The organism is Methanoculleus sediminis (genome assembly GCF_001017125.1).
Lineage (GTDB): Archaea > Halobacteriota > Methanomicrobia > Methanomicrobiales > Methanoculleaceae > Methanoculleus > Methanoculleus sediminis.
The window spans coordinates 1-43,702 of the sequence record NZ_JXOJ01000008.1; the positions used below are offsets into that span (position 1 = coordinate 1).

The 43,702-nt window shown below is 58.9% G+C and carries 41 protein-coding genes; 25 read left to right on the top strand and 16 right to left on the bottom strand.

From position 1 onward, the window contains the following. Positions 1-226 precede the first annotated feature (226 nt). The 6 genes from SZ63_RS11175 to SZ63_RS11200 form a co-directional block, all read right to left on the bottom strand. On the bottom strand, positions 227-1,354 hold the full coding sequence (locus SZ63_RS11175; RefSeq protein ID WP_048185429.1) for a helix-turn-helix domain-containing protein: 1,128 nt from the start codon (positions 1,352-1,354) through the stop codon (positions 227-229). Then, complete coding sequence (locus SZ63_RS11180) at positions 1,338-2,324, bottom strand: homoserine dehydrogenase (RefSeq protein WP_048185431.1); 987 nt, start codon at positions 2,322-2,324, stop codon at positions 1,338-1,340. The genes SZ63_RS11175 and SZ63_RS11180 overlap by 17 nt, the downstream gene beginning before the upstream one ends. Next, the gene (locus SZ63_RS11185) at positions 2,324-2,812 is read right to left on the bottom strand and encodes an amino acid-binding protein (RefSeq protein WP_048185432.1); all 489 of its coding nucleotides are present in this window, start codon (positions 2,810-2,812) and stop codon (positions 2,324-2,326) included. The genes SZ63_RS11180 and SZ63_RS11185 overlap by 1 nt, the downstream gene beginning before the upstream one ends. 118 nt (positions 2,813-2,930) lie before the next feature. Next, positions 2,931-3,647 (bottom strand): DUF169 domain-containing protein, encoded by a 717-nt coding sequence (locus SZ63_RS11190; protein WP_048185433.1) that lies wholly within the window; start codon positions 3,645-3,647, stop codon positions 2,931-2,933. A 73-nt stretch (positions 3,648-3,720) separates the two neighbouring features. Continuing rightward, positions 3,721-4,533: an NAD(+)/NADH kinase gene (locus SZ63_RS11195; RefSeq protein WP_048185435.1), complete on the bottom strand. Its 813-nt coding sequence runs from the start codon at positions 4,531-4,533 to the stop codon at positions 3,721-3,723. A gap of 7 nt (positions 4,534-4,540) precedes the next feature. Next, positions 4,541-5,317 carry a bifunctional fructose-bisphosphatase/inositol-phosphate phosphatase gene (locus SZ63_RS11200; protein WP_048185437.1) on the bottom strand — a complete coding sequence of 259 codons (777 nt, stop codon included), beginning with the start codon at positions 5,315-5,317 and terminating at the stop codon, positions 4,541-4,543. Positions 5,318-5,406: 89 nt separating this feature from the next. Between SZ63_RS11200 and SZ63_RS11205 the strand changes: the two genes are divergently transcribed. The 4 genes from SZ63_RS11205 (at position 5,407) to SZ63_RS13275 (ending at position 7,396) form a co-directional block, all read left to right on the top strand. After that, the gene (locus SZ63_RS11205) at positions 5,407-5,784 is read left to right on the top strand and encodes a translation initiation factor IF-5A (RefSeq protein ID WP_048185439.1); all 378 of its coding nucleotides are present in this window, start codon (positions 5,407-5,409) and stop codon (positions 5,782-5,784) included. A gap of 25 nt (positions 5,785-5,809) precedes the next feature. Next, positions 5,810-6,661: an agmatinase gene (speB, locus tag SZ63_RS11210; RefSeq protein WP_048185441.1), complete on the top strand. Its 852-nt coding sequence runs from the start codon at positions 5,810-5,812 to the stop codon at positions 6,659-6,661. A gap of 218 nt (positions 6,662-6,879) precedes the next feature. Beyond that, complete coding sequence (locus SZ63_RS13100; RefSeq protein WP_052959139.1) at positions 6,880-7,176, top strand: type II toxin-antitoxin system HicB family antitoxin; 297 nt, start codon at positions 6,880-6,882, stop codon at positions 7,174-7,176. Further along, positions 7,154-7,396 (top strand): type II toxin-antitoxin system HicA family toxin, encoded by a 243-nt coding sequence (locus SZ63_RS13275; protein WP_082122772.1) that lies wholly within the window; start codon positions 7,154-7,156, stop codon positions 7,394-7,396. Before SZ63_RS13100 ends, SZ63_RS13275 begins: the two co-directional genes overlap by 23 nt. Positions 7,397-7,653: 257 nt before the next feature. Here SZ63_RS13275 and SZ63_RS11220 read toward each other — a convergent pair whose 3' ends face one another. Beyond that, a complete protein-coding gene (locus SZ63_RS11220; protein WP_048185821.1) occupies positions 7,654-8,322 on the bottom strand; it encodes a hypothetical protein in 669 nt (222 codons plus the stop codon). A 370-nt stretch (positions 8,323-8,692) separates the two neighbouring features. On the opposite strand from SZ63_RS11220, the gene SZ63_RS11225 reads away from it, so the two are divergent. Next, a complete protein-coding gene (locus SZ63_RS11225) occupies positions 8,693-9,274 on the top strand; it encodes an archaellin/type IV pilin N-terminal domain-containing protein (RefSeq protein WP_241481337.1) in 582 nt (193 codons plus the stop codon). A 14-nt stretch (positions 9,275-9,288) separates the two neighbouring features. Next, a complete protein-coding gene (locus SZ63_RS11230) occupies positions 9,289-9,927 on the top strand; it encodes an archaellin/type IV pilin N-terminal domain-containing protein (protein ID WP_048185445.1) in 639 nt (212 codons plus the stop codon). Between the two features lie 1,143 nt (positions 9,928-11,070). Here SZ63_RS11230 and SZ63_RS11235 read toward each other — a convergent pair. Further along, positions 11,071-12,927 (bottom strand): hypothetical protein, encoded by a 1,857-nt coding sequence (locus SZ63_RS11235; protein ID WP_048185447.1) that lies wholly within the window; start codon positions 12,925-12,927, stop codon positions 11,071-11,073. Between the two features lie 527 nt (positions 12,928-13,454). On the opposite strand from SZ63_RS11235, the gene SZ63_RS11240 reads away from it, so the two are divergent. The 5 genes from SZ63_RS11240 (at position 13,455) to SZ63_RS12795 (ending at position 18,679) form a co-directional block, all read left to right on the top strand. Continuing rightward, positions 13,455-14,405 carry a glycosyltransferase family 2 protein gene (locus SZ63_RS11240; protein ID WP_048185448.1) on the top strand — a complete coding sequence of 317 codons (951 nt, stop codon included), beginning with the start codon at positions 13,455-13,457 and terminating at the stop codon, positions 14,403-14,405. Positions 14,406-14,436: 31 nt separating this feature from the next. Then, positions 14,437-15,531, top strand: coding sequence for a DUF354 domain-containing protein (locus tag SZ63_RS11245; protein ID WP_048185450.1), 1,095 nt, complete (start codon positions 14,437-14,439; stop codon positions 15,529-15,531). Then, positions 15,528-16,055 carry a UDP binding domain-containing protein gene (locus SZ63_RS11250; RefSeq protein ID WP_052959140.1) on the top strand — a complete coding sequence of 176 codons (528 nt, stop codon included), beginning with the start codon at positions 15,528-15,530 and terminating at the stop codon, positions 16,053-16,055. The genes SZ63_RS11245 and SZ63_RS11250 overlap by 4 nt, the downstream gene beginning before the upstream one ends. Before the next feature lie 6 nt (positions 16,056-16,061). After that, on the top strand, positions 16,062-17,252 hold the full coding sequence (locus SZ63_RS11255) for a glycosyltransferase family 4 protein (RefSeq protein ID WP_052959141.1): 1,191 nt from the start codon (positions 16,062-16,064) through the stop codon (positions 17,250-17,252). Positions 17,253-17,455: 203 nt separating this feature from the next. Then, complete coding sequence (locus SZ63_RS12795) at positions 17,456-18,679, top strand: polysaccharide pyruvyl transferase family protein (RefSeq protein WP_082122773.1); 1,224 nt, start codon at positions 17,456-17,458, stop codon at positions 18,677-18,679. Here SZ63_RS12795 and SZ63_RS11265 read toward each other — a convergent pair. From SZ63_RS11265 to SZ63_RS11280, 4 genes are all read right to left on the bottom strand, one after another. Then, a complete protein-coding gene (locus SZ63_RS11265; RefSeq protein WP_241481338.1) occupies positions 18,665-20,095 on the bottom strand; it encodes a Coenzyme F420 hydrogenase/dehydrogenase, beta subunit C-terminal domain in 1,431 nt (476 codons plus the stop codon). The two genes, SZ63_RS12795 and SZ63_RS11265, sit on opposite strands and share 15 nt — an antisense overlap. Then, a complete protein-coding gene (locus SZ63_RS11270; protein WP_048185457.1) occupies positions 20,061-21,617 on the bottom strand; it encodes a lipopolysaccharide biosynthesis protein in 1,557 nt (518 codons plus the stop codon). The genes SZ63_RS11265 and SZ63_RS11270 overlap by 35 nt, the downstream gene beginning before the upstream one ends. A 410-nt stretch (positions 21,618-22,027) precedes the next feature. Next, a complete protein-coding gene (locus SZ63_RS11275) occupies positions 22,028-22,252 on the bottom strand; it encodes a hypothetical protein (protein ID WP_048185459.1) in 225 nt (74 codons plus the stop codon). Positions 22,253-22,348: 96 nt separating this feature from the next. Beyond that, the gene (locus SZ63_RS11280; RefSeq protein WP_048185462.1) at positions 22,349-23,476 is read right to left on the bottom strand and encodes an acyltransferase; all 1,128 of its coding nucleotides are present in this window, start codon (positions 23,474-23,476) and stop codon (positions 22,349-22,351) included. Positions 23,477-24,216: 740 nt separating this feature from the next. Here SZ63_RS11280 and SZ63_RS11285 point away from each other — a divergent pair. The 14 genes from SZ63_RS11285 (at position 24,217) to SZ63_RS11350 (ending at position 37,872) form a co-directional block, all read left to right on the top strand. Beyond that, the gene (locus tag SZ63_RS11285) at positions 24,217-25,008 is read left to right on the top strand and encodes a FlaD/FlaE family flagellar protein (RefSeq protein WP_048185463.1); all 792 of its coding nucleotides are present in this window, start codon (positions 24,217-24,219) and stop codon (positions 25,006-25,008) included. A gap of 3 nt (positions 25,009-25,011) precedes the next feature. Then, a complete protein-coding gene (locus SZ63_RS11290; protein WP_048185465.1) occupies positions 25,012-25,506 on the top strand; it encodes a flagellin in 495 nt (164 codons plus the stop codon). A 2-nt stretch (positions 25,507-25,508) separates the two neighbouring features. Beyond that, positions 25,509-25,976 (top strand): flagellar protein FlaF, encoded by a 468-nt coding sequence (locus SZ63_RS11295; RefSeq protein WP_048185467.1) that lies wholly within the window; start codon positions 25,509-25,511, stop codon positions 25,974-25,976. Between the two features lie 4 nt (positions 25,977-25,980). Continuing rightward, the gene (locus tag SZ63_RS11300) at positions 25,981-26,724 is read left to right on the top strand and encodes an ATPase domain-containing protein (protein ID WP_048185470.1); all 744 of its coding nucleotides are present in this window, start codon (positions 25,981-25,983) and stop codon (positions 26,722-26,724) included. 3 nt (positions 26,725-26,727) lie between these two features. Then, a complete protein-coding gene (locus SZ63_RS11305) occupies positions 26,728-28,581 on the top strand; it encodes a type II/IV secretion system ATPase subunit (protein ID WP_048185472.1) in 1,854 nt (617 codons plus the stop codon). A 3-nt stretch (positions 28,582-28,584) separates the two neighbouring features. Then, positions 28,585-30,183, top strand: coding sequence for an archaellar assembly protein FlaJ (flaJ, locus tag SZ63_RS11310; protein WP_048185474.1), 1,599 nt, complete (start codon positions 28,585-28,587; stop codon positions 30,181-30,183). Continuing rightward, entirely contained in the window at positions 30,183-31,319 is a 1,137-nt protein-coding gene (locus tag SZ63_RS11315; RefSeq protein WP_048185476.1) for a hypothetical protein, read from the top strand. The genes flaJ and SZ63_RS11315 overlap by 1 nt, the downstream gene beginning before the upstream one ends. A 48-nt stretch (positions 31,320-31,367) precedes the next feature. Further along, on the top strand, positions 31,368-32,174 hold the full coding sequence (locus SZ63_RS11320; protein ID WP_048185478.1) for a CheF family chemotaxis protein: 807 nt from the start codon (positions 31,368-31,370) through the stop codon (positions 32,172-32,174). A 69-nt stretch (positions 32,175-32,243) separates the two neighbouring features. After that, positions 32,244-32,606 carry a response regulator gene (locus SZ63_RS11325; protein WP_048185479.1) on the top strand — a complete coding sequence of 121 codons (363 nt, stop codon included), beginning with the start codon at positions 32,244-32,246 and terminating at the stop codon, positions 32,604-32,606. A 2-nt stretch (positions 32,607-32,608) separates the two neighbouring features. Continuing rightward, positions 32,609-33,643: a chemotaxis-specific protein-glutamate methyltransferase CheB gene (gene cheB / locus SZ63_RS11330; RefSeq protein WP_048185481.1), complete on the top strand. Its 1,035-nt coding sequence runs from the start codon at positions 32,609-32,611 to the stop codon at positions 33,641-33,643. Next, entirely contained in the window at positions 33,636-35,594 is a 1,959-nt protein-coding gene (locus SZ63_RS11335; RefSeq protein WP_048185482.1) for a chemotaxis protein CheA, read from the top strand. The genes cheB and SZ63_RS11335 overlap by 8 nt, the downstream gene beginning before the upstream one ends. Before the next feature lie 12 nt (positions 35,595-35,606). After that, positions 35,607-36,221 carry a chemotaxis protein CheC gene (locus SZ63_RS11340; RefSeq protein ID WP_048185484.1) on the top strand — a complete coding sequence of 205 codons (615 nt, stop codon included), beginning with the start codon at positions 35,607-35,609 and terminating at the stop codon, positions 36,219-36,221. A 17-nt stretch (positions 36,222-36,238) separates the two neighbouring features. Continuing rightward, a complete protein-coding gene (locus tag SZ63_RS11345) occupies positions 36,239-36,730 on the top strand; it encodes a chemotaxis protein CheD (RefSeq protein ID WP_048185490.1) in 492 nt (163 codons plus the stop codon). After that, positions 36,715-37,872, top strand: coding sequence for a ligand-binding sensor domain-containing protein (locus SZ63_RS11350; protein WP_241481339.1), 1,158 nt, complete (start codon positions 36,715-36,717; stop codon positions 37,870-37,872). Before SZ63_RS11345 ends, SZ63_RS11350 begins: the two co-directional genes overlap by 16 nt. 200 nt (positions 37,873-38,072) lie before the next feature. Here the strand turns inward: SZ63_RS11350 and SZ63_RS11355 are convergent, their stop codons facing one another. The 4 genes from SZ63_RS11355 to rqcH form a co-directional block, all read right to left on the bottom strand. Continuing rightward, on the bottom strand, positions 38,073-39,842 hold the full coding sequence (locus SZ63_RS11355; protein WP_048185491.1) for a ribosome biogenesis/translation initiation ATPase RLI: 1,770 nt from the start codon (positions 39,840-39,842) through the stop codon (positions 38,073-38,075). 6 nt (positions 39,843-39,848) lie between these two features. Beyond that, positions 39,849-40,211 (bottom strand): EMC6-like membrane protein, encoded by a 363-nt coding sequence (locus SZ63_RS11360; protein ID WP_048185493.1) that lies wholly within the window; start codon positions 40,209-40,211, stop codon positions 39,849-39,851. A 274-nt stretch (positions 40,212-40,485) separates the two neighbouring features. Then, entirely contained in the window at positions 40,486-41,511 is a 1,026-nt protein-coding gene (locus SZ63_RS11365) for an mRNA surveillance protein pelota (protein WP_048185495.1), read from the bottom strand. After that, positions 41,508-43,406 carry a ribosome rescue protein RqcH gene (rqcH, locus tag SZ63_RS11370; protein WP_048185497.1) on the bottom strand — a complete coding sequence of 633 codons (1,899 nt, stop codon included), beginning with the start codon at positions 43,404-43,406 and terminating at the stop codon, positions 41,508-41,510. The genes SZ63_RS11365 and rqcH overlap by 4 nt, the downstream gene beginning before the upstream one ends. Positions 43,407-43,702 lie beyond the last annotated feature (296 nt).

Below are 43,702 nucleotides of genomic sequence, written 5' to 3' on the forward strand. Positions count from 1 at the left end.
CCCTCCCCGTCAGCCCCTCCTCGCACCTAACGGTGCTCACGCTCACTGCGTTCGCGCCTCGCACCTTCGGTGCTCGAACTCCACTCCTAGCGGAGTGTCGTTCCCCCAATGGCGATAGCCCATGGGAATCCGTGTCCGGGGATGTAGGACAATGAGTTAAAGAATGGGCGCACCACTCAAAAAATGAGCATCTCAAGAACCGAAACCGAAGACTGCACCCCCGCACTCACCCCACCGGCTCCCACCCGGTGCAGACGTCCCGTCCGGGATCGAGGAGCACGTCGTGAGGGAGCCCGATGAGCGAGACCGCCGCGAGCGCCCCGATGACGCCCCGGCCGCCGTGGAGGTGCGCCCCGAACCGCCCGGCGGCTTCCTCGGCCTCTTCCCGGCCGATCACCGACTCTCTCGCGGTCCTCCCGTATGCCCGGAGCGCGCCGGGAACCCGGAAGCCTTGCCGGACGGCGACGCCCCACTCCGGGGACGCCGCCTCCCCGGCGACGAACCGAACGGCGGCCTCCTCGATCCGCGGCACGAGATCGGGCTCCACCGCGAGTTCGATGCAACTGCACGAGTTCCCGGCCGTCCGGACCTCGAGCCGGGGGTTGAGCATCGCCACGCGGTGGCCGATCGGCATGACGCCGTCGAGTTTCGCGAGGTGCTGGAGGAGGGCCAGGGCGAGGGCGAACGTCGCGCCCTCGGTCCCGGTATCGGTGTCGTCGATCCCGACGGCGACGTAGGCGAGCGCCCGGGTGACCACCTCGCCCTCGACCACCGGCCCTTCGCGGTGGACAGTGACGCCGCAGACGCCTTCGGCGAGGGACATCATATCGGTGAGCGAGTAAGCCGGGCCGCCGATGCACCGGATCTGCTGGCGGATGTAACCGTCCTCGTGGAAGACGCCGACGATCCCGACCGCCGGCGCGGGGTCGAGCCCGACGGCCACCTCCCGCCGCCCGAGGCCTGCCCGCTCGCGGAGCAGCGTCCCGTCACGGCGGACCGACTGCAGGGCGCCGCCGGCACGGGCGTGATGGAACTCGCAGAAGGCGGCGCACCCCCCGCTCATGCACTCGTGGTAGATCTCGACCTCGTCCCCGTCGACCGTGGTGAAGACCCGGCGGCAGGCGCTCTCCGGCATCACGCTGCTCGCCGCATACCGCGCCGCGTGCCGCCCCCGCTGCTCCTCCGTGATCAGGACGCAACCCTCCTCGATGAGGCGGTTCACCCAGTCCTGGACGGTGCTCCGGGGGGTGTCGGTCGCCTCCGCGATATCGGCCACCGTGAAGTAGCCACTCTCAAGCGTCGCCTGACGCATCAGCCGCAGGTACTGTTTTCTCCGCTCAAGAACCCTGGACATGCCGATCACGGATGTAGAGGAGGTCGCCGATCACGGCGCTGGCAGTCTCGACGGAGCCCGCGCCCTTCCCGATGAACGTCAGGTCCCCGGCGAGATCCGTCTCCACGGTGACCGCGTTGAGCGTCCCTTCGACGACGAGCGGGTGCGCTTTTGCGACGAGACGCGGCGAGACGCGGAGCACTCCCGCCTCCGGGACGATCTCGCCGATCAGCCGGATGGTGCAGTCCTGGTCCTCCGCAAGCCGCAGGGCTTCGGGCGTCAGGAGGGTGATCCCCGTCCTCTCCACGTCGTCGAGCGCGGTCCGCATATCGAGGATGGTGTTTGCCAGGATGACCAGCTTAACGCCAGCGTCGATCCCCTCGACGTCGTAGGTGGGATCGGCTTCGGCATACCCGAGTTCCCGGGCCTCGGCAAGGGCCTGCTCGTAGGTGAGGCTATCCTCGGCCATACGGGTGAGGATGTAGTTGCAGGTGCCGTTGAAGACCCCGTAAAGCCGTGAGATGGTGTTGCCCGCGAGGCCCTCCTGCATCGCGTGGATGAGCGGGATCGCCCCGCAGACCGTCGCCTCGTACTTCAGGAAGACGCCGTTTGCCGCAGCCAGGTCCCGGAGTTCCGGGTAGGCGAGGGCGATCGGGCCTTTGTTCGAGGTGACGACGTGCTTGTGCCGCCCGAGGGCTCCCCGGATGTGGCCCAGCGCCGGCTCGCCGTCGTCCACGTTCGTCGGGGTCACCTCCACGAGAACGTCGTAATCCGCCTTCGCCACCACGTCGGCGGGGCCGACGTCCGGACCGCCGCAGGGGCCGCCGTTCTCCTTCTTGGCAAGCGCCGCCGCGAGGTCGATCCCGGCCGGATCGATGATCCCGCTCCGCGAGTCGGCAAGGCCGGTGACGGTGATATCGAGGTTTTTTGCAAGGATTGCCCGGGCGATGCCCCGGCCGACGGAGCCGAATCCCAGGATGGCGATCCGCATCATGCATCCTCCAGGGGCTCGATGATGAGGAGATGCTTCTGCTCCGCAACGCTGCGCAGGATCCGGATCGCTCTCTTCATCTCGTCGCGGGTGGTCGAACGGATGGTGATACGTGCCGAGGATGGGGAACTGATCGCCGGCATGACGAGAGAGAGTTCCGTCACCTCGGCCGAGCCGGTCGTATCGATCCGGTCGACCGTGTCCGAGAGATCCGTGTGCATCAGGTGCCCGATCATGATCATTGTGCATTCGTAGAGGAGCCGTTCCTCGCCGATGCGCACGACGTTGACGCCCTGCTCCCGGAGCAGTTCAAGGAGTTTCTCAAGGCGCCCCTCGGGGAGTTCCAGCACGATCTGGACGTCCAGCGTCTCCGTAGCCGCCGGCGTCTCCCGCTGGTGGATAACCGCGATGATGTTTCCCCCGACGGCCGAGATCGGCTGGAGGGCTGCGACCAGCTGTCCGGGCTGGTCCCTCATCTCGAGCTTCATGGATACCTGCAAAAAAAACCACCTGCTGAATAGTTGACCTGCCGGGGTGATAAGCCTTGTACCCGGGAACAGTCCTTCGACGGGAGGTGTGCCGTAAAAAATGGAGAGGGACGCTTTGCTACTTCACCGACCCGGGTGCGGCGGTGACGATCGGAAGCGACCGGGCAAATTCGGGAAGGAACTCGGCGGGGATGCCCATGACGAGTTCGTCGTCCTCGATCCCCGAGAACCGGCGCGAACCGTCGCACCCGAGCGAGTAGTTGACGTTGCCGGAGAGGTAGGGCAGCGCGGTCGCGTCCGCACAGACCGACTGGATCCCCGCCATCGTGGACTCGATTCGTCCTCCGAGCAGGTAGAGCGTCGTCTGCGCGAGTTTCAGCATCGCCCGCGGTTCTGCCACGATGACGACGACGTGCGGATCGAACGGCGTTTTCTCAAGCGGCGCATAGACAGTCGCATACGTCTCGAGTTCCGGGACATGCGGCACCTGACGGATGGTCCGCATACAGGCGGCCCAGCTCTCGAACTTGCCGAGTTTGTAGTAGAACTCTCCCGAGCGGAGGCTCGGCGTGAGTTCCTTCAGCCCGAGGGCCCAGCCGCCCCCCATGCAGACGTGCTTGTCGGCGGTCGCGTAGAAGATCTCGCCGTTCAATCGCGCCCTGGTGATCATCTGACAGTGGCGGACGGTCTCGTCGATCGGCCCGACCCCTTCGGGGATGCCCTCGGGGCTCTTTGCGAGTTTCACCGCGACCGGCGATCCCCGCAGGTCGAGGGATTTCTTCAACGTCTCCGCGATCTCCGCGTAGGGGATCTCCGTGCGCATCTGGTCTTCCATAATCGTGCTCACTCCTCTGTGGAGATAGTCCCCGCGGTCACTCATAAAATCTCTGTTCGAGGTATCGGCAGGGTCAGAGGTTGCGCAGTTTACGGTTCACCTTCTCAAAGAAAGGCTTGCCCGTATGGACGAAGAGGGCGGGTTGGTCCGACTTCTTGACCGTGAGAGTGGCCTCTTTTTCGAGTTCGAACGTGCTCTGCCCATCGATGACGAGGTGCGCCGGTTTCTCGGTCTCGAGGGTGATCTCGAGGTTCCTCCTGGTGCTGATGAGGTGGGGGCGGGATGAGAGCATATACGGCGCGAGCGGCACGAGAAGGAACCCTTCGATCTGCGGGTCGACGATCGGCCCTCCCGCACTCATGGCGTATGCGGTCGACCCGGTCGGGGTTGATACGAGCAGGCCATCGGCCCTGAACCGTTCTGCGGGCGTGCCATCGACGTAAACGCCGAACCGAAGCATCTTCGCCGGTCGGTCGGTGACAACGAGTCCCTCGTTGAGGGCGTCGCCGAGCGGCATCCCGTTGACGGAGAGGCTGACTCGCATCCGGCGCTCGACATCGAACCCATCCCTGTGGGCGGCGAAGAACGCTCCTGCTTCGTCGGGTTCCAGATCCGCGAGGAATCCCACCTCGCCCCAGTTGATACCGAGGACCGGAACCTGCTTCTTCATCTGGTGGACGGTGAGGAGAACCGACCCGTCGCCGCCGACGACCACGACCAGGTCGCCGTCGATCTCCTCAAACGAAATACCCTCTTCCCCGAGGTGTGCCGCCGTGCCCTCTTCGAGAGCGACGTCGTGCCCCAGGCCTTCGAGTTCCCGGGCGAGCGACGCGGTGTAGCGGAGCGCATCCGCCTCGTCGATACGCGATACAAGGACAATCTTCATGCGCGGTTCACCTCAGGTACTCGACAACCTTGTTGTGCACGATCCCGTTCGTGGCGACGAGACTCCGCCCGACGGATACCTCGTCGGGGAAGACAAGCGCGTTTCCTTCGAGATCGGAGACCTTCCCGCCGGCTTCCTCGCAGACCAGCATCCCCGCCGCCGCGTCTGTGACCCGGAGCGTTCCCCGCACGTCGATGAAACCGTCGATGCGACCGCACCCGACGTAGCAGAGTTCGAGCGCCGATGCGCCGAGGAGGCGCCACCGCCGGATCTTCCGGCCGATCATCTGGACACGCGTCGGGTCGAACTTCCGGCCGTAGACGCTCATGGCGCTCTCTTCGAGGAGCGATACCCCCGAGACACGGATGGGACGCCCGTCGAGGCGGGCGCCCCGGCCCCGGACAGCGTGGAAGGTCTCGCCCGTGGCGAGGTTCTGGACGTATCCCGCCTGAACGACCCCTTCTTCCGCATATGCGATGGAGAGGGCGTAGAACGGGATTCCGACCACGGCGTTGTAGGTGCCGTCGACCGGGTCGAGGAAGATGGTTCCGTTCTCCCCGCCCATCTCGGCGCACCCGAGTTCTTCACTGATCAGGCGCCGGCAGAGCGAACGTTCTGCGAAGTGATCCACGATGATATCTTCCGCGACCTGGTCGATCTTCTTCGTGGGCGTGCCGTCCGCGCCCATCTTGACGTACGCCCCTGCTTCCGGCGTTCCGACCATGCCCGCTATCGCATCGCGTACCGCCCCCGCCACGTCTTCACACGCCCGGATGAACTCCATCAACTCTCCTCGTTCCTTCCCTTGTTCTACGGTGTATTTATGTACTGTAATCCAGATACATTAATCACGCGTTTACCGAGTGAGACAATATGAAGGAACAGACAGAAGTTGGGAAACTAAAAGAGGGACGTTACGTCGTTGTAGAAGATGAGCCTTGCAGGATTGTCTCCATCGCCACCTCCAAGCCCGGGAAGCATGGAGCGGCAAAGTCCCGAATCGACTGCATCGGCATCTTCGACGGCGTCAAACGCTCGATCGTCCAGCCGGTCTCGGCAAAGACCTACGTGCCCGTAGTGGAGCGGAAGATGGCGCAGGTCATCTCGATCGCCGGCACGACCGTCCAGTTCATGGACGTCAAGGACTTCGATATGTTCGAGCTCAACGTGACTGAAGAGCAGGCCGCCGGGCTCGAGCCGGGCAAGGAGATCCCGTACATATCATCCCTGGGCAAGAAGAAACTTGAGTGACCTTTTCTGGCTTACAAAAACGGGCATGCACGAGCTCGCCCACCTCCATTTTGCGGATGCGGATGCTTCGTATGAGGATGCCCGCTACGCCGTCTTCGGCGTCCCTTACGACGGTACGACGTCGTTTCGGCCTGGTACGCGGTTCGGGCCCCGGGCAATCCGGGAGGTCTCGTTCAACTTCGAGTCCTACGATCCCACGACCAAAATAGACTTTTCGGAAGTCCCGATCACCGACCTCGGCGACCTCGCGGTCTCCCGGCTGCCCGAGGAGGTCGCCCGCCAGGTGACCGACGTCGCGGGGGATATCGTCCGCGACGGCAAGGTGCCGGTGATGCTCGGCGGCGAGCACACCGCTACAATCGGCGCGGTCCGGGCCGTCCGGCCCGATGTCTACGTCGTCTGCGACGCCCACCTGGATCTCCGGGACGAACTCGACGGGACGCCCTACAGCCACGGGTGCGTCACCCGGCGCGTCCTCGATACGGTCGAGGACGTCGTCGTCATCGGGGCGCGGAGCGGCGATCGCGAGCAGTTCGAGATTGCTGCGGAGAGGACGCGCCTCTATACCGCCGATGCGGTGCGCGAACGGGGGATCGGCGCCGTCCTCCGGGAGGTCCGGGAGTGTATCGGGGAACGGCGGGTCTACCTCTCGATAGACGCCGATGCGATCGACTGCTGCCTCACCCCGGGCCTTGGGACGCCCGAGCCGTTCGGGATGACGCCGCTCGATATCCGGGAGGTCGTGCGTGCCCTCGCGCCCGAGGTCGCGGGCTTCGATTACGTGGAGGTCGCGCCGTTCGATACCGGGCAGACGGCAGCGGTGGCGGCGCAGATCGTGCGGGAGTTCATTGCACGGCATTGGGTTGCCGGGCGGTGAAGATCCGGGTTCTTTTTCCTGGCGCTCAGTTTTGTTCTGGTATCATCGTCGAAGGCTTACAGCCGCGTCGCAACATCGGGGTTCATGGGGATGCAAGAAAGCCCCGGGAGAGTGTCAAATCGACTAAACATGATACCCCCCGAAACATCGGACCCGGTATCGCCACTACATTTATTGTATTAAACCACACACATCTCAACTAATTCGGGGTGAAGGTCATGTTAGTCGAGTTCAAAATATTCTATTACGATGGGGGATGGACCGCTCGTGCTACAGATCACGGCATCGTCACCCAGGGAGAAACTATCGGCGAACTCGTCGATAATATCATAGAAGCAACAGAACTTTATTTCGAAGAAGAGATCGGATCGGGAGAACAGATCACGATCACCGTTACGACCGAACCCGTGCCTGACTTCATCCTTGAACTCGATGAGATCGACGCCGAACCACTTACTCAACAGCTTGAATTGACATTCAAAGTTGATCGCAATGTCAAGGCGACCGGTTGTTAGTGGATTCAAGATCGTTAAATACCTCGAATCTCTCGGGTACACTTACCTTCGACAAACAGGAAGCCACGTTCAAATGGTTATCCAAAAAGGTGACAAGACATATCATGTTGTCGTTCCCCTGCACAACGAACTGAGAGTCGGAACACTATATTCAATACTCGATGAGGTTTCAAAAGCAACGGAGATTCCCCGGAAAGAGTTGATCGCCGCAATAAGGTAATCTCTCTTTTTCCAGCCCCTCTCGTATGTCCGATCATCTAACAGTGCAAACATCACTTTCTGAATGGACAAACTGGTTGAAATACTCCCCACAACTGCCGGCAATACCCGGTTCGCCGATGGAGGCCAGGCATAGACAATCCGGAGGATTCATCTTCCGGGGAAGACTTCAGCAAAGCCCGGATCTTCGGAGTCCATTTCAATCCTCACCGTCGGTCACCCCACGCGGCACCGTCGACGAACCGTCACGCATCGATCTTACGTACCCACATACGTCTCCGGCACCTGGATCTTCAAGTGGTAGGAGTCGATGCGCCGGGTGTTGATGACGAAGTAGTAATCATGATATCCTTCGTAGAAGGTGCTCACCCACCGTTGCTTCTTGAGATCGGGGTTGTCCTTCGCCCCCAGGAAGTCGGCGAAGTTGAGGGTGACGACCCGGACGAACCGGTTCGGGTCTTCGGCATCCATCACCTGGCAGTTGAAGAACGGGATCTCGTCGTTTGAGGTCGCGATATCCGAGTAGTCGAGCCGCCACATCGGGAACGGGACCCGGACGATCCCGGTCGTCCCCGACCATTGCCCGTCGATCGTCGCGTAGGTCACCCACCGGGTGGTGCCGGGCCCGGTCACGGCCCCCGGCGGAGTGGTCATATTCAGGCGGGTCTCCCCGGTCGGGATCTGGTGGGTGCCCGGGTCGACGAACTTGACCGGCCGCGGCTTCCCGTCCCAGGTGGGCACCGGCGTGGGCGTCGGCGCCGCGGTGGGTATCGTGGGCGTCCAGGCCGGGGTTATCGTCGGCTCCGGCTCCCCGGACCCCCATAAGCCCGGCAGCTCGCCGGTCGCCGCCGGCTTGATGATCAGGGCCATCACAAGGACGACCGCGATTCCCAGAACAACGTAGATGAAATCCTGCTTTTTCGTCATATTCTGTTCCTTCCTCCCTTCGATTGAGACCATCCCGTGCGGCCGATCCGCCTCCCCGTCTCCGGTACCCGGAAAATGCAGTATATTTCCCATTTAGAAACATTTTTTCCAAAACGGGGCGGTCATCCGCGTGGTTTTTCGGTACAGGTATCGTTGTACCTCCGGCTACAAATACTTGTCTGAGACCGATGCGAGCCCGTAAAAGGGATTTTATACGCATTCATTATCAAAAACACCAGTTTTCAAATCTCCTGCAGTTTGAATAACTTTTTATACAGGTTTACGCATATATTCAAAAGAACCGTATTGTTCCGGATGAAACTCTCATTCGGACTCCGGTAACAGGAGGAAACGTTTCATGAGCAAATTGATGAGAAACGAAGACGCATTCACCGGCCTTGAGGCAGCGATCGTATTGATCGCGTTCATCGTCGTGGCCGCAGTCTTCTCGTACGTCATTCTCGGTGCCGGGTTCTTCACGACCCAGAAGAGCCAGGAGGTTGTGCACACCGGTGTGTCACAGACGAGCTCGACGCTCGAGATATCCGGGCCGGTCATCGCTCAGGCATCGAGTACGGCCAACCTCGGCAATGTACAGTTCTACCTGCAGATTGCGGCCGGCGGAACGTCGGTCGACATGAGGAAAGTAACCTACACGGTAGCGACAACGGAGCACATCGTAACCTACGTCGATCAGGATGGTACCGGTACCCACAAGGTAATACGGACCCCGGTCGGGCAACAGGTCACCGACGACCATATGCTCGAGAAGCACGAGATGGTCATGATCACGATCCCGCTGACCGGGACCGGTGAGTTTGTGGGTGATAATATACTCACGCCGAACACCCCGTTCAACATCGATATCAAGCCGGATATCGGTGCCGCACTCGGGATGACGAAGGTCGTGCCCCCGGCGTTGCTTACGGACCGCAGCTACGAGCTGTACTGAGGTGGTGATGAAACATGAGATCTTTAATCAAGCATGATGATGCATTCACCGGGCTCGAGGCGGCGATCGTATTGATCGCGTTCATCGTCGTAGCCGCGGTGTTCTCGTATGTAGTGCTCGGCGCCGGCTTCTTCACGACCCAGAAGAGTCAGGAAGTCGTCCATACCGGTGTACAGCAGGCAAGTTCCAGCATGGAGGTTATCGGCAACGTCTACGGCGTAGCGACGACCGCATCGGAAAACCTGGCATATGTCCAGTTCACCGTCGGCAACACGGCCGGCGGCACCGCGCTTGACGTCAGCAAGATGGTTGTCTCCTACCTCGATGGAGCAACAAGGTCCCCGGACGTTCAGTTCGTGGACGACGAAGATGGCGAAACCTTGAAGGCGACGTTGATAGCCGCGAGCGAGGCTATGACGGAAAACCCCGCGAGCAAGGATGAAATGGGCAAGTGGGGTATCATCGAGAAGGTCAACGCAAACGACAACGATGTCCTTGAACCCGGCGAGCAGTTCGTCATCGGGGTCTCGACGCCGACGACCCTGACGGCAAACACGCCGTTCTCGGTTAACCTGCAGCCCTCCGTGGGTGCGGTCTTCGCACTGCAGAAGACTCTCCCGCCGGCGCTCCACAGGGTGAACATTCTCTACTAATCTCTTTTTTTCTTCGGGACTCCGATACCGGACGACTCGATCCGGCAACGGCAACCTGTGCACGGGAGATTGGGCAACGGCCCGCCTTTGCGTATGCGTTGTGTTCGTCACAATATTCACCGATGCCAGGCGATCGCGGTTTGTCCCGGTTTCAGTACTTTGCCAGGACTTCTGGAGATGCTTTTTTCTGGATGTTCAATCCGTTCGCACTCCGCGTGGATGCTTTGTTGTCATCCCACCGTGCAAGGCGCAAAGCGTGAAGAACGCCTCGAGGGTGGGTAATACACCTCTTGTATTTTCATGTGAAACGCTGTTACCGGGAGGGGGAAATCCGCTCGAAGACCTTAGGTCTTCTCAAACTCCCTCCAGTCGCACCTCCCCGGACCCTCGAAGAACTTCGTTCTTCTCATGCTCCTGCTCCGGACGTTGTCCGGAGCACCCTTCGGCCAGTCGCACTCCCCGAGGTGCGATATGCGATGCGTGCCGAGGGGCAGGAGCACAGAAGAACGACGTTCCACCTGGGAACAGAGTTTGGGCACCGGAGGTGCGAAGGTGCGACTCCCTACGGAAAGCCGGTTCACCCTTCTTGCTCAGAATGCAGTTCAAATGATAGATACCCGGGAAGTAAGGGCTCCGGTTGGGGTATACCGAAGGTTCGAAAATCTTTCCGGGACGACCACGGGGGCATAAGAGGGCATCCCGGAATGCCCTCTACAGGAGGGACACCAATCGCACCTCCGGTGCTCAAACTTGCTGCGCTCGCATTTCGCGTGAGTTTTCAGCACAGAGGGTGATAGAGCCTCACGCGAAGCCGCGACGAACGACTTTCCCGAAGGGAAAGGAGTTCGAGCACCGCAGGTGCGAAGAGCGATGGGCGGAACGCGACTGGCCGGAGGGCGAGAGCGTGAGAACCTGTCCGGGTGTTGCTAACTTCGTTTTAGGTCGTCGCACGAGGCTGCAGTGCTTGACGTCGGATGTCTAAATTGGCGAAGTACTGAGGCTCATGGCGCGCCCTGTAGAGAATACTCCCCGGAGGGCGCATCGTTTACCATTTCCGTCGATGAATATGCGTCGCGAGAAGTCCACGTGAGTGTTGACGACCGTCCTTCACATATATCCCAGTTCCAGGTAAAAAGTAATGTTTTAGAGGTTTTCCAGCCCGGACACCCCGATATTGTGCTGGAAGAACGTTTCCACGAGGGGTATCCAGAGCGGGTAGCCATTGAACTTCGCCACGGAGTAGAAAAAGACCATCATCAACTGCCACGTGAACGGCACGGCGATAAGGAGGAACAGGGCTGCTGCAACCCAGGCGTCCGGGATGCCGAACTGTTTCCTCGCCACGATGAGGATGAGAGTTACGGCAAGCAGTACAAACGTGATCTGCGTGAAGAACATGGTGTAACCGGCATACAGGCCGTCGTAGGGCTGGATAAGCATCATGGCGACGAGCAGCGCCGGAGCGGAGACAGCAACGACGGCGATCTGCCACAGCGTCCTCCGCTTCGGGTCAATAGTCCCGTTCAGGCGCGAGATCGCGTAGACCCCGAGCAGCCCTGCAGGCAGGTAGAAGGGAGCAAGGTAGCGGATATCCGGGACGATGCCGTGGCTGGCGTTCAGCCCCGGAAGGCTCCGGATGTAGGCGACCCAGACAGCGCAGGCTATGACGAGGAGGAAGGCCACCACCGCGAGATGGGGCGGGCGCTCCCCCCTCCGGTAGTCCAGGTAGATCATCGGGAGCAGGACGATCGCGAGGATGATCAGCGGCGAGACCGCGACGAGGCTCATGTTCCCGGATGCGGGAGCAAAGAGGATGCCGAAGATGTCGCCGGGCAGGGTCGACCACGACGGGGAGAAGTGGTTTGCAAGGACCGAGAGGAAACCCGAGATCCCTCCAGAAGGCCCCGGAACCGACTGAACGACGCCGTTCACGGCCTCGGCCGCTCCGATGATCTCCTCGCCCGGGGCACCGGCGACGAGCCGCTTTTCGTAGACGTAGAACGTGGGCACCAGAGGGTTTCCGGTCACAAGGGCGTTGTTTATGAGCAGGGGGATGGCTCCGAGGAGCGTCGCAAGGGGTATGCAGAGCGCTTTGACCGCATTGAGCGGAGGCATCTGCAGAAGGCCGCGGGAGACCCGGAACCCGACGTAGTAGAGCGCGGCAAAGACAAAGACCGTAAACCCGACCTCCGGTCTCGCCCACGCGAGCAGCCCGATGAACGCGAACCCGAGAGCGGCATCCCTGAGCCCCCCGTACCGGATATAGCGCACCAGGAAAAGGACGACCGCCGCGGTCATCGCTATCAGCAGCATGTGATCCTTCGCGTTCGAGGCCCAGAAGACATATGACGAGCAGGAGATGCAGGCGATCGTCCCGAAGATCGAGAACCAGGTATCCTCGAAGATGGCCCTGCATGTGAGGTAGATCATCACCGCGAGCGCGGCAAAGAGGAGGTGGTTCGTGAAGATCACCGCTGCGGTTTCTATAGGCGCGTCCGGTGCGGTCAACGGCCAGGGGTAGTAGAAAGTGAGGTTTGCGAGCAGCCCGATGAACGCAGCGGCGATCACGAGCCAGGTCCACCGGACCCCGTGCCACCGGGCATATTGCGGGCGATAGGCATCGACCAGCACTGCCATTGCGACCGGAAGGAGCGACCAGAGGAGCACGATAGCCAGCCTGAACTGGTCGCCGAAGAGGCCGAAGAACCAGAGCGCAGGAAGCGAGAGAACGGGGAGCATCATCGTGTAGCCGAGGAGGTTATGGCGGGCCTGGAAGTAGGGGCCGGCCGTCCCGTTCAGGAACGTGCCGTACTTTCCCTCGTTTACGGTTACCTGGTGGCCTTCGCCGAGCTGGTGGAGCTGGTTGACGGTGATCCATTCGTCGTTCAGGAAGAGCGCCGGATTCGAGAATGTTAATGTAAGGAAGAGTGCAAAGAGGAAGATGAGCACCGGTATGAGGTTTTTACTCAGGAGGCAGGAGAGCGCCCCCTGTTCCGGCATGTCCCGGATTTCCTCTACCCGATCCGGCTGAGGCTTTGTTGTTGACTTTCGTCGTCGTGAACTCATGATAACCGCCCTGATGATGCGTAAAGAGGAGCTGATCTGTGAATTAGTAGTTTTTAGACTCGCCAATTTTAATATCTTCGTAAAGAACATTTTGCCAAATACGTAAAACATATATCTGAAATAAAGAATAAAAGAGGGCGACACAGCGCCGCAATGCTCCCAAGTGATTCCCAAAGAGCGTTGCAAGCTCGCGTGGGGCTCAAGTCAGGCATCGAAGTGCGTGGAACGCGCGGCACTCCCCGACCAATAATGCCTGACCGCGCTCCAACCATCAGCAGGAATCTGAATCGCTAGATCCAGGTGAAATACACCAATTTTCATCAATAGAGAGTTTATAGACATCTTTAGGAAACGATATGATTATCCCTGACTACAAGAGAATATAACAACAAGTGATGCACCCCACAGCAGCCGGAAATTCTCCGGCACCTGCCCGCGGGTGCAGACGGAGTGCTGTCGTCATGTACCGAGAACACCGGATCGCAGTGGTCGTCCCTGCATACAACGAGGAACTTCTGATAGGGCCGACGCTCGATACCATGCCGGAGTGCGTGGACCGGGTCTACGTCGTGGACGACTGCTCCACGGACGGGACGTCCGCGGAGATCAGAGAACGTTCGGCGCAGAACCCGCGGATCGTCTCCCTCCGGCACGAGGCGAACGCCGGTGTCGGGGCCGCGATCGTCACCGGCTATACTGCTGCGCTTGCGGACGGGATGGACATCGTCGCCGTCATGGCCGGCGACAACCAGATGGACCCGGCGTTTCTCCCGAGGTTGCTGGATCCGGTCGTCGATGGAAAAGCCGACTACGCGGTAGGGAACCGGCTGATCAACCCTGAATACCGTAAGGATATGAGCCGGTGGCGCTTTTTCGGGAACGCGGCACTGACGCTCCTCACGAAGATCGCTTCGGGCTACTGGCAGCTGATGGACCCGCAGAACGGTTACACGGCAATCTCACGGCGGGCGCTCGAGACGATACCCCTCGATGCCGTCTACCCGCGGTACGGCTACTGCAACGACATCCTCGTGCGGCTCAACGTCTACGGGTTCCGGGTGAAGAACGTCCCGCATCCAGCCAGGTACGGGCTCGAGCAATCCGGGATCCGGTACGGCCGTTACATCGTGAGGCTCTCCGGGCTCCTCCTGAAAGACTTCCTCTGGAGAATGAAGACAAAGTACGTCCTTATGGGATTCCACCCGCTGGTGTTCTATTACTTCTTCGGCGCTATCTTTGCGGTTCTCGGGTTGCTGGTTGGGATCTACGCCCTGCACTTTAAGTTTGTCCAGGGCTACCCCATCTTCGTCCCGGCGGTCATCTCGATCCTGGTCTTCGGCCTGGGAGCGCAGTTCCTGCTCTTTGCGATGCTGTTCGATATGCAGGCTGAGAGGAATGGCGGATGGTACTGACCGTGACAGATACGGAGTACGGGAGAACTCGATGAGAGTACTTATCGATATGGGCCACCCCGGCCACGTACATCTATTCAAAAATTTCATCCGGGAGATGAGATACCGAGGGCATGAAGTCAAGATCACTGCAAGGGACAAAGAGATCACGTTGCAACTCCTGCGCAGGTATGGCTTCAACTTTGTACAAACAGGTAGTGGAAAAGCAGGGGATACAAACCTGATTTGGGAATGGATCTCCCGCGGTATAGAAGTGTTTAAAATTTCCCGTAGATTTCGTCCGGATATTTTGCTTGGCGTCGGGAACCCTTCTATAGCTCACGCCGCAATGATACTGAGAAAGCCATCTGTGATATTTACCGACACAGAGCATGCAAAATTTGGAAACATGGTCACATTTCCCTTCGCAAGTGTCATCTGTACTCCCTCGTGCTACTGTGACGACATCGGCCCGAAGCAGATCCGCTACAATGGCTACCATGAACTCGCCTATCTCCACCCAAACCGCTTCACCCCGAACCCCGCTGTCCTCACCGAACTCGGTCTTGCCGAGGGCGACCCTTTCATCATCGTTCGTTTCGTCTCATGGCAGGCGAGCCATGACGCCGGCCAGCACGGCATCCGCGACAGGGTCGGGCTCGTGAAGGCGCTGGAAGAGTATGGCCGGGTCCTGATCACCTCTGAGGGGGCGCTGCCCCCGGAGTTGCAGCCCAACCAGATCCGGGTCTCCCCGGAGAAGTTGCACGATCTGTTATATTACGCGGCGCTGTACGTGGGGGAGGGGGGCACGACGGCTTCAGAGGCTGCAATCCTTGGGACACCGTCGATCTATGTCTCTTCCCTTGTTGGTATGATGGGCAACTTCATCGACCTTGAGGAGACGTATGCCCTGCTCTACAGTTTTACCGATAGTAATGCGGCGCTGGGTAAGGCGATTGAGATCCTGAAGGATCCTGCAAGCAAGGAAAAGTGGAGGGGCAAGCGGGAGCGGTTACTGGAGGATAAGATCGATATAACTGTCTTCATGATCTGGTTCATTGAGAATTATCCCCGGAGTTTTACAGAGATGAAGGAACACCCCGCTGTGCAGTATTCCTGTGCTTCGGTCCCGGGAGATGCATCATGAGTGCTGCTACACATGCAAGCTCTCCTACCGGTTATCTGTTCTCCCATGCTGCCACGAGATCGCACTACTTCATCGAAACCTCCGGCGAGATCAACGAGTTCATGAAGATGCACGTCATCAACCTCGCCGAACGTGGCCTCCAGCAGGTCGGCAAGTACCTCTACGGGGCGAAGATCGCCGTCATGGGTCTCGCCTGCAAGAAGAACATTAACGATCCCCGGGAGTCGCCCGCGATCAAGATCGTCGAGGAGTGTGCAAACCTTGGGGCCGATGTGCGGGTGTACGACCCGTTCGTCCTCTCCCTTGCGACGAAGGCTGGGGTGTTTGTCTCGGTCGGAAATGTTAAGGAGGCGCTCTCCGGGACGGAGTGTATGGTCTCCCTCGTGGATCATGACGTGTTCCAGGGAGTCTCTATGGCGACGGTGAAGGAGTTCATGGCCTCGCCGGTGGTCGTAGACGGGAAGAATCCGTTCGCCGGCGAAGAGGGGGTTGTGTATTTGGGGATTGGGAAAGGGCTGGTCTGAATATCGATGGTTGAAATGATAGGCACAAAAGATAACTCCCCGGTGGGCCTGAAGGATAAGACCCTCCTTATCCTCAGCCCCTCCTACCCCAATGAGGATGAGTCTTTTATCGCAGAGACGTTTGTCAAGTATCAGGTCGCCGAGCTGAAACAGTACTTCAAAAAAGTCATTATTATTGCGCCGGTACTTCGTTCCTTTGGGTATCTCAAGAAAGACAGACTCTGCAAGGACTATACTTACGACAATGTGGAGGTATACTATCCCCGGTGCATCTACATCCCTCTCCTTTGGTTGAGCAAGATCGCGATAGATAACCGACTGCAGGTGGTGGAGCGGTGTATTAAAGAGCATCATCTTCATTTTGACCTGATCCACGCCCATTTTACCTGGCCTTCCGGCTATATCGGTGTCAGGCTGAAGGAGAAATATGGAAAACCGGTAATCACCACCATCCACGAGAACGGCGACTGGTTTGATCAGGAGGTCGGGACGGACCACCCTCTCATCAATACCGCATGGTCTGGTGCCGACGCCCTCATCAGGGTGAACAGAAAGGATGTTCCCGTTCTGAAGCGATACAATGAGCAGGTCTACTCTATTCCCAATGGGTTTTCTCCGGCCTTCCATCCTATCGACACAGCTGTTGCCAGGGAGCGACTCGGCCTGCCAAGAGATGCAAAGATCATCTTCACGTTGGGTGGGCTGATCAAAAGGAAGGGTTTCAACTACCTGATCGACGCGACGGAGCAGGTCTGCAGTCAACGGGACGACGTGCTCTGCTTTATTGGTGGAGCGGGGCCGGAGAGGGGGAGCCTTCAGGGGCAGATCGGCCGGTTGCGCCTCGGGGAGAAGGTGAAGTTGCTTGGGTCTGTGCCGAGCGACATTCTGCCACTCTGGATGAATGCCTGTGATATTTTTGTCCTGCCGAGTCTTTCGGAGAGTTTTGGAGTTGTTCAGATCGAGGCTATGGCCTGTGGCAAGCCTGTTATTTCGGCGCGAAACAGGGGGAGCGAGGAGGTTATTGTATCAGATTTGCATGGTCTGCTGGTCGAGCCCGCCGATTCCGAAGACTTGGCAGAGAAGATCCTGATGGCGCTGGACCGGGAGTGGAATCCGGAGGCGATCCTCGCGTATGCAGAGCGGTATACATGGGATAATATCGGGAAGAAGATTGTAGATGTGTACATCAGACTCTAGATTAGAGAAGTTTTGCGGATAAAAATATCAGCAGGAACAAGTGCCTCATATCCGAATTCGGGAGATGTATCAAAGAGAGGGCAAGAGGACATCAATACAAAGCATGAAATGTCATGGATAAGAGCAGATACAGCCCGAATCTTTTTGAGGGACGCTCACACAAAACGACAAGTACATAATGAGAGAAGTAATAAAAAATACCAATGATAGCCCTTTTGTTGAATGTAGGGGTTACGAATAAAGGCAATGAAGCATTGGTTATTTCGACGAAAAAGATTATCCAGGATTTTAGAGAGGATATAAAATTTATTAATGTAGGAGCAGAAGGCGATGACAAAAACCAAATAGTCCCCCATATTGCAAGAAACCCAACGAGATCCCCATATCCATGGTTATATCTTATAGAATGCGTGGGGATACGTGCGTTGCGTCGATGTGGTTTTGCTGTAAGTGTTTCGAAGAAATCAAAATTAAGCATATATAATGAAGCGAATGTTGTAATTAATAGCGGGGGAGACCAGCTAAGCGGAGAGAAAATCATAGGGAGCAGTTTTCTAAACCTTTTATATCCGCTTTTACTTGACAAACCAGTAGTGTTGTTTGCAGAAAGCCTCGGGTACTATAAGTATTTTATAAATCGCCTGGTGGGGAGGTACATCTTCAGGAACGCCAAATTGATCTTAGTCCGGGAAGAACTCTCTAAAGAATATCTAATCGATCTTGGTATAGATGCGGGAAAGATATTCGTGACTGCAGATCCAGCGTTCATTTTACCCCCTGCACCGCTTTCGAGAGTCAATGAAATACTAAGTGTTGAGGGAATATCATGTCTTCCAAACCCGATTGTCGGGGTAAATCCCAGCGGATTGATAAGCAGATATTTTAATGACCCTGAAAAATCCGAAGACCACTATGTGCAGTCAATAGCGGATGTAATCGATTATCTCATCGAAACTAAAGAGGCGAGCGTCCTCTTAATTCCACATGTATACTCAAAAGATGTTGACGATCGAATTGTGATTCAAAAAGTCATGAAAAAGGTACTGAACCCGCAAAAGGTTTTCCAGATCGCCAATGAATACTCCGCCACAGAATTGAAAGGAATTATCGGATTATGCGACATGTTTATCGGATCCAGAATGCATGCCACGATTGCTGCGACATCCCTCTGCGTACCGACAATAGGAATATCTTACAGCCACAAAATTCATGGAATTGTTGGAAAAACACTTGGCCTGGAACGATATATCATAGATATTAATAAATTGGACAGCGATGTCCTGAAGTCAGTAGCTGAAACCGTATGGTCTGATAGAAGTAGCATTAAGAAACACCTTGAAAATGTTATTCCAGAAGTAAAAGAAAAATCATTATTGAATGGACACCTGTTTGCGAAGTACCTCGAATCGGATCTATCTCCGATCTAATGTTTGCGCCACCAACTCCAGGCCATAACGAACGGCTCGAAAAGGAAAGCTCAAAAACCTGATTAAACGCAACTGCATGAGATCCCAGTACATTTCACCTTTTAGGGAGCTCACACCGTCCTTCAGATAACAGCTATTTTTGAGGGTAAATTCCCTGCTCTGCCTCTGCATTGCACAGATTGTTTTGAATTTCCACCTTTCTAGTTCACTGAGGTTGCTGCTCGAGCGAATTCGTTTTTTTGGGAAAACTTTCCGAAGAAGTTCATCTTGGTACAAACGATATGCAAGATGACTTTTTTTAATTGTAATCACACTCCTCTGACTCCGAACAACGCGAGAGATATTGATGGATGCAACGGATATTTTACCGAAAGCACAGCATTCTTCAATCAAATTCAACATCTCACCAGATCGCACTATCAGCAGGCTGGTACCCCCGGGATCACCGGAGAACTCCGGCAGCCAGGCGTCCATACACGTCACGTCGGCACACTCGGCAAAAACATCATCGCAGTAGTTGCAGGCCTTCTGCGTGAACCACCGGTTCCCCCAGGTCTCGGCGATCCCCTCGTTCCAGAAGATCTTCCGCTCCTCCCCGTCCGCGGTCGTGAACGAGAAGTAAAAGTTGTTCGCTGGCTGGTCCGGGCTCTTCCCGCGGTAGCGCACTCCAGTCACCTCCCCCCGCACCCCGGCGAGGGCAGCGACGTAGTCGGTGAAGTGCCTGCTCTTCAACTGCCCGCAGGTAAGACCGACGGTGACGACGATCCGCTCTCGGAGTTTCTTGTTCCGCTGCTGGGCAAGCCTGATCGCCTTGAGAAAGCAGGGCAGGCCGGTGACGGCATACCGCCCCGGCACGGTGAGGAGATGTCTGATAGCTCCCGACATCTCCACCGGGTAGTAGGCCGACCCGGCCCCGGCGCGGACCTCCTCTGGGGTATCAAAGACCTGGAAGGAAAAAAGCCGCTCCGGGTCGCCGGTAGGGGCGACGCAGATGACGTGATCGACGATCCCCTCGGCGAGCAGCGCCTCAAGGAGCCAGGTCGCCATCCCCCCCGAGGCGCTGGTCGGCCGGTGTCTTTCGGAGTAGCCGACGTACGAGGCGAGGTAGTAGCCTGTCTCGGAGCGGTGCCGGATGCCCGGGACCGCACCGTAGAGCCGCTTCGCGATGGTGTCTTCGTTCTCCCCGGAGTCCGCAAAGGGGCAGACTTTCAGGCAGAGGCCACACTCCGTGGTGCAGAGCGACGTTTCCACGGGGTTATACTCGCCGTAGCAATTCCATTGCATCGTAAGGATGCCCTGTGGGCAAAGAGCAGCGCAGAGGCCGCAGCCGATGCAGAGATCGTGTTCAACAACGCTTGTAATGACAGGCGATTTCACGCAATCATTCTCCTGAGGGCTGAGGGAGGTAGGATTCAAAGAGCCTCCGTTCATATCCACTGAGGCCGAACGCCCAGACCGTCGAAAGGTAGACGAAGCCGATAGTCGCACCGGCAACGGCGAGCGTAATCAGGGCGGGAAGTTGGATGACGGCGCCCAGGGTTGCCGCCGCGGCCCCGATGATGACCGTCGCAACGATCCCCGGGAGCATCGACCGGGTAAAGGTGTGGACCTCGACCCCGAGCACCCTCGTCGCATACCAGGGGGTGAAGAAAGCGTTCTTCAACGTGAGGACAATCGCCCCCGCAGCCGCGACGCCGTAATAGCCCCAGCCTGTCAGAAGCGGGAGAACGATCGCGAGGACGAAATTCCCGATCCCCATAAAGAATGTCACCTGCCCGGGCACCCGCACCCGGTTGTAGGCGACGTTGACCGAGAAGAGGGGCAGGACCGCGAGATTGACCGCAAGGTGCACCGTCAGGAGGACCATCAACGGGGCAAGGGAGGCAAATTGCTCCCCCACCCAGATCGTAAGGAGCTGCGGGGCAAGCCCGCAGACGAGACCGATCGGGAGGGCCATGGCAAGCCCCATCAGTTTGACGGCGCTCTTTGTGGCCCGGATCAGGGTTCCGGTCTGTTCCCGGGCATAACAGGAGAGGATCGTCGGCGTCAGGACGCCGGAGAGCACTCCGGCGACCGCTCGCAGAAGCACCACCCACTGGAGAGCGATCGCGTACTCCCCGGCGGACGTCGACCCGAAGAGGAGGTTCACGACGATGAGGTCGATCTGGAGGAAGAGAAGAGAGCCAATCTGGTTGATGACCACCCACCACCCCATCCCACAGAGATCCTTCACTCTCCTGCGGTCGAAGGAGTGGATCGAAAGCCGAAGATGGGGACAGACCCGGCGGGCGAGGACGAACGAGACCACGGAAGCCACCACCGCCCCGGTCAGGTACGCGCTGCCGACGAGGCCGAGATCGGGCCCGAACAGAGCGAAGAGGAGGACGATCATCCCGGCCTGGGCTACAACGTTTGTTATATTGACGAAGTTCTGCAAGTCGAGACGGTTGTAGGCAAAGAGCTGGACCGTAAAATTTCCACTCCAGGACCTGATTAAGAAAGCGGCAGAGACCCCGAGGAAGAGGAGAATCACACCGTCCTCCTGCCCGGCCGGAACGTTGAAGATCGAAGGAGCGAAGTAAGCGACCGCGAGGGCGATCGGAACCATCAGAAGAATGACCGCGGTGAGTCCGAAAAACGCGGTGTTGAAGGTCTTATTCGCGGCTGCATAATCCTCCCGCTGAAGGTCGACGGTAAGGAACCGGGAGACGGCGGCGTTGAGGGACTGGACGACAATCGCCACGTACCCCGTGATCGAGGTTGCAAGCGGGATGAGCCCATAGGCTGCGACCCCGAGGGTTTCAATAAAGTAGGGAACCAGGAGAACGCCGATTACAACATTTGCCAGGAAATAGGCGACGTTCCCCGCGAGGTTGCGGGGGAGCTGGGCGGCGAGGCCTCGGGTGGTTGGTGTGTTGTCTGGGGTGGTGGGCGGCATGGGTATTCTTCTGGCCAGGATGGTGCCGGTTCCCCGGGGGATTACTCACCTGCGGGGTTTCTTATCTTACAGATTAGTAACGGCGATATGAAATGCCTGCCGGATTTGCTCTTTAAGGGTGGCCGTTCTTAGATGAGCCGGGACTGCTCTGGGACTATGAGAGGTAACATCGTTGAACGTTTCTTCCACCGGGATTATGGCGAACAGGAGGATGATTGCACTTTCACCCGGCATACCGTTTGGACACCGTCACTGACCGGGGGAAACAATGGTCGGCTGGTGGAAGATGCCAGCCCCGCCGGTGACGATGTGGCGCATGAAGAGATTACGTCGAGTGCCTGTTTAAGGGGTTTCCGAATCGAACCGGGATTCCAGTCTGTCCGAGTAGGAGAGAGCGCGTACCTCCCTCCTCACCCCCCGCCCAGCACCTTCACGATCACCGCCACCACCCCGGCCACGACCCCGCCGGCCCCGGCGCTCACCGTCGAAACCCTCTTCTCCTCGCCGGCCTTCTCCGCCCGCCACCCCTCCAGCACCCGGAGCCGGCTCTCAAAATCCTCGTCCTGCGCTTCCATTCGCTGGAGCGAGTCGCACCTAACAGTGCTCCCGCTCCGGCCCCCGAAAACGCTTCGCATTTTCTCAAGCTCCGGTCCTCCGGACCATCGCACCCTGCGGCCCGTCGCGCCCGGCAGATCCACTTCACGTCCCAGTTCGTCTCGTAGACGAGTTCTCTACCTGGTGCTACCAATCAAATACTCACTATAGGGGAATTTTTGCAGAACCTCAACGGAGAGATAACTCATAACGAGAGTTATAATGCTTATCAGGGGATAGAACAGCCAGTTATTCCAATCGAATCCAAAACGCGGGAATGCCAGAACAATGATATACAGTACGAATGCATGAATCAGGTAAATCCCGAAAGAATATGCACCAATTTTCTCCAGCCATTTGAGTGCAGTTGATCTACTGGATACGATATTCAGGGAGATGTAGAAGCAGAGGGCAAAGATGGTCATGTAATAAAATGGGGTTATCATAACGGTAAGCCAGTGCCAGTAACTTCCCATCACAGGCAGGATCTGCGTTATGTCGAAGTAAAAGTACCTTTGAGCGTAGCCGAAAATGCCAATAACCGTGCAACAGAGCAGGGGAATTGATGCATAACATAGTGATAATTTAGGCACAGATTTCAGTAGCAGTTCATCGTACCTTCTCCGAATAGTCATCCCCAATACCAAGTAGAACACGTATCCAATGAATTTGGTGGCCACTCCCAGTATCTGTGTGGATGTGCCTAGTATGAATATATCCGGAATAGGATATACGTTGTAGAGAACTCCTATGAGGTAAGCTGTAAAGAGGAGTTCTAATAGTCTCCCTCGTAAATCAAAGTAATTATACAGCCGTAATATTGCGGGATAAAGGAGATACAACTGAATGATCAAGACAAAGAACCAGAGATGGTAAAAACATCCCCCTGTGAGGTACCGATAAATAATATGCGGGAGGTCGAGGTTGACAGGTCTAGCAAGCACAATCGAGCCTGTGTATGTTGCCGCCAGGTAAAATGTAGAAAAGATGAGATATTGTGGAAGAACAGATTTTAGTCTTTTTTTATAGAACCATTTGATATCTATGTCATCAGAATATTTGTTATATAAGACAAAACCTGAGAGAACTATGAAGAGCGGGACTGCAAAGTGAGAGAGAACATCAATCGACATGTATAGCGCCCCTAGCCCGTTTATGGCATCCATACGCGTGAAATATGCTGAAACATGGATACTTATTACGGCCAGAATTGCAAAAGCTCTCAAAAAATTAATTTCATCAAAATATCTCACCTTATTATCCATTAAATTAAATTGCACAGGTCTAAACATATGGCTATCGAAAATAACCTCAGTTTATGGAGCCACTGCAAAGATTTCCTGGGGATAGAAGTTCCTTCTTTCACTCCAGATGTACAAAGTTATATTGATCAAGGGGAGAATGGTAGAATGGCCGCCCGGCACCTTCACGATCACCGCCACCACCCCGGCGGCGCATCCGGCGGACGTAGGCCTGGGTCCACTCAGGGGTCGTGCACCCGGATCTCCACGCCGGCAGCGAGCGCCGCATCGCGGAACGGCTCCGCTGGCGAGTTCGGGCATCGTCCGGGCCGTTGATAAACACACGGCCGAGAAACGCGATCGTCGAACCCGCAAGGCCCGACTCCGTCAGGTGAAGCATGTGCCCTAGCACAAACCCATCGAGCCGCGAGGGAAAACGTAAAGAAACTCTCCGCCTCCCGGGCATCCCCGCCCCTTCAACCGCGCGTCACCGCCACCACCGCGGCAAACCCGGAGCGCAGGGGCACAACATTCCCCTGGGAATCACCCGCAACGCCGGCCAACACCCGATTGTGCTACCAGATCCTGTATTCCACCTCACCCCGACGCCGGGGGAACCACACCGTTCGGCAGTCCCCGGCAATATAGAAGGCATATGCCCCGAACAGGTCCTTGATAGCATCCAGAAGACGATAAGAAGACCGGAAATCGAATATCAACACAAGCAACTTTTATTAACTATGACACGGATATAATTTACTATTATGGTGGGGGTAGACCAGGCTCAAATCGACAAAATACTCTCCGGCGCGTCCTCCGAGGACCCGGAGGCACGTCTCGACACTCTCGAGAAGGAACTGGACTTCGTCAAGACCTCGATCAAGCGGCTGCTCATCGATCTCCGGGAGCGGATGAACGAACTGGACAACCCGTTCACCAGTGCCGCCGCATCGTATGCAGGGAACCGGTTCGAGCATCCGGATGTCGCCCCGGATAATGAAGATGCGGACGAAGAGATGGCCGTCACGGACGCTCTGCCCGCCGATCTCGACGACCAGGCGAACACGGCGATAGAGGGGCTTGGCAGCGGACTCTTCCCGGCCGACCTCAAGACAGCCTGCCTCCCGGAAACCGGCACGGCTGCTCTCCCGCAGGGGAAACCTGCAGGAAAACTCAAACTCCAGAAGGTTCATCGACTCTTCGAGTGGGTGCACCGGGGATGCTCCAGGTACGGGCACGAGCACATGGCAATCATGATCGACGCCTACCGGTCGATGGGCTACATCACCGAAGAGGTCTCCGACCAGATTGGCGAGATCATGCGGATGGCACCTGAAACCCGGAGAGACGTACAGGAGATCGGCCCGAACGAGTTTGTCTCGGAGCTCTACGTCTTGAACCGGATCCTCGACCCCGACGACTCCACACTTGATAGGGACATGATCGAGGTGCTGATGCTCTCCCGGCGGGATGCGGGCGAGCAGGACGAGGGGAAAACATCTTCACAGGAACGGAATGCCGGTGATGCCTGGATTGAGTTGCTGGATAGGATATGATGGATGTCGAGCGAAACCTTCACCACAGCAATGTTCCTTATCGCCGCCATCATATCGGCCGGCGTACTCATTAACGCAGTGTTTCCAGTAATCTACACGCTCTCGAGCACGATCTCGTCGTCCTCCCACAGCGTGGACGAACGGTTGAGTACGGACGTGAAGATCGTCACGACCTACGCCAGCAGCGGGAACCACACCGCCCGGATCTGGCTGAAGAACATCGGCACCGGGAGGGTCCCCGATGCCAGCGTCCAGAGGGCCGACATCTTCCTCGGCAGTCAGGGAGACTTCGTCCGGCTGACACGGACAACAGAACTCAACCCTGAAACCTGGAGGTACGAGATCCTCGAGGACGCCAACAACTACTGGGATCCCGGCGAGACCCTCTACGTTGAGGCGATGACCACGAAGGTTCCCGGTAAGGGGGAGATCGTCTACTTCCAGTTCGTCCTCCCCTCCGGCCTCTACCGGTCGACCACCTTCACCGCGAGTGATTGACCATGAGTGCGGGACCCCTCGTCGCATCCGGAATCGGCATCTTTCTCCTGGTCGTCACCGCCTACATCCTGATCGGCGGCACCCTCACCACCACCGAGGTGATGGTCGAAGCGCAGAGCAATCTCGCCGCCTACCAGGAGGCCCGGATGCGGACGGCGATCGCGATCCAGAATACGACCCTCGACGGCACGACCCTCTACGTCGAGGTGAAGAACACCGGGAGCGAACCGATCGTCGAGATCCCGTCCATCGACGTCTATCTCCAGAACGAAAACGAGCCGATCTACGTCCCCTACGGGAACTGGAGCACGGTGAGCATAACCCCCGACGGAATCCACCCGGGCCAGCTCGATCCCGGCGAGACCCTCAACCTCTCCGTCACGTGCCGGGAAGACGCCAACCTCACGTGGGTTCAGGTCGTCACCGGAAATGGGGTCTCCGGTTCGGCATACATACAGGCAGGTGAATGACGAAATGGCAACGAGCGAAGAAGCAAACACCAGTGTTCTCGAAATGCCCGACAAGACGATCCTCTCGACCGGAAACACCGAACTCGACAAGAAGATCGCCGACGGCCTCCCGCTCCAGTCTCTCACCCTCATCGAGGGGGAGAACGACACCGGAAAGAGCGTGCTCACCCAGCAGATCATCTGGGGCGCCCTGAAACAGGGGTTCAACGTCGACCTCTTCTCGACCGAGAACACGAGCAAGAGTTTCCTCACCCAGATGGAGTCGATGAGCCTCGATGTCTCCGACTACTTCGCCTGGGGCTACTTCCGGGTATTTCCCATGCACGTCGTCGGGTTCGAGTGGACGAAAGAGAAGATGCAGGGGACGCTCGAGCGGATGATCCATTACATGGAGCAGAGCAAAGCCCAGGTGATCGTCATCGACTCGCTCACGCTCTTCACCGAGTATGCCAAGCAGGACACGGTCCTTACGTTCTTCACGAACTGCAAGAACCTCGTCGACCACGGTAAGACCATCCTCGTAACCCTCCACACCTACGCCTTCGTCGAGGACTCCCTCGTCCGGATTCGCTCGATCTGCGACGCCCATCTCTTCATGAAGAAGGCGCTCGTCGGCGGCAAATACGTGATGATGCTCGAGGTCGTCAAGGTTCGCGGCGCACGAAAGACCACGGGCAATATCATCAGTTTCGAGGTTCACCCCGGGTACGGCATCAAGATCATCCCCGTCTCGGTCGCGAAGGTGTGAGAGATGGGATCGGCGCTGGAAGCAACGGTAACCCTCCCCTTCGAGCCCGAGTTCATCGACGAGGGGAACGACTGCTACAACAACGTGGAGTCCTGCGCACTCTACCGGATGCTCCCGGCAAACGCCCGCGACTACGTCAGGGCAAGCCCTCACCTGCTCGAATACCTCCACATCCTGCCGGTCAACACCGTCGGTATCCCGCTCTTCCTCTCGGAGTTGAAGCGGGACTTAAAATCGATGGAGAACCCGAACATCATCTACCCGGTGAACGATACGACGTTCATTCATATCTTCCCCGACCCGGACGACGTCCGGAACTGGTACATCCCGATCGAGCCGGCGTTTCTCCACTCCGTCAAAGAGATCCTCCCGGTGATCGAGGAGAAGTTGATCGATATGATCGATGCCCTCGAGGAGGAGCCGGTGACCGAGCAGGCACGAATCGGCGTGCTGAAGAACTTCATCCAGCAACTCGTCTACATCAAGAAGCCGGGCGAGGTGATCGACGAATCCCTGCTTGCCGGCGGGAGATCGAAAGACCTCAAACTCCGGATCAAGACCTTCCTCACCTCCGAGATCGGCGCGTCGAAGCAACCCCAGACATCGGGGCGCCAGGAACTTGCCGACGGGCGGGTCATCCTCACGCAGCAGGAGTACAAGGCGCTCGAGTACATGATCATCCGCGACAAGATCGAGATGGGGACGCTCAAACCGTTTCTTTCCGACAAATATATCGAGGATATCACCTGCGACGGCGTCGGACCGATCTTCATCGAGCACAAGATCTTCAAGGGGTTAAAATCGGTCATCGGGTTTCGGGATTCGCAGGAACTCGACAACTTCGTCATCAAACTCGCCGAGCGGATCAAACGGCCGCTGACGTATCGGAACCCCATCGTGGACTCGACCCTCCCCGACGGCTCGCGTATCAACATCGTCTACGGAACCGAGATCAGCAAGCACGGAAGCAACTTCACCATCCGTAAGGTGAACGAGGTGCCCCTGAGCATCCTGCAGGTCATCGAGAGCGGGGCGTGCAACTACATGATGGCCGCCTACCTCTGGATCTGCCTCGAGTACGGGATGTCGATGTTCGTCTCCGGCGAGACCGCGAGCGGCAAGACGACTACTTTGAACGCCCTCACGACCTTCCTCCCGCCCGAGAACAAGATCGTCACCATCGAGGACACCCCGGAACTGACCGTCCCCCACAGGAACTGGACACGCGAGGTCGCGAAAGCCAAAGGAAAGGGTGAAGGGGAAGGCTCGGAGGTCACGATGTTCGACCTCCTCAAAGCTGCGTTGCGTCAGCGTCCGAACCAGATCCTGGTCGGTGAGATTCGTGGGGTGGAAGGGTCCGTCGCATTCTCCGCAATGCAGACCGGTCACCCGGTGATGAGCACCTTCCACGCAGCGTCGGTCGAGAAACTGATCCAGCGTCTCTGCGGCGACCCGATCAACATCCCGAAGACCTACGTCGACAACTTAAACCTGGTCATCATCCAGAGTGCGGTCAAACTCCCCCAGGGCGGAACCGTACGGCGGATGCTCAGCGTCAACGAACTCGTGGGCTACGACCCCGAGACGCAGGGGTTCTCCTTCATGGCGACGTTCGTCTGGGACCCGGCGACCGATACGTTCACCTTCACCGGGAAAGGAAGCAGCTACCTGCTTGAAAACAAGATCGCAACGATGCTCGGCATACCCGAGAATCGGCGGACCGAGATCTACGATGAAGTCGATAAACGCGCCAAAATTCTTGAACGGCTTCACAAGGCGGGGTACACCCAGTTCTGGGACCTCTTCCACATGACCACGAAGATCAAGAAGCAGGGACTGCTCAACATCGAGGTGTAAGCGTTGTTTGAGGATGTGACCGAACGGCTGCGGGAGGCAAACCAGGGGAAGATCCCGTTCGAGGAGCAGGCTGAAGCTCTCGGCGATCTCCGCTCCACCATCCTCGAGAACAAGAAGATGGAGCAGGACCTGCTCTTCATGTACACCTACATGGCCGCGATCACCACATCGACCGTGACCCGGCCGGAGATCTTCCAGTACACCTCCGAGCGGTTCGAGTACATCCCGTCGCGCTACATAGCAAAGGTGCAGCGCCTGGTCGCCGGGTGGGGTCAGAATTATTCCAACGCCCTCCGGGCGGTCGCGGAGCGGTGCCGGAACGGAACCCTCCAGAGCATGCTCAACCGCTACGCCAACTCCATCGACTCCGGTGTCCCGGACGACGATTTCATCACCACGGAACTCTCGAGCATCAGGAGCATCTACCGGAACTCGTTCGAGCAGGGGATCGAACTTCTGAAGAAGTGGGGCGACGCCTACATCGCGATGCTCCTTTCGGGAGCGCTCGTCGCAATCATCATCATGATCTCGGTGGCCATCTACGCCCCCGACGGGATCGAGTCGGCGCTGAACTCATCCTACTTCATCATTCTCGCAATATCGATCTTCGGCCTCGTGATCATGTACCGTGCCGTCCCCGACGACCCCCGCACGCACGGCCTTGTCGAGATCTGCTCACGAGAGCAGAGTGTCGTCCGGCGGCTGGAGCGCCTTATCCTGCCGATAACCGCCGCGATCGGGCTGATGCTCATCCTCGTCGGCGCCAACGCGGGCATCATCTTCCTGCTTGTCGGCCTGCTCCTGATGCCGCTCGGGGTCATCGGCTATATCGACGACGCAAACGTCGTCAACCGGGACAACGATTTCGCCACGTTCATCCGGGCCCTCGGGTCGATCATGGGGGGCAAAGGCATCACCACCGGCGACGCGCTCCAGGAGGTCGACAGGAAGTCGCTCTTCCACCTGGAGCCGTTCATCAACTCGGTCTCGTCGAAGCTGAACCTGGGGCTCGACGAAGCCGGGAGCTGGAAGAAGTTCATCGGGGAGTCCGGCAGTTACCTGATCTACAAGTACATGAACATCTTCCGGGACGCGGTGGCTCTCGGCGGGTCGCCCGACGCGATCGGAAAGATCGTCGGTTCGTCGATGCTAGAGCAGGTGCTGCTCCGGAGGAAGCGCGACATGATGGTGAAGGGGTTCGTCGTCCTGCTTGTGCCGATGCACGGCGCGATGATCGGCATCTTCGTCTTCCTCTTCGAGATCCTCCTCTCGATGTCGCGTGCCGTGACGGAGGTGATGGATCGTTTTGCAGAGTCCTCGGCGGCACTCACGGGAGGAACGTCATCGATCGGCAGCTCGATGGCAACGTCATTGAACATCTTCGTAAACTTCCCCGAGGACGTAATGCGAACCTACGTGATAACGATCCTCTTAATGCTGACCATTGCAAACATGCTTGCAGGAAAGATTGTCATGGGCGGCGACCGATACCTGTACTACTTCTTCGCAAGCCTGCTCTGCGTGGCAACCGGTGCCATCTACATCATTGCACCGATCGTCGTGAGCGCATTCTTTAACATTCCAGCATTCGTGGAGGTGTGATGTTGAGAGAAAATATACGTCGTCCGCTTCTGTTTCTGATAACCGTCGGTACCGGCTCGCTAATCATCGTCCTCGACGCAACCGCCGAGGTCGTCATCGCAGGCACCGTGCTCGCAGGGTTCCTCGCGCTCGTCGTCACCGGGGCGCTCGACCTTGCCGAACTGAAACCGTCGAGGCTGCGCACCGCGCTCCGGGAGCGCGGAAAGAAGGTACAACCCGATGCGCCGGTCGAAAAACCGGGTGCACCGGCAGAGAGCCCGGTCTCCACCCCAAGACGCCCGTTCTCCGGGATTGATCTCTCCAGCATCTCCGGTATGCTCGGGACCTTCAAGGCATCGGCCCTGGAAGCGATCGCACATGCCCGCGCTCCTGAACGAGAGAAGAAGAGCAGCATTGAGCAGATTGACGCCATGCTCGACCAGACGGTCGAGGGGACGGTGCCCGACCCGGCCATAACCCCTGCCCCGCCGAAGGCCGGCGGAAACACGGCCGATCCCCTTGCTTCGCTCGCAGACCTCGACATCGACTCGCTGGAGGGGCTCGACATCGACGGCGAATCATCCGGTCCGGGGACGATGTTTGAGCCCGACCAGATCTCCCTGCTCTCGGTGGAGGATGCGGATGCCATATCGGATATTCTCAAGTCGCACCAGAGCGAGCTCGAAGACCTCGATATTTCACCCGGCATCGATCTTGCCGGGAATGCAGGCGAATCCGATGCCGCCCTCCCGCCGGTAGCAGCAGACGTCCCTGAACTGCCCGGAGACGACGGCGTGCCGGACATGAACGCGCTGAGCGACGAACTCTCCACGCTCGACGAACTGGATCTCGACGAGATCGAGATCGAGGGCGAAGAAGAGGAAGAAGATGAGGCCGACGCTGATGAACCCGTCCCGGAAGAAGACATTCTCGGGGAGATAGAGGAGGAGACGAAAGAGGACTTCGACATGGTCTCCTTTGCGTCCGGCGGCGCGGTCGAGGACGACCTGATCACCGCACTCAAAGCCGACGCCAAGAAGAAGAAGTTCGTGGAGGATATCAGCCTGATCCGCGAACTGAAAGGGGAGACGTTCCATGCGAAAGATCTGGCGACGGAACTCGAGGACGTCCTCACGGCAATGAAATCACAACGATGATGATAGCGCGCAGAATACAGTAATACAGAGGAGACGAGGGAGGCAAAGATGAAATCAGTTCCAATAAAAGTCGAGCACGAAGGCAAGTGGATCCCGACGACAATGGGCATCGCTGAGGATCGTTTCCGCATCGATGCCCCTCTCAATCAGGAGATCCCATACAAATCCGTGGTCGATCTCGAGGAGAAGAAGAACCAGGTGATCATCACCACCGGGGCGAACGGCGAGGGTGTCTACCGTATCGCGTCGGTCGAGAAGGTCCTCCTGGTCTTAAAGAAGTTCGTCATCACCCAGGCGAGCGCCTACCGGCTGAACGCTTTCTTCATGTCGCCCGCAATCCGCGGGGGGGTGCTCGTCCAGAACGCGCAATGGGAGAAAGGCGCGATCGCCGTCATGAAGACAGGCATCTGGTTCGTCAGCCAGGAGAAACAGGTCTGCATCCCTCTCGACGAGGTGACCGGTATCGAAGTTACGTCCCGGGAGATCCAGGAGAAGAATCTCGACGTCGTGAAGATTGACCACCTCATCGAGAACGAACTCGTGACGAGCTTCGTACTCTGCCCGCTGACGACGCTCCAGGTTCTCTACAACTTCCTCAAAGAGGCGACACGCGATACCGAGGTCAGCGAAGAGATCGATCCCCTGACGGGGCAGGTGGCCATGCTGGTCTACAGCGGGATGGATTCGAGCGCCATCGAGAACATGCTGAAACTCTCGCACAAAGACCTCGACGTCATCTATGAGAAACTCCTCGGCTCGGGGCTCGCCGAAGTACTCTACGTCAGAAAAGAAGTACAACTAACCCCAAAAGGCGTCAGATACATATCAGAGTCTGTAAAATCTCCAATGGATTAAAAACTTTCTTTCTTCAAAATGAGAAGATATATATAACTTTTTTATCAAATATTCAATAAGTGGTGTTCGATGGGGAGAATCCTAATCGTCGATGATACAATGTTTATGAGAACGCTGCTGAAGAACATCCTCTTCTCCGGCGGGCACGACATCGTCGGTGAGGCAGCGGACGGGGCGGAAGCCCTCGCCAAATATCAGGAGCTCAAGCCCGACCTCGTTACTATGGACGTGGTCATGCCGAAGATGAACGGGATCGAAGCGCTCAAGGCCATCAAAGCAGCCGACCCGGCAGCAAAGGTCGTCATGTGTACGGCGGTCGGCCAGGAGCAGATGGTCAAACTCGCCGTCAAGAGCGGTGCGAGAGGTTACATCGTCAAACCGTTCCAGGCTCCGAAAGTACTCGAAGAAGTCAAGAGCGTTCTCAGTGCGTAACTATGATACGGGTTCTGATCGTCGACGACTCGCTCTTCATCCGCACGATACTCCGGGATCTGCTCAAAGACAGCCCGGAGATCGAAGTGGTCGGAACGGCGGTCAACGGCATCGATGCCCTCGAAAAGATATCCGGTCTGAAACCCGACGTCGTCACGCTCGATATCGAGATGCCCCGGATGGGCGGTCTTGAGGTCCTTGAGGCGCTGCAAAAGGCGGGCACGAAACCGAAAGTGATCGTCCTGAGCACGCTGACTTCCCGTCAGGCCGATATGACCCACCGGGCGCTGCGGCTCGGAGCGGACGATTTCATGCTCAAACCGAGGGATGTTCCGAACGTCAGGGGCATCGAAAAAGAACTCGTTCAGAAGATCAAAAATCTCGTCGTGCTCCCGACGATCGTGAAACCCACTGCAGTCAGCCGGAGCGAGGCGGATGCAGTCGTTGTGATAGGCTCTTCTGCCGGGGGTCCGCCGATGCTCGATACGCTCCTCTCCGCGCTTCCACCGGACCTGCCTGCCGCGGTCGTCGTCACCCAGCACATGCCCGAGGGGTTCACCGCATCGCTCGCCGAGCGCCTGAGCAGAGTCTCCGCTCTCCCCGTGAAAGAGACCGCGAACGGAGACAGCCTCCGGACCGGAACGGTCCTGGTCTCAAAGGCCGGGTTCCACACCGTCATCTCGGGAGTCGCATCGAGCAACGGAAAAAACCACGGGCGGATCATCCATTCGACCGCTCCCCGCCTGCACGCGGTTCGGCCTGCCGTCGACAAGACCTTTGCCTCTGCAGCCCGCGTATTCGGCTCGCGCACAGTCTCCGTGCTCCTCTCGGGGATGGGGAACGACGGCGGCGAGGGGACGCTCGCAGTGAAGACTGCAGGCGGAAGGACGATGGTATGCACCGAAGAAGACTGTCTCGTATACGGGATGGCACGCTCCGCTCTTGCCAGGAACTGCGTCGATAAGGTGGTTCCGCTCGACGGCCTCGCACGCGAGATCACGAGAGCAGTCGGTCAACTCGAGGTGAATCATGTTTGACGAAGAGGGATATCGGAAGCTGTTTGTTGAGGAATCACGGGAGAACCACGAGAACATCGTGAACAATCTTCTTGCTCTTGAGAACGGCGATGACCAGCAGGCAGCTATCGATGAGATCTTCCGGTCCGCGCATACGCTCAAGGGGATGTCCGCATCGATGGGCTTTGATGCGATGGAACACCTCTGTCACTCGATGGAAGACGTATTCTCGCTCATCCGCAGCGGCCGGCGCGAGGTGACCGCGACGCTCACCGACCTTCTGCTCACCTGTACCGACGCCATTGAGGCGATGCTGGATGCCATCGAAGCAGGAGAAACGCCGTCCGGGGAGCAGTCCGCAAGTCTGGTGCAGGAGCTTCAGGCATTTGCCGAAGAAGAGGAGGGGAGCGCGCAGGAGACACCTCCCGCTGCGGCGGCTTCCGCCGGGGTCCCTCCCGAACAGGCAGAAGAAGCCGAAGAACGCCCGCTGTATACGTTAACGGTCGGCGTCGACCCGTCCAGCACCATGAAGGACGTCCGGGCGATGCTGCTCCTGCAGAACCTGGAAGAGATCGGGACGATCCACTCGACGACCCCCTCGCGGGAACTCCTTGAGGACGGAAAGTTCGACGGGCCGTTCGAGATTCTCATCGAGAGCGAGGCCGGGGAGGATGCGCTCAGGACAATCGCATCCGGTACGGAACTCTCGCTCCTTGCCCTCTCCACACCGCAGTCGCTGCCGGCAGCGAGCGAGGAGGTTCGAGCGCCAGAACCAGCCCCCTCCGAACCGCAGATCCCGCCGCCGCAGGTTCAGCGGGCGGCGAAAACCGAGAAGAGCCGCGAGATCAAGAATATCCGCGTCGACATCCAGCGGCTCGACCGGATGATGAACCTGGTGGAGGATCTGGTCATCAACCGCGGACGGCTCGAGCAGATCGCGAAGAAGCATGGCATCAAGGAGTTCGACGAGGCGCTCTCCATGGTCGGCCGTTCGGTCTCCGACCTTCAGAACCTCATGATGGGGATCCGGATGATGCCGCTCGAGCGCATCTTCAACCGCCTTCCCCGGGTCGTGCGGGACGTTGCAAACCACGACGGGAAGGAGGTCGAGTTCTCCATCGAGGGCGGCGAGACCGAACTCGATCGGAGCATGATGGACGGGCTCTCCGACCCGCTCCTGCACATCATCAGGAACGCCGTGAACCACGGCATCGAGACGCCGGAGATCCGAAACGCCAGCGGTAAATCTCCGAAAGGGTCTCTGCGGCTGACGGCAAGGAGGGACAAGGACAACGTCATCATCGAGATCGAGGACGACGGTGCCGGCATCGATCCCGAGAGACTCCGGAAGAAGGGCGTTGAGAAAGGCCTCATGACACCGGAGGCGGCAGCAAACGCAACGAAAGACGAACTGGTCGGACTGCTCTTCGAGCCCGGGTTCAGCACGGCCGAGACGATCACCGACATCAGCGGCAGGGGCGTCGGGCTCGATGTGGTCAAGAAGACGATCGAATCGCTCAAAGGATCGATCAAGGTCGAGACGGAGGTCGGCAGGGGAACGAAGTTCGAGCTGGTGCTCCCCCCGACCATGGCGATCATCGATGTCATGATGGTGCACATCAACGGCATGCGGTGCGCCATCCCGGTCAGCAACGTCGTCGAGGTGGCGCAGACGAGACTGGAAGCCATCCACCGGATCGGCAACAGCGAGGCGATCCTGCTCCGCGACCAGACCCTTCCGATGCACCGCCTGGACGATATGTTCGGCCGGGCGGAGAAGAGCGACACGCTGGTCGTGCTGCAGAACGACGGCAGGAGATGCTGTATCGTCGTCGATTCCGTCGACGGCCAGCAGGAAGTGGTGGTGAAACCGCTTTCCAGCATTGCAGGCAACTGCCGCGGGATCAGCGGGATCACCATCCCCGGAGACGGCGATGTCGTGCCGGTACTCGACGTAAATACAATGATTTAGGAGAGATTTTTCATGGAACTGAATCCGTTTCAGAAGGACGCACTGGCAGAGTTTGGGAATATCGGTGCAGCACACGCGGCGACGACCCTGTCGCAGATGCTGATGAGCCCGATCGAGATGACGGTGCCTGAAGTGCTGGCCATCGATATCGCCGACCTGCACAACCACATCAGCAACGAGATCTCGGCCATGGTCGTCTTCCAGATTCAGGGGGAGGTCGCGGACGGCGGGTATGTCGTCGTCAGCATGCCCCGGGAGACCGTCATCCAGCTGACCAACCAGATGCTCGGCACCACCGATACCGATCGCGAGATCAACGAGATGGACCAGAGCGCTGCAATCGAGATCGGGAACATCATGATATCGGCGTTCCTTGATGCGACAGCCGAACTGCTGGGTATCGTCATGCTGCCGTCTCCCCCGGCGCTGGCCATCGATATGGCGCATGCCGCCTTCGAGTCCATCGTCGCGCAGGTGGCCGGCGACGTGAACGACGTCCTGATCTTCAACACCGAGCTCACGAGCGAGGCGCCGCCTGTCTACGGGAGCATCTACATGCTCCCGAACGCCGAACTTACGCAGCAGCTCTTCCTCATGCTGGAACGGATGATGGAACCGCTCTCATAACCAGCCTCCGGGGTACCATGGAGAACAATTTTTTTGGCGAAGAGACGGCGATAATCCTGGGTCTGGGCGAACTCCGGGTCGGGAAGTGCCCGATGGGGACGATCGGGCTTGGTTCCTGCATCGCACTCATCCTGCACGACCAGAGGAGGTCCCTTGCGGGGCTCGCCCACATCATGCTCCCCGAAAGCCGGGGGGTGACCGATCGTCCCGGGAAGTTCGCAGATACTGCCATGTGCGCTCTCCTCGAAGAGATGGTGGAACTCGGAAGCACGAAATCCTCGATCACCGCAATCGTGGTCGGCGGTGCAAGCATGTTCGAGTTTTCGGCCAACTCCCTGAATATCGGCGAGCGAAACGCCGCTGTGGTGAAGGAACTGCTTCAGGAACAGGGCATCAGGATCGAACACGAGGAGACCGGCGGAAAGATCGGGCGATCCGTATACTACTGGCCGGAGGGGAAGGGACGCCTCATCATCAAGAGGGCGGACGGAACATGCATCGCGCTCTGATCCTCATTTTAGCCGCGGCATTCCTCTTCAGCCCCCCTGCATCGGCCCTGTACGTCGAGGTGCCCGATTATCATTCGGGCATCGCGTCAGCCGGGGTGAAGGACGCAATCAACGGCCGGTATGGAGACGTCATCTTTGCAACCGACAGCGGTATCTCCGTGCACGCGGAGAACGGCACCTGGTATTCGGTCAACGCAAGGCATCCAAAAGAGACGGCGTATGGCCTGCTCGCACCCCTCGAGAACATGGTCACCGCGGTCGCGCTCGACGCAAAGGGGCACCTCTGGATCGGGTACCCGAACGGGTTACAGATCGGAGATGGGAAAGGATACCGCGCCATCCAGGATCTGGATTTCCTCAAGAACCTCAACGTCAACTGCATTGAGCGGTGGGGGGACGAGATGTGGATCGCCACCGGGCGGGCGGGCCTCCACTGCTGCCACGACGACGACTGGACGTGGTACAAGCCGGCCGGTCCCGAAGGGCTCGGGTGCCACACCGTCGTGAGCATGGCGGTCGACGCTGCGAGCGATGCGCTCGTCATCGGATCGGAGAACGAAGGTATCCGGGTGCTCCGGAATCGGACGGGTGAGGTCCGCTTCGAGCGGGTCACCTATCGCGACGACACGCTTCGCGGGGTCTCGGAGGTGCGGGTCGATCCGTTCGGGGGGGTGTACCTCTTCAACCGCACGATGGTTCTCCATTACGCCCCCGATACCGGGGTTACAGAGGTCCTCGGTGCCGGAGACCTGAGCGCGTTCCCGGTCACGATCAACGACGTCGCGGCGACACCGGAAGGGATGCTCTATATCGCATCCGATAACGGGATATACGGGTGGAATTCGTCGGCCGTTGCCCTGCATATCACGTCCGGAGACGGTATCCGCGCAAACGTCGTCAAGAAACTCTTTGTCGACGGCGACGGCCGGTGCTGGTTCGTCGTTGCCGGAAACGTGGGCTACATCCCGCCGAGGACGGAGCGGGCCACCCTTGATCTCTCCGCCGTCCCGGTGCCGACACCGGATGCAACGGAGACGCCACTGCCCCCGGCACCGGTGGAGACTCCCGAAGAGAGTGCCGGGCTGTTTGACGGGGTTTGGGCTTTCTTTGAGGGATTGATCGGCGCGGCGAGCGTCGGGTGAACGGGGCGTGAGAGTGCGAAACAGGGGAGGGGTCCCCGCTTTTCTTGATCCCCCTGTTCCCGATCTCCACTATATCGGGCTTTCTCATCGTTCCGAGGTCTGACGAGTTCTTTCAGAAGAAGATCCGAAACCGTTGTGGACAGGCCCAGAATGCCTGTAACCCCGGAGTTCACGAAAAAGAAGGGATCCGCTGCCGCCGACTACTTCGAGATCTCCGTGTAGTAATACTCCCCGGCGGCGATCTGCTCCCGGTCGAGGAACGAGCCGGGCTTGTTGATCCGCGGCCTTCCGCTCTTGTCCCGCCGGAAGGTGATCCCGAGCGCCTCGAGGAACCGGTTCATGCCCGCCGCCATGTCGAACGGCCCGGCGGCTTTGCCGCGGATGCCCGGCTCGCCCTCGAAGACCAGGATGCGGTCGCTGATCATGTCGATGACGTAGATGTCGTGGTCGATCACGAGCGTGCTCGCGTCCCGCCCTTCGGCGTGCTTCCTGATCATCCTTGAGATCTTCACCCGCTGCTCGACGTCGAGGTGAGCGCTCGGCTCGTCCAGGATGTAGAGGTCGGCGTCGCGCGAGAGGCAGATCGCTATCGCCACGCGCTGGAGTTCGCCGCCCGAGAGCGTGTTTATGGGTGCCTGGAGGAACTGCGCGAGGGAGAGAGGCTCCAGGATCTCGTGCTGGTAGTACGAGGTGTCGAACTTCGTCGTCGTCTGGCGGAGGACCTCCTCGACGGTCGCTTCCGTATCGCCTTTGAGGTACTGGGGCTTGTAGGAGATCCGCACCCGGGTGTCCATCGCCCCCGTATCGGGTTCGAGCACCCCGGCAAGGAGCCCGGCAAACGTGCTCTTCCCGATACCGTTCGCCCCGAGCACCCCGAGAACCTCGCCGCTCCGGATCTCCCCGCCGTCGACGGTGAGCGAGAACTGCGTAAAGCCTTTCGTCATCGCCGGGAACTCGAGCAGCACCTCCCGGTCCGCGTCGGACGCATGCGCCCGGGTATCGAACGTCACCGCGTACGTCCTGAACCGGACGTTCTCCTCCGGGAGGAAACCCTCCAGGTACTGGTTGATCCCCACCCGGACGCCTTTCGGGTGGGTGATGACGCCGAAGACCGCCGGTTCACCGTAGGCGATATGCACGGTATCGGCCAGCATGTCGAGGATGGCGAGGTCGTGCTCGACGATCACGACCGGCCGCTCCTGGGCGAGTTCCCGGATCAGGTTCGCGGCGGCCATCCGCTGGTAGACGTCGAGGTAGGGCGTGATCTCGTCGAGGAAGTAGAAGTCGGCGTCGCGCGAAAGACAGGCGGCGAGCGCCACTCGCTGGAGTTCGCCGCCGGAGAGGGTCGCGATAGGCCGGTCGATGACCGCCTTAAGCGTCAGCCGGTCGATGTAGTAGTCGAGTTTGCCGCGCTCGTCCGTCGTCCCAAGAAGGTCGCGCACCGACCCGGAGAAGACCTTCGGGATCTGGTCGATATACTGCGGTTTTACCGCGACCTTCACGTTCTTCTGCGAGAGGAGCTGGAGGTAGTCGAAGAGTTCGGTCCCCTGGTAGAGGTCGAGGACCTCCTTCCAGGAGACCTCTTCATCGGTCCTCCCCAGGTTCGGGACGAGCGTGCCCGAGAGGATCTTCACCGACGTGCTTTTCCCGATACCGTTCGGACCGAGGATGCCCGTGACTTTCCCCTCGACGGGGATCGGGAGACCGTAGAGGACGAAGCCGTTCTGGCCGTAGCGGTGGATCGGCTGGTCGAGCTGTTCGGGGAGGTTGACGATGTCGAGCGCCTGGAAGGGGCACTTCTTCACGCAGATACCGCACCCGACACAGAGTTCTTCGGATATGATGGCCTTCTGGTCTTCGCCGATGACGACGGTCTCATCGCCGGTTCGGACACGGGGGCAGTAGAGGATGCACTCGGTGCCGCACTTGACGGGGTGACACCGATCACGGTGTACGACAGCAATACGCATGGGTGATCACAGAACGGTGGTGGTCAGGAGGATCGTCCAGGTCATGAACCAGAGCGCGAACGTCATGAAACTCTGGTAGAACCAGTCCTTTCCGGTCAGGGCCATGTAGTCAACCCGGATGAGCATGAAGATGTGTTTCTGGAAAACGACGCCCGCCATCAGGAGAAGGATGCCGATAATGGCGTTTTCCTGGAGCCCGCTCACCGGGTCGGGGGTGCCGGAGAGGTAGAACGAGAGTCCTCCGGCGAGGATGCCCATAAAACAGGCTACAAGCGTCCGCTTTATCCGATTCCTGTGCTCGACCTGTTTCTCGGCACGGGTCCGCGGCCGTGTCTTTTCGACTTCTTCTGCTACCGCATTATCGCTCATCGTGACACCAGTGTTGCGCCATTCCTGAAAGGGAGTCGCTTCGGGGCGGCGGCCCGGCGGGAGCAAACCGACTTCTGGCCACTTCCCGGGATTGACGGAATTATTACATTATAGGGCGTTCTCCGGTTATAAATGATAGGTACCTGCGGCACGCCGGAACAGGGGCGGCGGCGGATCGGGACGATTTGCGGCCGCTCTCCACGCGCGGATACGGCAGGAGAGGTATGGGCATGCAGTGCGACATGCTCGGGACACATTCCCAAAAAAACCGGTCTCACTCAATCTTATACCGCAGAAGCGCCGCGGCGCCGCCGATGGCATCAAGCCGCTCCCCGGGCTCGAACTCGGTGCTCAGCACCACGACCGCTGCGTTGACGCGCTCGGCCTGCTCGATGACGCCCGTAGCCTCATCGTCACGGAGCAGGGTGTCGGCGACCAGCACCGTCTCCGCCGCCCCGTAGGCAACCGCTCTCTGGACTTCGTCGATACCGTAGACGACGGCGCCCTCGGTCGCGATCCGGAGCAGGACCTCGTCCATCAGCGCGACCTCCCGTGCAAGGTGCAGGTCGCCGAGCAGCCGGTCAAGGATCCCCTGCCCGATGACTTCCTGCACGGCGCCCCGTCCGATGCGCCGGGTCTCGACGGCGACCATCCGGCCGGCGAGGTCGGGGGCACGGGCCTTCACGTACTCCGCGAACTCGTCCTTCACGAACCCCGGGCCCGCGACGACGAGAGGGCCGGTGACCGCGGCGACCGCCTCAAGCGTCTTCTCAAAGAGCGCCGACCGGGTGCCGGTCTCGGCACCCTTGCTGCTCCCGATCGTGATGGTCGTCACCCACTCCGGGCCGAACTGGCGCAGCCGGTAGACCTGCGCCTCCCCCTCCTCGACGCTCACGACGTGAACCACGCCGTATGCGGAGGCATCGACGGCACGCCGGATCCGTTCGCAGTCGACGGCCCGCCAGCGTTTGACGACCGAGATCTCGAACCCGGCATCGACGTTCAGGGTGTGGTGTGCAGAGACATCCACCCCGCTCTCGATGACGCCGGCGATCCGGAGACGGTTCGTGTGCTGGTGGAACTCCACCTTCTCGACCCGGATCCCGAGCCGCACCGGCCGCTTCTCGACCTTCTCCGGCCGGAGTTTGTCGGTCGCCGCCTCCACGCTCCGGAAGGTCGTCGCAAAGACGAGATCCCCCGGCCCGACCAGGTGGGAGAGGTGCCAGAGGTCGTCGAGCGTCTCCGGGAAGAGACGTATCTCGCCGAACTGCCTCTTCATCTCCCGGACTTCGGCCTTCATGATTCCACGATATCGGAGCCTCCCGGCGGGACGAAAGCGGCGACCGCTTCGGTGTTCAAGGCGTTTTTGAGCCCTTTCCACTCGTCCTCCGAGAGTTTCTCCCTGAGTGCCCGGACTACCTTCCTTGCGGTGTCGTTCGGTTCGAACTGGCCGGGACGGAGTTCCACCCACACTTTCGTACGCCCGGTGACGGCACCGGGGGGACCGCCGATGACGGCGACCTCGGGTGCTGTCGCAAGACCGATCGCCACCCCGAGCGGCACGTTCCTGAAATACTGCCGCTCGCCGCGGACGATGAAGGCGCCTCTCGCCACATACTCGCCGGATTCGGCCGTCTTGCTCACCTGGTCGGGCCGGGCGGCATAGACGTCCGCCGTGAAGTGCCCGACCTTCCAGGCGTTTGAGTAGGAGGCGGCGAACTGCACGGCCTCGTCAAGGTGCTCGGTCGTGCCCTTCACGATGACGACGCTCCCGCCGTGGACGTCGGCGTGGACGAAGAGGTCCCCGCCCTCCATGTACTTCTTGACGAGTTCCTCGTTCTGGGAGGCGTCGCGGCCGCCGATGACAAGAATGCCGTCGCTGGTGGTGAACCAGCGAAAGCGGTGATACCACCGCTTTTTCAGGAGGGCAAGGTTCCGTTTCGTCCGGGGCTTCTCGGGAACTGTCCGTTCCATCGCCACAAGCGCGCCTGCCTTCTTCTTCTTGAACTTCTTGATCTGGTCGTAGTAGCGGCCGAGGTTCTGCTCGATCGTCTCGTGGATGTGGATCTTCACCCGCTCCCCCGAGAGATCGAGGTCCACCGCCGCATCGGCAGGATGAACTGCCCTGACCATCTTTACCGCAGGGTTATCGCCGTTCGCTTTCAGGATCTGCTCGATCTCCTGCCACGACCGGTTTTTGCTCGCCTCATCAAGCGTCGCTATGATCCCGGCAACGTCCGTGTAGTTCTCGTAGATCACCTCCACGATCCGCCCATAGCGCTCGATCTTCTTCTCGAACCCCTTGATCGCCTCCGCCTGCCGCAGGCGGATCACCTCCGCCTGGGAGAGGCGGGGCTTCTCGGCCGCGGGCCCCTGCTTCTCGCCCGCCGTCTTCGGGTAGAACGCATCCAGGGCCTCACTGAAGGTCGCAAACCGCTCGCGAACCTCTTCGCCGGCAAGCACCACCGGCCAGCATCCGGACGCCGTTATCACCGGCTCACGGCGTCCTCCTACATCGGCCATCAGCCGTTCGAACGCATCCCGGACAGCCTCCGCGTCCACTTCCGCGGCGGCGGCGCTCTTCTCGACGCCGGCCACCCGGCAGACCTCTTCGGCATACGCGCCGCCGAGCATGCACCCGACGGCAAGCGTCCTGACGATATCGCGGTCGGACTCTGCAAGCATCGCCCCGAACGCCTCCGGCGATTGAGACGAACAGTCGGATCCCTCGAAGGCGTAGACCGCGCCGGGAACCACTTCACGGGTCTTGAAACGGTGGTGCCAGAGGGGCTTGACTATCGTATATTTTTCATCGCAGAGAACGGCGTTCCCCTCGTCGAAGAGCTCGAAGATGAGGTGATAGGTCGTATCCCGCTTCCCGATATCGAGGCTTACCGTGCGCTCGAGCCCGAGCTGGCGGATGCCGAGCACCTTCCCGCCTTCGAGGTGCTTTCTAAGCAGCATCGCGAAACTCGGCGGGTTCTTTGGAGGCACAGGAAACTCCGCGGTGAAGTGGGCGCGCCGTCCCGTCTCGACGAGGAGAAAGTACTTCGCCCGGTCTTCACCATTCAGCCTGATGCCGAGGGTCTTCGCATCGAACTGGTAGATCTTGCCGACCCAGAGCGGAAGGCGATCGGCAGCCTCCGCTGTCAGCGCCCGAAGATCGACCCCGCTCATTCCCTGTAGTGTCGCCATTGATTCAGAATACATTCGGCCCGGTACCTAAAGAAGGGTACGGGCCGTTCTGATATTGGAGGGGAGCGGGCGGGGGGCAGTCAGAGTCACCACACTGGAAAACCCACAAGCAACTCATTGGACATCATAAATTCCCGGTCGGCAGTGAGGTCAAAGCCCCGTACACTGGACCGTGGGGATATCGCCTTAAGGGGGGTGGGGACAAAGGGGAGTGCGAGCGCAGCGAGCATGAGAAACTCGAAGAGTTTCGAGGTGCGAGCGCAGCGAGCATGAGAAACTCGAAGAGTTTCGAGGTG

Coding starts and splice junctions, on each gene's coding strand:
- SZ63_RS11175 (WP_048185429.1), bottom strand. CDS start 1,354: ATGTCCAGGGTTCTTGAGCGGAGAAAACAGTACCTGCGGCTGATGCGT.
- SZ63_RS11180 (WP_048185431.1), bottom strand. CDS start 2,324: ATGCGGATCGCCATCCTGGGATTCGGCTCCGTCGGCCGGGGCATCGCC.
- SZ63_RS11185 (WP_048185432.1), bottom strand. CDS start 2,812: ATGAAGCTCGAGATGAGGGACCAGCCCGGACAGCTGGTCGCAGCCCTC.
- SZ63_RS11190 (WP_048185433.1), bottom strand. CDS start 3,647: ATGGAAGACCAGATGCGCACGGAGATCCCCTACGCGGAGATCGCGGAG.
- SZ63_RS11195 (WP_048185435.1), bottom strand. CDS start 4,533: ATGAAGATTGTCCTTGTATCGCGTATCGACGAGGCGGATGCGCTCCGC.
- SZ63_RS11200 (WP_048185437.1), bottom strand. CDS start 5,317: ATGGAGTTCATCCGGGCGTGTGAAGACGTGGCGGGGGCGGTACGCGAT.
- SZ63_RS11205 (WP_048185439.1), top strand. CDS start 5,407: ATGAAGGAACAGACAGAAGTTGGGAAACTAAAAGAGGGACGTTACGTC.
- speB (WP_048185441.1), top strand. CDS start 5,810: ATGCACGAGCTCGCCCACCTCCATTTTGCGGATGCGGATGCTTCGTAT.
- SZ63_RS13100 (WP_052959139.1), top strand. CDS start 6,880: ATGTTAGTCGAGTTCAAAATATTCTATTACGATGGGGGATGGACCGCT.
- SZ63_RS13275 (WP_082122772.1), top strand. CDS start 7,154: ATGTCAAGGCGACCGGTTGTTAGTGGATTCAAGATCGTTAAATACCTC.
- SZ63_RS11220 (WP_048185821.1), bottom strand. CDS start 8,322: ATGACGAAAAAGCAGGATTTCATCTACGTTGTTCTGGGAATCGCGGTC.
- SZ63_RS11225 (WP_241481337.1), top strand. CDS start 8,693: ATGAGAAACGAAGACGCATTCACCGGCCTTGAGGCAGCGATCGTATTG.
- SZ63_RS11230 (WP_048185445.1), top strand. CDS start 9,289: ATGAGATCTTTAATCAAGCATGATGATGCATTCACCGGGCTCGAGGCG.
- SZ63_RS11235 (WP_048185447.1), bottom strand. CDS start 12,927: ATGCCGGAACAGGGGGCGCTCTCCTGCCTCCTGAGTAAAAACCTCATA.
- SZ63_RS11240 (WP_048185448.1), top strand. CDS start 13,455: ATGTACCGAGAACACCGGATCGCAGTGGTCGTCCCTGCATACAACGAG.
- SZ63_RS11245 (WP_048185450.1), top strand. CDS start 14,437: ATGAGAGTACTTATCGATATGGGCCACCCCGGCCACGTACATCTATTC.
- SZ63_RS11250 (WP_052959140.1), top strand. CDS start 15,528: ATGAGTGCTGCTACACATGCAAGCTCTCCTACCGGTTATCTGTTCTCC.
- SZ63_RS11255 (WP_052959141.1), top strand. CDS start 16,062: ATGGTTGAAATGATAGGCACAAAAGATAACTCCCCGGTGGGCCTGAAG.
- SZ63_RS12795 (WP_082122773.1), top strand. CDS start 17,456: ATGATAGCCCTTTTGTTGAATGTAGGGGTTACGAATAAAGGCAATGAA.
- SZ63_RS11270 (WP_048185457.1), bottom strand. CDS start 21,617: ATGCCGCCCACCACCCCAGACAACACACCAACCACCCGAGGCCTCGCC.
- SZ63_RS11275 (WP_048185459.1), bottom strand. CDS start 22,252: ATGCGAAGCGTTTTCGGGGGCCGGAGCGGGAGCACTGTTAGGTGCGAC.
- SZ63_RS11280 (WP_048185462.1), bottom strand. CDS start 23,476: ATGGATAATAAGGTGAGATATTTTGATGAAATTAATTTTTTGAGAGCT.
- SZ63_RS11285 (WP_048185463.1), top strand. CDS start 24,217: ATGGTGGGGGTAGACCAGGCTCAAATCGACAAAATACTCTCCGGCGCG.
- SZ63_RS11290 (WP_048185465.1), top strand. CDS start 25,012: ATGTCGAGCGAAACCTTCACCACAGCAATGTTCCTTATCGCCGCCATC.
- SZ63_RS11295 (WP_048185467.1), top strand. CDS start 25,509: ATGAGTGCGGGACCCCTCGTCGCATCCGGAATCGGCATCTTTCTCCTG.
- SZ63_RS11300 (WP_048185470.1), top strand. CDS start 25,981: ATGGCAACGAGCGAAGAAGCAAACACCAGTGTTCTCGAAATGCCCGAC.
- SZ63_RS11305 (WP_048185472.1), top strand. CDS start 26,728: ATGGGATCGGCGCTGGAAGCAACGGTAACCCTCCCCTTCGAGCCCGAG.
- SZ63_RS11315 (WP_048185476.1), top strand. CDS start 30,183: ATGTTGAGAGAAAATATACGTCGTCCGCTTCTGTTTCTGATAACCGTC.
- SZ63_RS11320 (WP_048185478.1), top strand. CDS start 31,368: ATGAAATCAGTTCCAATAAAAGTCGAGCACGAAGGCAAGTGGATCCCG.
- SZ63_RS11325 (WP_048185479.1), top strand. CDS start 32,244: ATGGGGAGAATCCTAATCGTCGATGATACAATGTTTATGAGAACGCTG.
- cheB (WP_048185481.1), top strand. CDS start 32,609: ATGATACGGGTTCTGATCGTCGACGACTCGCTCTTCATCCGCACGATA.
- SZ63_RS11335 (WP_048185482.1), top strand. CDS start 33,636: ATGTTTGACGAAGAGGGATATCGGAAGCTGTTTGTTGAGGAATCACGG.
- SZ63_RS11340 (WP_048185484.1), top strand. CDS start 35,607: ATGGAACTGAATCCGTTTCAGAAGGACGCACTGGCAGAGTTTGGGAAT.
- SZ63_RS11345 (WP_048185490.1), top strand. CDS start 36,239: ATGGAGAACAATTTTTTTGGCGAAGAGACGGCGATAATCCTGGGTCTG.
- SZ63_RS11350 (WP_241481339.1), top strand. CDS start 36,715: ATGCATCGCGCTCTGATCCTCATTTTAGCCGCGGCATTCCTCTTCAGC.
- SZ63_RS11355 (WP_048185491.1), bottom strand. CDS start 39,842: ATGCGTATTGCTGTCGTACACCGTGATCGGTGTCACCCCGTCAAGTGC.
- SZ63_RS11360 (WP_048185493.1), bottom strand. CDS start 40,211: ATGAGCGATAATGCGGTAGCAGAAGAAGTCGAAAAGACACGGCCGCGG.
- SZ63_RS11365 (WP_048185495.1), bottom strand. CDS start 41,511: ATGAAGGCCGAAGTCCGGGAGATGAAGAGGCAGTTCGGCGAGATACGT.
- rqcH (WP_048185497.1), bottom strand. CDS start 43,406: ATGGCGACACTACAGGGAATGAGCGGGGTCGATCTTCGGGCGCTGACA.